Annotated in this window: 38 protein-coding genes, 1 other RNA gene and 1 pseudogene; 14 read left to right on the forward strand and 26 right to left on the reverse strand. The window is 59.3% G+C overall.

Annotation, left to right across the window (positions count from 1 at the left end; genetic code table 11):
* From GVL50_RS29140 to GVL50_RS22155, 8 genes and pseudogenes are all read left to right on the forward strand, one after another.
* Positions 1–118, forward strand: a pseudogene (locus GVL50_RS29140) (IS110 family transposase); the annotation flags it as partial.
* Between the two features lie 569 nt (positions 119–687).
* Positions 688–1,848, forward strand: a complete 1,161-nt coding sequence (locus GVL50_RS22125; protein WP_053123612.1) for an efflux RND transporter periplasmic adaptor subunit — start codon at positions 688–690, stop codon at positions 1,846–1,848.
* Positions 1,845–4,946 carry a multidrug efflux RND transporter permease subunit gene (locus GVL50_RS22130; protein WP_159815068.1) on the forward strand — a complete coding sequence of 1,034 codons (3,102 nt, stop codon included), beginning with the start codon at positions 1,845–1,847 and terminating at the stop codon, positions 4,944–4,946. Before GVL50_RS22125 ends, GVL50_RS22130 begins: the two co-directional genes overlap by 4 nt.
* A gap of 9 nt (positions 4,947–4,955) precedes the next feature.
* Positions 4,956–5,633, forward strand: coding sequence for a heavy metal response regulator transcription factor (locus GVL50_RS22135; RefSeq protein WP_003228008.1), 678 nt, complete (start codon positions 4,956–4,958; stop codon positions 5,631–5,633).
* On the forward strand, positions 5,623–6,987 hold the full coding sequence (locus tag GVL50_RS22140) for a heavy metal sensor histidine kinase (RefSeq protein ID WP_159815069.1): 1,365 nt from the start codon (positions 5,623–5,625) through the stop codon (positions 6,985–6,987). Before GVL50_RS22135 ends, GVL50_RS22140 begins: the two co-directional genes overlap by 11 nt.
* A gap of 317 nt (positions 6,988–7,304) precedes the next feature.
* On the forward strand, positions 7,305–7,526 hold the full coding sequence (locus GVL50_RS22145) for a hypothetical protein (RefSeq protein ID WP_053123621.1): 222 nt from the start codon (positions 7,305–7,307) through the stop codon (positions 7,524–7,526).
* Between the two features lie 194 nt (positions 7,527–7,720).
* Positions 7,721–9,037, forward strand: coding sequence for an OprD family porin (locus tag GVL50_RS22150; protein WP_159815070.1), 1,317 nt, complete (start codon positions 7,721–7,723; stop codon positions 9,035–9,037).
* A 135-nt stretch (positions 9,038–9,172) separates the two neighbouring features.
* Complete coding sequence (locus tag GVL50_RS22155; protein ID WP_159815071.1) at positions 9,173–10,681, forward strand: sensor domain-containing diguanylate cyclase; 1,509 nt, start codon at positions 9,173–9,175, stop codon at positions 10,679–10,681.
* Positions 10,682–10,832: 151 nt separating this feature from the next.
* On the opposite strand, the gene lpxC is transcribed toward GVL50_RS22155, so the two are convergent.
* The 18 genes from lpxC to rsmI form a co-directional block, all read right to left on the reverse strand.
* The gene (gene lpxC / locus GVL50_RS22160; RefSeq protein ID WP_008082763.1) at positions 10,833–11,744 is read right to left on the reverse strand and encodes a UDP-3-O-acyl-N-acetylglucosamine deacetylase; all 912 of its coding nucleotides are present in this window, start codon (positions 11,742–11,744) and stop codon (positions 10,833–10,835) included.
* A gap of 112 nt (positions 11,745–11,856) precedes the next feature.
* Positions 11,857–13,053 carry a cell division protein FtsZ gene (ftsZ, locus tag GVL50_RS22165; protein ID WP_053123624.1) on the reverse strand — a complete coding sequence of 399 codons (1,197 nt, stop codon included), beginning with the start codon at positions 13,051–13,053 and terminating at the stop codon, positions 11,857–11,859.
* Between the two features lie 105 nt (positions 13,054–13,158).
* Positions 13,159–14,418, reverse strand: coding sequence for a cell division protein FtsA (gene ftsA / locus GVL50_RS22170; RefSeq protein WP_053123630.1), 1,260 nt, complete (start codon positions 14,416–14,418; stop codon positions 13,159–13,161).
* A 15-nt stretch (positions 14,419–14,433) separates the two neighbouring features.
* Positions 14,434–15,300 carry a cell division protein FtsQ/DivIB gene (locus GVL50_RS22175; RefSeq protein ID WP_053123632.1) on the reverse strand — a complete coding sequence of 289 codons (867 nt, stop codon included), beginning with the start codon at positions 15,298–15,300 and terminating at the stop codon, positions 14,434–14,436.
* Positions 15,301–15,304: 4 nt separating this feature from the next.
* Complete coding sequence (locus tag GVL50_RS22180; RefSeq protein WP_159815072.1) at positions 15,305–16,279, reverse strand: D-alanine--D-alanine ligase; 975 nt, start codon at positions 16,277–16,279, stop codon at positions 15,305–15,307.
* Positions 16,276–17,736: a UDP-N-acetylmuramate--L-alanine ligase gene (gene murC, locus GVL50_RS22185; protein ID WP_053123636.1), complete on the reverse strand. Its 1,461-nt coding sequence runs from the start codon at positions 17,734–17,736 to the stop codon at positions 16,276–16,278. The genes GVL50_RS22180 and murC overlap by 4 nt, the downstream gene beginning before the upstream one ends.
* A complete protein-coding gene (gene murG / locus GVL50_RS22190) occupies positions 17,729–18,799 on the reverse strand; it encodes an undecaprenyldiphospho-muramoylpentapeptide beta-N-acetylglucosaminyltransferase (protein WP_159815073.1) in 1,071 nt (356 codons plus the stop codon). The genes murC and murG overlap by 8 nt, the downstream gene beginning before the upstream one ends.
* Positions 18,789–20,006 carry a putative lipid II flippase FtsW gene (ftsW, locus tag GVL50_RS22195; protein ID WP_053123640.1) on the reverse strand — a complete coding sequence of 406 codons (1,218 nt, stop codon included), beginning with the start codon at positions 20,004–20,006 and terminating at the stop codon, positions 18,789–18,791. Before ftsW ends, murG begins: the two co-directional genes overlap by 11 nt.
* Positions 20,003–21,349, reverse strand: coding sequence for a UDP-N-acetylmuramoyl-L-alanine--D-glutamate ligase (gene murD, locus GVL50_RS22200; RefSeq protein ID WP_159815074.1), 1,347 nt, complete (start codon positions 21,347–21,349; stop codon positions 20,003–20,005). Before murD ends, ftsW begins: the two co-directional genes overlap by 4 nt.
* Positions 21,350–21,354: 5 nt before the next feature.
* Complete coding sequence (mraY, locus tag GVL50_RS22205; protein WP_008082775.1) at positions 21,355–22,437, reverse strand: phospho-N-acetylmuramoyl-pentapeptide-transferase; 1,083 nt, start codon at positions 22,435–22,437, stop codon at positions 21,355–21,357.
* Positions 22,437–23,804, reverse strand: coding sequence for a UDP-N-acetylmuramoyl-tripeptide--D-alanyl-D-alanine ligase (gene murF, locus GVL50_RS22210; protein WP_159815075.1), 1,368 nt, complete (start codon positions 23,802–23,804; stop codon positions 22,437–22,439). Before murF ends, mraY begins: the two co-directional genes overlap by 1 nt.
* A complete protein-coding gene (locus tag GVL50_RS22215) occupies positions 23,797–25,260 on the reverse strand; it encodes a UDP-N-acetylmuramoyl-L-alanyl-D-glutamate--2,6-diaminopimelate ligase (RefSeq protein WP_159815076.1) in 1,464 nt (487 codons plus the stop codon). Before GVL50_RS22215 ends, murF begins: the two co-directional genes overlap by 8 nt.
* Positions 25,260–26,999, reverse strand: a complete 1,740-nt coding sequence (locus GVL50_RS22220) for a penicillin-binding protein 2 (RefSeq protein WP_178124211.1) — start codon at positions 26,997–26,999, stop codon at positions 25,260–25,262. Before GVL50_RS22220 ends, GVL50_RS22215 begins: the two co-directional genes overlap by 1 nt.
* Positions 26,999–27,292: a cell division protein FtsL gene (ftsL, locus tag GVL50_RS22225; protein WP_053123650.1), complete on the reverse strand. Its 294-nt coding sequence runs from the start codon at positions 27,290–27,292 to the stop codon at positions 26,999–27,001. The genes GVL50_RS22220 and ftsL overlap by 1 nt, the downstream gene beginning before the upstream one ends.
* Positions 27,289–28,236, reverse strand: coding sequence for a 16S rRNA (cytosine(1402)-N(4))-methyltransferase RsmH (rsmH, locus tag GVL50_RS22230; protein WP_371926024.1), 948 nt, complete (start codon positions 28,234–28,236; stop codon positions 27,289–27,291). Before rsmH ends, ftsL begins: the two co-directional genes overlap by 4 nt.
* Positions 28,233–28,688, reverse strand: a complete 456-nt coding sequence (gene mraZ, locus GVL50_RS22235) for a division/cell wall cluster transcriptional repressor MraZ (protein ID WP_008147486.1) — start codon at positions 28,686–28,688, stop codon at positions 28,233–28,235. Before mraZ ends, rsmH begins: the two co-directional genes overlap by 4 nt.
* Positions 28,689–29,090: 402 nt before the next feature.
* Positions 29,091–29,444: RNase P RNA component class A (rnpB, locus tag GVL50_RS22240), an RNA gene on the reverse strand.
* 73 nt (positions 29,445–29,517) lie between these two features.
* On the reverse strand, positions 29,518–30,423 hold the full coding sequence (gene rsmI / locus GVL50_RS22245) for a 16S rRNA (cytidine(1402)-2'-O)-methyltransferase (RefSeq protein ID WP_159815078.1): 906 nt from the start codon (positions 30,421–30,423) through the stop codon (positions 29,518–29,520).
* 177 nt (positions 30,424–30,600) lie between these two features.
* Here rsmI and GVL50_RS22250 point away from each other — a divergent pair, with 177 nt between their 5' ends.
* The 4 genes from GVL50_RS22250 (at position 30,601) to GVL50_RS22265 (ending at position 34,047) form a co-directional block, all read left to right on the forward strand.
* A complete protein-coding gene (locus GVL50_RS22250; protein ID WP_053123654.1) occupies positions 30,601–32,412 on the forward strand; it encodes a penicillin-binding protein activator in 1,812 nt (603 codons plus the stop codon).
* Complete coding sequence (locus tag GVL50_RS22255; protein ID WP_053123656.1) at positions 32,412–32,774, forward strand: YraN family protein; 363 nt, start codon at positions 32,412–32,414, stop codon at positions 32,772–32,774. The genes GVL50_RS22250 and GVL50_RS22255 overlap by 1 nt, the downstream gene beginning before the upstream one ends.
* 104 nt (positions 32,775–32,878) lie before the next feature.
* Positions 32,879–33,472 (forward strand): phosphoheptose isomerase, encoded by a 594-nt coding sequence (locus GVL50_RS22260; RefSeq protein WP_008082788.1) that lies wholly within the window; start codon positions 32,879–32,881, stop codon positions 33,470–33,472.
* Positions 33,469–34,047: a BON domain-containing protein gene (locus GVL50_RS22265; protein WP_007917023.1), complete on the forward strand. Its 579-nt coding sequence runs from the start codon at positions 33,469–33,471 to the stop codon at positions 34,045–34,047. Before GVL50_RS22260 ends, GVL50_RS22265 begins: the two co-directional genes overlap by 4 nt.
* Positions 34,048–34,266: 219 nt before the next feature.
* Here GVL50_RS22265 and GVL50_RS22270 read toward each other — a convergent pair whose 3' ends face one another.
* The 7 genes from GVL50_RS22270 to rplM all read right to left on the reverse strand — a co-directional run bounded on the left by GVL50_RS22270 (position 34,267) and on the right by rplM (position 39,150).
* A complete protein-coding gene (locus GVL50_RS22270) occupies positions 34,267–34,680 on the reverse strand; it encodes a ClpXP protease specificity-enhancing factor (RefSeq protein WP_053123658.1) in 414 nt (137 codons plus the stop codon).
* Positions 34,681–34,696: 16 nt separating this feature from the next.
* The gene (locus GVL50_RS22275; protein WP_047303097.1) at positions 34,697–35,314 is read right to left on the reverse strand and encodes a glutathione S-transferase N-terminal domain-containing protein; all 618 of its coding nucleotides are present in this window, start codon (positions 35,312–35,314) and stop codon (positions 34,697–34,699) included.
* 147 nt (positions 35,315–35,461) lie between these two features.
* The gene (locus tag GVL50_RS22280; protein WP_159815079.1) at positions 35,462–36,241 is read right to left on the reverse strand and encodes a cytochrome c1; all 780 of its coding nucleotides are present in this window, start codon (positions 36,239–36,241) and stop codon (positions 35,462–35,464) included.
* The gene (locus GVL50_RS22285; RefSeq protein ID WP_016985147.1) at positions 36,241–37,452 is read right to left on the reverse strand and encodes a cytochrome bc complex cytochrome b subunit; all 1,212 of its coding nucleotides are present in this window, start codon (positions 37,450–37,452) and stop codon (positions 36,241–36,243) included. Before GVL50_RS22285 ends, GVL50_RS22280 begins: the two co-directional genes overlap by 1 nt.
* Entirely contained in the window at positions 37,452–38,045 is a 594-nt protein-coding gene (petA, locus tag GVL50_RS22290; RefSeq protein ID WP_053123662.1) for a ubiquinol-cytochrome c reductase iron-sulfur subunit, read from the reverse strand. Before petA ends, GVL50_RS22285 begins: the two co-directional genes overlap by 1 nt.
* A 269-nt stretch (positions 38,046–38,314) precedes the next feature.
* Positions 38,315–38,707, reverse strand: a complete 393-nt coding sequence (gene rpsI / locus GVL50_RS22295; protein WP_008080273.1) for a 30S ribosomal protein S9 — start codon at positions 38,705–38,707, stop codon at positions 38,315–38,317.
* 14 nt (positions 38,708–38,721) lie between these two features.
* Positions 38,722–39,150: a 50S ribosomal protein L13 gene (gene rplM, locus GVL50_RS22300; RefSeq protein ID WP_019693576.1), complete on the reverse strand. Its 429-nt coding sequence runs from the start codon at positions 39,148–39,150 to the stop codon at positions 38,722–38,724.
* A 245-nt stretch (positions 39,151–39,395) separates the two neighbouring features.
* Here rplM and GVL50_RS22305 point away from each other — a divergent pair, with 245 nt between their 5' ends.
* Positions 39,396–40,436: an NADP(H)-dependent aldo-keto reductase gene (locus GVL50_RS22305; RefSeq protein ID WP_159815080.1), complete on the forward strand. Its 1,041-nt coding sequence runs from the start codon at positions 39,396–39,398 to the stop codon at positions 40,434–40,436.
* A gap of 162 nt (positions 40,437–40,598) precedes the next feature.
* On the opposite strand, the gene GVL50_RS22310 is transcribed toward GVL50_RS22305, so the two are convergent.
* Positions 40,599–41,735: an acyl-CoA dehydrogenase family protein gene (locus tag GVL50_RS22310; protein ID WP_159815081.1), complete on the reverse strand. Its 1,137-nt coding sequence runs from the start codon at positions 41,733–41,735 to the stop codon at positions 40,599–40,601.
* Between the two features lie 250 nt (positions 41,736–41,985).
* Between GVL50_RS22310 and GVL50_RS22315 the strand changes: the two genes are divergently transcribed.
* Positions 41,986–42,882 (forward strand): GlxA family transcriptional regulator, encoded by an 897-nt coding sequence (locus GVL50_RS22315; protein WP_172680158.1) that lies wholly within the window; start codon positions 41,986–41,988, stop codon positions 42,880–42,882.
* The last annotated feature ends 30 nt before the right edge of the window (positions 42,883–42,912 follow it).

Genomic DNA, 42,912 nt, shown 5'->3' on the forward strand with positions numbered 1-42,912 from the left:
TCATCGAAACAAGGGCAAGGCCACCACTGAAGCGCTGGTGATTTTGTCACGTAAACTCGCGCGTATTGCATACGCGCTGCTGAAGAGCGAGAAAGCATACGTCAGCAAAACTGCCTAAAAAACGTTGTTCGCAACCATAGAATCTCCCACAAGGATTGTGTGCAGTCTGTATTAAATGGATTGGCCGGTCGGGCGCCTTCGCGAGCAAGCTCTGCTCCTACGAAGAGCAAAAGCAGAACGCACACCGCTTCTGCTTCTCACCACTCAACACGATGAGCGCAAGCTCGGGTGAGCTCTTGATCTTGATCCACGGGCGACGTCGGAAGGCTGAGCGGAGGGATTGATCCGGGGTGGGAGCGCAGCGACCGTTTGGCGCAGCCAAACACAGCGAGAGGAGGTGCAGCGAAGCAAACCGTAGGCGCTGCCCCCCGGATCGATCCCGGAGCGAAGGAACCCCGAGCCCCAGCGAGCGGGCCGCACGTAGGAGCAAGCGTTTTTGGTTACTTTTGAGGCGTTTGTCAAAAGTGACCCGCCGTAAGGGCGGAACCGTAATCAGCAACACCCGCAACAACGGATATGTACCCAACGAAACTGACAGCGCCGACAGCTAGCCGTCACCCTCCTGACCCCCAAACAAGTTTATAAAGACCCTAACCCTGCCCAAAATCCGTCCGGCGCCCACCCCGCATGCGAATCCAAAAGAACAAAGCCCTGCTCGCCACCCTATTGATCGTCCTCGCAGGCGCAGGTCTGTGGTACGCCCTGAAACCCGCCCCGACCAAACTCGCCACCCCCACAGCAATCCCCGTGCGAGTCATAGCGGTCAGCGAAAAAGACGTCCCCCGCTACACCAGCGGTATCGGCTCCGTACTCTCATTACACAGCGTGGTCGTGCGCCCACAAATCGACGGCATCCTCACCAAAATCCTCGTCAAAGAAGGCCAACTCGTCAAAACAGGCGACCTGCTGGCCACCATCGACGACCGCTCCATCCGCGCCAGCCTCGACCAGGCCCGCGCCCAACTGGGCGAAAGCCAGGCACAACTGCAAGTCGCCCTGGTCAACCTCAAACGCTACAAACTGCTCACCGTCGACGACGGCATCTCGAAACAGACCTACGACCAACAACAAGCCCTGGTCAACCAATTGAAGGCCACCGCCCAAGGCAACCAGGCCTCCATCGATTCCGCACAAGTACAACTTTCCTACACGCAAATCCGCTCCCCGGTCACCGGCCGCGTCGGTATTCGTACAGTCGATGAAGGCAACTTCCTGCGCATGACCGACACCGCCGGCCTGTTCACCGTCACCCAGATCGACCCGATCGCCGTCGAATTCTCCCTGCCCCAGCAAATGCTGCCGACCCTGCAAGGCCTGATCAACGATCCACAGCGCGCCCAGGTCAAGGCCTACATCGGCGCCGACACCGATGGTGAAACCGGCAACCTGCTCGGCGAAGGTCACCTGACCCTGATCGACAACCAGATCAACGCCAACACCGGCACCATCCGCGCCAAGGCCGAATTCGCCAACGCCAGCCAGAAGCTCTGGCCCGGCCTGCTGGTCACGGTAAAAATTCAGACAGCCCTCGACAAAGATGCGCTGGTCGTCCCGCCCACTGTCGTACAACGTGGTCTCGACCAACACTTCGTTTACCGGGTGAATGGCGACAAGGTTGAAGCCGTGCAAGTGCAGATGGTTTACCAAGGCAGCGGTCAGGACATCATCAAAGGCGTGAAGGCCGGTGACGTGCTGGTGACCGATGGCCAGTCGCGGCTCAAACCCGGTTCAACCGTGCAAGTCATGACCGAGCCGGCGCAGGTGGTGCAAGCGGAGCCGAAACCATGAAAGCGCACAAAGGCGTCTCGACGTGGTGCATCGATCATCCGGTCGCCACAATCCTGCTGACCATCGCTTTGGTGCTGGTCGGTTTGATTGCCTTCCCGCGCCTGCCCATCGCCCCACTGCCGGAAGCGGAATTTCCTACGATTCAGGTTTCCGCGCAGTTGCCCGGCGCCAGCCCCGACACCATGGCCTCGTCCGTGGCCACGCCGCTGGAGGTGCAATTCAGTGCCATCCCCGGCATGACCCAGATGACCTCAAGCAGTGCGCTGGGCTCAAGCCTGCTGACCCTGCAATTCACCCTCGATAAAAGCATCGACACTGCCGCGCAAGAAGTCCAGGCAGCGATCAACACCGCCGCCGGCAAACTGCCCAAGGACATGCCGACGCTGCCAACATGGAAGAAGGTCAACCCGGCCGACAGCCCGGTACTGATCCTCAGCGTCAGCTCGACGCAGATGCCCGGCACCGAACTCAGCGACCTGGTGGAAACCCTGCTCTCGCGTCAGATCAGCCAGATCGACGGCGTAGGCCAAATCAACATCACCGGTCAGCAACGTCCGGCTATCCGCGTGCAAGCATCGGCGGACAAACTGGCGGCGATTGGCCTGACCCTCGCCGACATTCGTCTGGCGATCCAGCAGACCAGCCTCAACCTCGCCAAAGGTGCGCTGTACGGCGAGTCGAGCATCTCGACGCTGTCGACCAACGACCAGTTGTTCCACCCCGAGGACTACAGCCAACTCATTGTTTCCTACAAGGATGGCGCCCCGGTTCACCTGCGCGATGTCGCCAAAGTCGTCAACGGTTCGGAAGATGCCTACGTGCAAGCGTGGGCCGGTGATCAACCCGGGGTGAACCTGGTGATCTCGCGCCAACCCGGCGCCAACATCGTTGAAACCGTCGACCGCATTCAAGCCGCCCTGCCCAGCCTCGAAGCGATGTTGCCGGCCTCGGTGCAAGTGAAAACCCTGATCGACCGCACCCAGACCATTCGCGCCTCGCTGCATGAAGTGGAAATCACCCTGTTGATCGCAATCATGCTGGTGGTCGCGGTGATGGCGCTGTTCCTGCGCCAATTGTCGGCGACACTGATTGTTTCAGCGGTGCTCGGCGTATCGCTGATCGCCAGTTTCGCCCTGATGTACATCCTCGGCTTCAGCCTGAACAACCTGACGCTGGTGGCGATCGTGGTGGCTGTGGGGTTTGTGGTCGACGATGCGATCGTGGTGGTGGAGAACATCCACCGACACCTTGAGGCCGGCGACGATATGCGCGAAGCCGCGATCAAGGGCGCAGGCGAAATCGGCTTCACCGTGGTCTCGATCAGTTTCTCGTTGGTGGCGGCGTTTATTCCGCTGCTGTTCATGGGCGGCGTGGTCGGGCGTCTGTTCAAGGAATTCGCCCTGACCGCGACCTCGACCATCATGATTTCCGTGGTGGTGTCGCTGACTTTGGCGCCGACGCTGGCCGCGCTGTTCATGCGCAAACCGGTGCACCACGCCCACGACAAACCGGGTTTCAGCGAACGCCTGCTCGGCTGGTACGAACGAGGCCTGCGCCGCGCCCTCGCCCATCAGAAATTGATGATCGGCGTGTTCGGTTTGTCGCTGGCGCTGGCCATCGGCGGTTACATCTTTATCCCGAAAGGTTTCTTCCCGGTGCAGGACACCGGTTTCGTCCTCGGCACCACCGAAGCTGCGGCGGATATTTCCTACGGCGACATGGTGAAAAAACACCTGGCGATGGCCGAAATCGTCGCCGCCGATCCGGCGGTGCAGGCGTTTTCCCACTCGGTGGGTGTCTCCGGCAGTAACCAGACCATCGCCAACGGCCGCTTCTGGATCGCCCTGAAAAAACGCGGTGACCGCGACGTCAGCGCCAGCCAGTTCATCGACCGCATCCGCCCGCAACTGATGAAAGTCCCCGGCATCGTGCTGTACCTGCGCGCAGGCCAGGACATCAACCTCAGTTCCGGCCCGAGCCGCGCGCAGTACCAATACGTACTGAAGAGCAACGACGGCGCGACCCTCGCGACATGGACGCAACGCCTCACGGAAAAACTGCGCAGCAACCCGGCATTCCGCGATATTTCCAATGATCTGCAACTGGGCGGCAGCATCACCCACATCAGCATCGACCGCAGCGCCGCCGCGCGTTTCGGCCTGACCGCCAGCGATGTCGACGAGGCGCTGTACGACGCCTTCGGCCAACGTCAGATCAATGAATTCCAGACGCAGGTCAACCAGTACAACGTGATTCTGGAGCTGGACACCAAGCAGCGCGGCAAGGCCGAAAGCCTCAACTATTTCTACCTGCGCTCACCGCTGAGTGGCGAGATGGTGCCGCTGTCAGCGCTGGCCAAATTCGATGCGCCGACCATTGGCCCGTTGTCGATTGCCCACGACGGCATGTTCCCCGCCGCCAACCTGTCGTTCAACCTCGCGCCCGGCGTGGCGTTGGGTGATGCGGTGATTCTGCTCAATCAGGCCAAGGCCGAGATCGGCATGCCCACCGCCATCAGCGGCAATTTTCAGGGTGCGGCGCAGGCGTTCCAGAGTTCGCTGGCCAGTCAGCCGTGGCTGATTCTCGCGGCGCTGGTGGCGGTGTACATCATTCTCGGCGTGCTTTATGAAAGCTTCGTACACCCGCTGACGATCATTTCGACGCTGCCGGCGGCAGGTTTGGGCGCGGTGATCATGCTGTGGATCTGCGGCCAGGACTTTTCGATCATGGCCTTGATCGGTCTGGTGTTGCTGATCGGTATCGTCAAGAAGAACGGCATCCTGATGATCGACTTCGCATTGGAAGCCCAGCGCCACCGAGGCTTATCACCTCAGGATGCGATTTTCGAAGCGTGCATCACGCGGTTTCGGCCGATCATCATGACCACCCTCGCCGCCCTGCTCGGCGCGCTGCCGCTGATGCTCGGTTACGGCACCGGCGCCGAGCTGCGCCAACCGCTGGGCATCGCGGTGGTCGGCGGTTTGCTGGTCAGCCAGATGCTGACGTTGTTTACCACGCCGGTCATATACTTGTGGCTCGAGCGACTTTTCCATAGACCCAAACCTGCGCCCCAGCCGGCGTTGGCGACCACAGACTGAGGCAGGGTCATGCGCGTTCTGATTATCGAAGACGAGGAAAAAACCGCGGACTATTTGCACCGCGGTCTGACGGAACAGGGTTACACCGTGGATCTGGCCCGCGACGGCGTCGAGGGCCTGCATCTGGCGCTGGAAAGCGACTACGCGGTGATCGTCCTCGACGTCATGTTGCCGGGCCTCGATGGCTTCGGCGTACTGCGCGCGTTGCGTGCGCGCAAGCAAACTCCAGTGATCATGCTCACCGCCCGCGAGCGCGTCGAAGATCGTATCCGAGGCTTGCGCGACGGTGCCGACGATTACCTCGGCAAACCGTTTTCCTTCCTCGAACTGGTCGCACGCTTGCAAGCGCTGACCCGGCGCAGTGGCGGCCATGAACCGGTGCAAGTGAGCATCGCCGACCTGTGGATAGATTTGATCAGCCGCAAGGCGACCCGCGCCGGTACGCGACTGGATCTGACCGCCAAGGAATTTTCGTTGCTGAGCGTGTTGGCTCGCCGCCAGGGTGAAATCCTTTCGAAAACCGCCATCGCCGAGATGGTCTGGGACATCAATTTCGACAGCGACGCGAATGTCGTCGAGGTCGCAATCAAGCGCCTGCGCGCCAAGCTCGACGGGCCGTTCGACGAGAAACTGCTGCACACCATTCGCGGCATGGGTTATGTGCTGGAGAGCCGTGGTGTCCAGTAATTCGATTGCCCTGCGCCTCAGCGGCATGTTCACGCTGGTGGCGTTGCTGGTGTTTCTGTTGATCGGCGGCGCGTTGTATCAGCAGGTCGATAAAGGTTTGGGCTTGCTGCCGGAAGCCGAGCTGGACGCGCGTTACAGCGTGCTCGAATCCACGGTCGGCCGCTTCGGCACGCCCGAGCACTGGGTGAAGATCAACAACAAACTCAAGCTGCTCGGTGAAGAAGACAAGCGCATCAGTTTCTGGATTAGCAGCGGCGATCCGCAATACGAATACGGCAACCTCACGCCCCAAATCCGCGAGATCACCAATGGCCCTTTGGGCACGCGCGATCTGCAATTGCCGGGGCAGCCTTATCCACTGAAAGTGCTGGTGAGTGAATTTCCGGCCAAGGATCAGCGCCCGCCGCTGCGCTTTATGATCGGCATCGACACCGATACGTTTCATGAGACTCAGCACAACCTGCTGATCGCGCTGATCGGGCTGGCGATTGTCGGTGTGTTGATGGCTTCGGCGCTGGGTTATTGGGTGGCGCGGATTGGTTTGAAGCCGTTGATCAAACTCTCTCACGAAGCACAGCGACTGGCACCGCCGCTCAGAGCTGGGCGCTTGCGTTTGTCGCCGCTGCCGCCGGAGCTGGAGCAGTTTGTCGACTCGTTCAACTCGACGCTGGAACGGGTCGAACTGGCCTATTCGCGCTTGGAGTCGTTCAACGCCGACGTCGCTCATGAGTTGCGTTCGCCGCTGACCAATCTGATCGGCCAGACCCAAGTGGCGCTGACCCGCGGGCGTTCTGCCGAACATTATTTCGAGGTGCTGCAATCCAATCTGGAAGAGCTGGAACGGTTGCGGTCGATCATTAACGACATGTTGTTTCTGGCCAGTGCGGATCAGGGTAATAAGGCGACCAAACTGACGTCGACTTCGCTGGCGGATGAAGTGGCGACGACGCTGGAGTATCTGGATTTCATTCTTGAAGATGCGCAGGTTCAGGTGCAGGTCAGCGGTGATGCGCTGGTGCAGATTGAAGTCGCGCATCTGCGGCGGGCGTTGATCAATTTGCTGAGTAATGCGGTGCAGCATACCGAGGCGGGTCAGGCGATTGAGGTGCGGATTGAGGTTGAAGAACATCAGGTGAGTATTGGTGTGGCCAATCCGGGATCGCCGATTGCCAGTGAGCATTTGCCGCGATTGTTCGAGCGGTTTTATCGGGTGGATGCGTCGCGCAGTAACAGCGGCAATAACCATGGGTTGGGGCTGGCGATCGTCAAGGCGATTGCGCTGATGCATGGTGGGGATGTGTTTGTGCGCAGTGATCGGGGGATGAATACTTTCGGGATTTATTTGCCGGTTTAAAGCGGATCAAAAGATCGCAGCCTTCGGCAGCTCCTACAAGTGACGATCGTTCCCACGCTCTGCGTGGGAATGTATCCAGTGACGCTCTGCGTCACAGGGACGCGGAGCGTCCCTGGCGGCATTCCCACGCAGAGCGTGGGAACGATCAACATCGGGGATAAATCCCCTCGCCACAAGGATTTCTACCACTACTGGATGGGTGATCTTTGCTTTTGCTGTAACAGTCATTTATGAAAATCGCGCTGTTTCCCATCGCTCGGCAACACTATCTTTGCCCGCACCAAACAGCACACTCGCCAAGCGAGAAGGTTTTCAAGATGTCCAACAGTATGGGTATTGCCAGCGCTTTCGTTTTGTCCTCATTGATCCTGTCGCCGATGGCGATGGCTGAAGAATCCCACGCGTTCGTGGCGCAAAATTCTGCCCGCGCTCAAGCGTATGACCAGCATCAGGCAGAAATGATGGCCAAGGCCAAAGACGCCACGCAGGCCCCTCAGGCTGCCACTTCCCAGGCTCAATCGCTGGAAAAAGACAGCTGAGTCGCGCACCGCTCCGTTTCCCTCGACGCGGTTGTTTGGCTCTTCCCGTTCAACCGTCGTCATTCCAGGCCGCTGCCTTTCAGCGGCCTTTTTTCGTTGTGGTCTGAAAGCCGTTTGGTTCGTCTGTAACAACAAGAAACATCGAGCGCCTCAAAATACAGAGGCGCCAGTTGACCCAAGGAGCTCCATTGCACGTGCGTTACCCAGTCCGCTTCACTCCGTTGTTCATTGCAATTGCCGCAACGATTGCCCCCGCCGTTCACGCCGACGAACCTGCGAAAGAAGGTTTCATCGAAGGCTCAAGCCTCAACCTCAACGCCCGCAACTACTACATGAATCGCAACCGCATGCAGCAGGCGGACGACAACATTGAGTGGGGCCAAGGGTTTCTCGGGATCTTCCAGTCGGGTTACACCGAAGGCACGGTCGGTTTCGGCATTGATGCCCACGCCATGCTCGGCCTGAAACTCGACGGCGGTGGCGGCACGGACGGCTCAAGCATCCTGCCGATCAGCGATGGCAACGGCAAAGCGCCGGGCTCGTTCTCAACAGCGGGCGGTACGCTGAAAATGCGTGCGTTCGATACCGAGTTGAAGGCCGGTGACCTGTTCCTCACCAACCCGGTGATCGCGGGCGGTGACACGCGCATGCTGCCGCAGACGTTTCGCGGTGTCAGTCTGAGCAACCACAGCTTCGACGGCTGGTTGATCGAGGGCGGTCAGGCCAGTTTCACCAAGCCGTACAACCAGAGTGGTCACACGCGCATCGGTACCTCCTACGGGACGTTGGCCGAGGGCGACGAAAGCCAGCATCTGAACTGGGCTGGCGTGGCGTGGAGCGGTGTCGAGGGTTTGACCAGCAGCCTGTACGCGTCCGAACTCAAGGACATCTGGAACCAGTACTACTACGACCTGGATTACACCTGGCAGTTGAACGATCTGGTCAGCCTCAACCCGGGCCTGCACTTCTATCACACGCAAGACACTGGAGATGCGCTGCTCGGCGACATCGACAACAACACCTACAGCCTGCATTTCATCGTGGGGATCGGCAGCCACAGCGTCACGGCGGCGTATCAGCGGGTCAACGGCAATACGCCGTTCGACTACATCAGTCAGGGCGACAGCGTTTATCTGGACAACTCGCAGCAGTACTCGGACTTCAATGGCCCGAACGAACGCTCGTGGAAGCTCAAGTACGCCTATGATTTCGCCGGTGTGGGTTATCCGGGGCTGACGTCGGCAGTGTCGTACTCGCGCGGGACGGTGGATTTGACCAAGGTTGATCCGGACAGCCAGGGTTACTCGAACTGGTACAGCGCCGACGGTCGCAATGCCAAGCATTGGGAACGCGATATCGATTTGAAGTACGTGGTGCAGAGTGGCCAGGCCAAAGATCTGGCGGTACGCCTGCAATGGGCGACCAATCGCGGTGGCAATGGTTACGGCGCGATTGATACCGACACCGACGAATACCGCGTGATCATCGACTACCCGATCAACGTCTTCTAAGATCAGTTAACACTGAACCTGTAGGAGCTGCCGCAGGCTGCGATCTTTTGATCCTGATTTTTAAAAACAAGATCAAAAGATCGCAGCCTTCGGCAGCTCCTACGCTTAGAAGATCTCCCAACCGATAATCCGATCATGATCGCGAGCCGTACCCCTCCCGTTTCGGGCAAGACCGGACGCCCCGAGCTGCTGCTGATCTGCGGCAGTTTGCTCAGCGTGATCGCGATTTTAGCCATCGTCACTTTTCTGCTGATCCGCGAGCACGCCAACGCTCGGCAATCCGCCACCCGCAGTGCGACCACCATTGCTCAGTTGATCGACGCCGACGTGCTGCGTACCGTCGAACTCTACGACCTGTCCCTGCAAGGTTTGATCGCTGCCGCCCAGCGCGATGATCTGCAAAACGTGTCGCCGGAAATCCGCCATCTGGCGCTGTTCGACCGCTCCACCACTGCGCGCTTCAAGGGCGATATTCTGCTGCTCGACAAACACGGCGATGTCCTCGCTGACTCTTCACGGGTCGAGCCGAAACCGGGCAATTTCGCCGACCGCGATTACTTCCTCGCCCACGCCTTCAACCGCGATGTCGGCATGTTCATCAGCCGACCGTTCAAGACCCGTTGCGACTGCGACGAAGCCAATCAATGGCGCATCAGTTTCAGCCGACGCATTTCCTCAGACACCGGCGAATTTGTCGGGGTGGCGGTGGCGTCGATGAAGCTCGACTATTTCGATCAACTGTTCAAAAGCCTCGACATCGGCAAGGGCAGCACACTGAACATCATCGACGATGACGGTGTGCTGCTGGCGCAGAAGCCCTATCTGCAAAGCGACTCGATCGGCAAAAGCTTCGGCAACCGGCCCAATGTCATCCGGATTTTGCGCGACAAGGATGGCAAGGGCAGTTTCAGCAGCACGTCGAGCATGGATCATCAGCAGCGCCTCTATACGTACTCGCGGGTGGGCAATTTACCGCTGACGGTGATGGTCGCGCTGTCCAGCGATGAGGTGTTTGCGACGTGGCGGCGTACGGCGATGTTGATCAGTGGCGCCACCGGGGTGTTGTGTCTCGGTTTGTTGTGGCTGACCTGGCTGCTCGCCCGTGAACTGCGCCGACGTCAGCGCGCTGAACGTGAACTGGCGCAACTGGCCGCCACCGATGCGCTGACCGGTGTCGCCAATCGTCGGATGCTTGATCAATCACTGCGTCACGAGTGGTTCCGCGCGCAGCGTTCGGGCAAGCCGATGTCGGTGATGATGATCGACGCCGACCATTTCAAGGCGTTCAATGACCAGCACGGGCATCAGGCCGGGGATCAGGCGTTGAAGGCGTTGGCCAAGGTGATTACGGACAATGTGCGGCGACCGGCGGATCTGGTGGCGCGGTATGGCGGCGAGGAGTTTTCGGTGATTCTGGCTGAGACTGACAGCCAGGGCGCGCAGCAGATTGCCGAGCATATTCGGCAGGCGGTGGAGCAGTTGCCGTGGGTTGCTGGGGCTGATCGGCCGATGACGGTGAGTATCGGCATTGCGACGTGGACGGCGGCGAGTGAGATGACGCTGGAGCAGTTGCTGTTTGTGGCGGACAAGGCGTTGTATCAGGCGAAGGAAGGTGGGCGTAATCGGGTGGTGGTGGCTGCCTGAAGATCAAAAGATCGCAGCCTTCGGCAGCTCCTACATTGGAATGCGGTTCCTGTAGGAGCTGCCGAAGGCTGCGATCTTTTGCGTCTGAAAAAAGGAGCATAAAAAAAGGCCATCCGAGGATGGCCTTCAAAAAACTAGAGAGGTTTTTTACTTACACCGCCGCAACCGGGCGCATGTAAGAGATTGGTGCGGTGCTGGCGTCATCGAACGTCACCACTTCCCAAGCATCTGTTTGCTCAATCAACTTGCGCAACAGCTGGTTGTTCAGTGCATGACCGGACTTGAAGCCTTTGAACTCACCAATCAGGCTGTTACCCAAAAGGTACAGGTCGCCAATGGCATCGAGGATCTTGTGCTTCACGAATTCGTCTTCATAGCGAAGGCCGTCTTCGTTCAGTACGCCATCGGCATCGACCACGATTGCGTTTTCAACGCTGCCGCCGAGTGCGAGGTTGTGCTTGCGCAGGTACTCGATATCACTCATGAAACCAAAGGTACGGGCGCGGCTGACTTCTTTTACGAACGAAGTGCTGGAAAAATCCACGCTTGCACTTTGGGTGCGGTCCCGGAAAACCGGGTGATCGAAATCGATCTCGAAGCTCACCTTGAACCCTTCGAAAGGGACGAAAGTGGCGCGCTTGTCGCCGTCTTCCACTGTCACTTCACGCAGGATGCGGATGAATTTCTTGGCGGCGTCCTGTTCTTCCAGGCCTGCCGATTGAATCAGGAATACGAAGGGTCCAGCGCTGCCATCCATGATCGGGACTTCGGACGCGGAGAGCTCGACGTAGGCGTTATCGATGCCCAGGCCAGCCATGGCCGAGAGCAAGTGCTCTACCGTGTCCACTTTGACGTCGCCATTGATCAGCGTCGTCGACATAGTGGTTTCACCGACGTTTTCCGCGCGGGCAGGAATCTGCACCACAGGGTCGAGGTCAGCGCGACAAAACACAATGCCAGTGTCGACAGGCGCAGGCTTGAGGGTCAGATAGACCTTCTCACCGGAGTGCAGGCCTACACCTGTGGCACGGATAATATTTTTCAGTGTGCGTTGTTTAATCATGGCTTGGGCCGCTTCAGCGCAAATTGCGAACTGGTATCAACAAAGGCTGGCGATAATAGCAGACCGAGCCTTTGCTGAACACCAATCACCTTCATAGCCCTGATACATTCCATCAATCGGCCTGACGACGCAGGAATGCCGGGATGTCCAGGTAGTCCAGGTCATCTTGCGGATTCATCTTCGCGGCAGCCGCAGCACCGGCCTGAGCCTGGTTGCGCATGACGGTCGGACGATCCAGATCACGGTAATTTACCGCTGGCGCTTCCTGACGGGTCGGAGCCGGTTGTTGTACCTGAGCGGTCGACATCGAGGTATGAACGGTATTGTCGATGACCTTCACAGGCTTCTCGATTTTTGCGCCCAGACCGGTAGCAACCACAGTCACGTGCAGCTCGTCACGCATGTCCGGATCGATAACGGTACCGACCTTGACCATGGCGTGCTCGGAAGCAAAGGCTTCGATAATGCTACCCACGTCGGAGTACTCACCCAGGGACAGGTCAGGGCCGGCGGTGATGTTCACCAGAATGCCGCGTGCGCCTTGCAGGTTCACGTCTTCCAGCAGCGGGTTACGGATCGCAGCTTCAGTGGCTTCACGTGCACGGTTCGGACCGCTGGCGCAGCCAGTGCCCATCATTGCCATGCCCATTTCGCTCATCACGGTACGCACGTCGGCGAAGTCGACGTTGATCATACCCGGACGCTTGATGATGTCGGAGATACCGCGAACGGCACCGGCCAGTACATCGTCAGCCTTGGCGAAAGCCGACAGCAGGCTGGCGTCTTTACCGAGGATGGTCAGCAGCTTCTCGTTAGGAATGGTGATCAACGAGTCGACGCTTTCGGACAGCATGCGGATGCCTTCATCGGCGATCTGCATACGCTTGCGGCCTTCGAACGGAAACGGACGAGTCACGACCGCAACGGTCAGAATGCCCATTTCCTTGGCCACTTCGGCGATGATCGGTGCAGCACCGGTACCGGTACCGCCGCCCATGCCAGTGGTGATGAACACCATGTTGGTGCCCTGCAGCACTTCGGCAATACGCTCACGGTCTTCCAGAGCAGCCTGACGGCCGACTTCCGGGTTCGCGCCGGCGCCAAGGCCTTTGGTCACGCCAGTGCCCAGTTGCAGGATGGTACGTGCGCCGATGTTTTTCAGCGCTTGAGCATCGGTGTTGGCGCAGATGAATTCAACGCCTTCGATGTTGCTCTTGACCATGTGGTTGACAGCGTTGCCGCCGCCACCGCCGACACCGATAACTTTGATTACCGGGCTTGCGGGGATGTTGTCTACGAGTTCGAACATTTTCCCTCTCCTTACATTCTCTAGTTTTTTTCGCCTACTGCATGTTTGTTGCGGTGCATCTACTGCTACTGCTTGCCGCTCGAAGCTTGACGCTTCGAACTGCTCTTAAAAGTTGCCTTGAACCCACTTCTTCAATCGGTCCAGCAACGGCGCCTGTGGCTCTTCGTTGCTGTAGCTATCGCGGCTGCCGATGCCCGAGAACGAGATCCCGTCGGACTGCTTTTGCAGGCCGTACATCAACAAGCCAACGCCAGTGGAATAAATCGGGTTGCGCACCACGTCATCCAGACCTTTGACGCCGTGCGGCACGCCCAGACGAACCGGCATGTGGAAGATTTCTTCGGCCAGTTCAGTCGCGCCTTCCATCTTCGAAGTACCGCCAGTCAGCACGATGCCGGCCGGGATCAGGTCTTCGTAGCCGCTGCGACGTAGCTCGGCCTGGATCAGCGTGAACAGTTCGTCGTAACGCGGCTCGACCACTTCGGCCAGGGCCTGACGCGACAGTTCGCGCGGTGGACGGTCGCCGACGCTTGGCACCTTGATGGTTTCACCGGCACCGGCCAGTTTCGCCAGGGCGCAGGCGTAGCGGATTTTGATTTCTTCGGCGTACTGAGTCGGGGTGCGCAACGCCATGGCGATGTCGTTGGTCACCTGATCACCGGCAATCGGGATCACCGCGGTGTGACGGATCGCGCCTTCGGTGAAGATCGCGATGTCGGTAGTACCGCCGCCGATGTCGACCAGGCACACGCCCAGTTCTTTCTCGTCGTCGGTCAGTACCGAGTAGGCCGAGGCCAGTTGCTCGAGAATGATGTCGTCGATTTCCAGACCGCAGCGACGCACGCATTTTTCAATGTTCTGTGCAGCGTTGACGGCGCAGGTGACCACGTGAACCTTGGCTTCCAGACGCACGCCGGACATGCCCAGTGGCTCACGAACGCCTTCCTGGTTATCGATCACGTAATCCTGCGGCAGGGTGTGCAGCACGCGCTGGTCAGCCGGGATCGCTACAGCCTGAGCAGCGTCGAGTACGCGCTCAAGGTCGGCCGAGCTGACTTCGCGATCACGGATCGCGACGATGCCGTGGGAGTTCAGGCTGCGGATGTGATTGCCCGCCACGCCGACGAACGCCGAGTGAATGCGGCAGCCCGCCATCAGTTGGGCTTCTTCGATCGCACGCTGGATCGATTGCACGGTGGACTCGATGTTCACCACCACGCCCTTCTTCAGGCCACGGGACGGATGGGTACCGATCCCGACGATTTCCAGCGTGCCGTCGTCGGAGACCTCGCCGACCAGCGCCACCACCTTGGAGGTGCCGATATCGAGACCGACGATCATTTTGCCGCTTTGCACGTTTGCCATGGGTCCTGCCTCTTCTTAATTCTTCGCGACAGCGGGTTGGGCTGTCGTCGGCGCTACAGGTTCCCGCCAGCCAACAGCGAGGCCGTTGGCGTAGCGCAGATCGATGCGCGCAATGTTCGTAATCTGGTCTTTAAGCGTCTTGTCATAGATGGCGATAAAGCGGCGCATCTTTTCCACCAAATTGCCGCGTCCCAGCAGCAGCTCGATGCCGGGGCCGGAACTGCCGGCACCGGTGGTCAGGAACCAGCTCCCGCGTTCACGCAATTCCAGGCGTGCAATCGAGAAGCCCAACGGCCGCAGCATCTGGCTCAGCACCTGATACTGCTGCATCACTTGCTGCTGGGCCCGTTGAGGACCGAACAGCTGTGGCAGGTGTTCGTAGTTCGCCAGTTCCTTGGGCGTAAACGCCTGGCCCTGGTTGTTCAGCAACGACTCGTCACCCCAACGCGCCACCGGCAATTGCTCTTCGAGGCGGATCACCACTTGATCCGGCCACACCCGACGTACTTCGGCATGGGCGATCCAGGGCATCTGCTCAAGCTCGGTGCGCATCCCGGCCAGGTCGATGGTGAAGAAGCTCGACGCCACGTACGGGGCGATGCGCTGCTGCACTGCTTGCTGGCTGATGTAGCTGAGGTCGCCCTGCACGGCGATCTTGGTGATCGGCCGGTCGGCGTACGGCAGCAAACGCGTTGCCCCTTCGTACGTACCAAAGCCCAGCACAACCAGCAGCACCGGCCAGAACAGGCTTTTCAGAAAACCGAAATTGGCTTTCGGCAGGCGCGCGGACATCGGCTCTTTCGCCACCATTCGGCTGGCACCCCGCGGTACCGGCTTGCGGCCGGGTGCGGGTGGCTGATGTCTGAGCTGAGCGCCTTGCATGGTCTTAACCTCGCGCCTCTTGGGTAACTGCGCCCTCAACACTGGCGGCCAGAATGGCCAGTACCAGTTGCTGGAAATCCAGACCGGCAGCACGGGCCGCCATCGGCACCAGACTGTGATCGGTCATGCCCGGTGCGGTGTTCACTTCCAGGAACCAGAACTGCCCGTCGGCGTCCTGCATCACGTCCGCCCTGCCCCAACCGGCAATCCCCAGCGCCTCACTGGCCTTGGCCGTGAGATCCATGAGTTCCTTTTCCTTGGCGGCATCCAGCCCGCACGGAATGCGGTACTGGGTATCGTTGGCGATGTACTTGGCGTCGTAGTCGTAAAACGTGTGCGGTGTACCCAGGGCGATTGGAGGCAACACCTGGTCACGCAGGGTGGCGATGGTGAACTCCGGACCTTGAATCCATTGCTCAACCAAGACTTGCGAATCGTAGGTACTGGCCGCTTTCCATGCGTCGATCAACTCGGACGCAGAACTCACTTTGGCCATCCCGATACTTGAACCTTCATGGGCCGGTTTGACGATCAAAGGGAAGCCCAGTTCCGTCGCCGCAGAAATACAATCGGCTTCGCTGCACAGCACGGCGTGGCGCGGCGTCGGAATCCCGAGGCTGTGCCAGACCTGCTTGGTGCGCAGTTTGTCCATCGCCAGTGCCGAGGCCAGAATGCCGCTGCCGGTGTAGGGAATGCCGGCCACTTCGAGCAGGCCCTGCATGGAGCCGTCTTCACCGCCACGGCCGTGAAGAATGATGAAGGCGCGGTCGATTTTTTCACTCAGCAGACGTTGCAGAATGTCGGCGCCAACGTCGATACCGAACGCGTCCACACCAGCGCTCTGCAGCGCATCGAGAACGGCGTTACCGGATTTCAGCGAAACCTCACGCTCGGCACTCAAGCCGCCGAAGAGCACGGCGACGCGGCCGAAGTCTTTCGGCGCGATGGTGGAGAACAGGTTGGCGTAGGCAGCAGTCATTTCAACTTCCCCTCGACCGACGCCGCCACGGCGCCAGCGAACAATTCACTTTTCAACAGCTTCGGCGCGAGACCGCCGATATCACCCGCGCCCTGGCACAGCAGGATGTCGCCAGCACGCAACAGCGGCTTCACCAGCGGTGCCAGATCAACGCCACGCTCGATGTAGATCGGGTCGAGCTGACCGCGCTGACGGATGCTGTTGCACAGCTTGCGGCTGTCGGCGCCCGGGATCGGCTCTTCGCCGGCCGGATAAACTTCCATCAGCAGCAGCACGTTGGCGTCGGCCAGTACATTGACGAAATCGTCGTACAGGTCGCGGGTGCGGCTGTAACGGTGCGGTTGATACACCATCACCAGACGGCGTTCCGGCCAGCCACCGCGTACGGCTTTGATCACTGCTGCGACTTCGGTCGGGTGGTGACCGTAGTCGTCAACCAGCATCACGTGGCCGCCGTCCACCGGCAGTTCGCCGTAGACCTGGAAGCGTCGACCGACACCCTGGAAACCCGACAGGCCCTGAACGATGGCTTCATCGCTGACGCCCTCGTCGGACGCAATGCAGATGGTCGCCAGCGAGTTGAGCACGTTGTGGTTGCCCGGCATGTTCACGGAAACGTCCAGCGGCTCGCGGTCAGGGCGCAGCACGGTGAAGAAGGTTTGCATGCCTTGCTGACGCACATTGATCGCGCGCACGTCAGCGTCTTCGCTGAAGCCGTAGGTCACGGTCGGACGTTTCACCAGCGGCAGGATTTCGCGCACGACCGGATCGTCCAGGCACATCACGGCCAAACCGTAGAACGGCAGGTTGTGCAGGAACTCGACGAACGTTTTCTTCAGTTTGTTGAAGTCACCGTCGTAGGTCGCCATGTGGTCGGCGTCGATGTTGGTGACCACGGCCACCAGCGGTTGCAGGTGCAGGAAGCTCGCGTCGCTTTCATCGGCTTCGGCGATCAGGTAACGGCTGGTGCCGAGCTGGGCATTGGTGCCCGCAGCATTCAGACGGCCACCGATGACGAAGGTCGGATCCAGACCACCGGCGGCGAACACCGAAGCGATCAGGCTGGTAGTGGTGGTTTTGCCGTGCGTACCGGCGACGGCGATGCCGTGGCGATAGCGCATCAGTTCGGCGAGCATTTCGGCCCGCGGCACCACTGGAATACGGCGCTCAAGGGCGGTCGCGACTTCCGGGTTAGAGGTGTTCACAGCGCTCGACACCACCAGTACATCGGCGGTCGCGGCGTTCTCGGCACGGTGGCCGATGAAGATCTGCGCGCCGAACGATTCCAGACGCTCGGTGACCGGCGAAGCTTTCAGGTCGGAACCGGACACTTCATAGCCCAGGTTCAACAACACTTCGGCAATACCGCACATGCCCACGCCGCCGATACCGACGAAGTGGATGCGACGGATGCGGCGCATTTCCGGTTGCGGCATGGCTTTCTGATTCTCAACCATGGGCCACCTCCAGACAGGTATCGACCACGCTACGGGTGGCATCGGGTTTCGCCAGACGGCGGGCCGCTTGGGCCATATCTTCGAGTCGTTGCGGTTGCATCAAGACCTCTGTCAGGCGCGCGGCAAGATCCGCGGCACCAGTCGTTCTTTGCGGCATCAGGAAGGCTGCGCCTTCACGGGCCAAATAATCGGCGTTGCGGGTCTGGTGATCGTCGATCGCGTGGGGCAAAGGCACCAGCATCGAGGGCAGACCGGCGGCAGCCAGCTCACTGATGGTCAACGCGCCTGCGCGGCACACCACCAGGTCGGCCCAGCCATAGGCTTGGGCCATGTCTTTGATGAACGGCTGCACCTGCGCTTCGACGCCGGCGGCGCGGTAGCGCTCTGCAGTCACTTCATCGTGGTTTTTGCCGGCCTGATGAAACACTTCCGGGCGCAAATCGGCAGCGACTTGGGCCAGGGCTTCAGGCAGCAATTTATTCAACGGTTCTGCGCCAAGGCTTCCGCCAAGGATCAGCAAACGCGCTTTGCGACCGGCCAGGGCTGGTCGCGATGTTTCGAGGAACAGCTCGCTGCGCACCGGGTTTCCGGTGGTACGGCGGGTGTCCGACAGAGTAAAGGTGTCGGGGAACGCTTCACACACCCGGGCGGCGAACGGCACCAGCAACCGATTGGCGGTGCCGGCCACAGCGTTCTGCTCGTGAACGATCACCGGCACGCCGGCCAGTTTCGCGGCAAGCCCGCCGGGACCAGTCACATAACCACCAAAGCCGACCACACACACTGGTTTCAACTGGCGAATGATCGCCCGCGCCTGCCAGACCGACTTCAGCAGCATGAACGGCGCCTTGAGCAGCGACAGCTTGCCCTTGCCGCGCAAACCGCTGGCGTTGATGCGGTGCAGTTCCAGCCCTGCGCCCGGCACCAGTTCGTTTTCAATTCCGCGCGGCGTGCCGAGCCAGTGCACGGTGTAGCCGCGCGCCTGAAACTCGCGGGCACAGGCCAGCGCCGGGAACACGTGGCCGCCGGTTCCGCCGGCCATGATCAATACGTTAGCGCCCATGATTCGGCTCCTCAGCGAAGTCGCTCTCATGGAATTCCATTTCTTCACTGCCCAGGTGGGTTCGACTCTCCCACTCGATCCTCAATAACAAGCCGAGACAGGCACAGCAGATCACCAACGAACTGCCGCCGTAACTGAGGAACGGCAAGGTCAGACCCTTGGTTGGCAGCAGGCCGACGTTCACCCCGATGTTGATCAGGAACTGACCAATCCACAGGAACGACAAGCCGTAGGCCACATAAGCTGCGAAATACTGTTTGGCTTTCTCCGCCCACAAGCCGATGTACATGCCGCGAATACACACGAACACGAACAGGGCCACGGTGCACAGCGAACCCACCGCGCCCAGCTCTTCAGCGAGAACCGAGAACACGAAGTCGGTGTGCGCTTCCGGCAGGTAGAACTGCTTCTGCACGCTGTTGCCCAGGCCCACGCCGAGCCATTCACCGCGACCGAAGGCGATCAACGCTTGCGACAGTTGATAACCAGCGCCGAACTGGTCAGCCCACGGGTCAGCGAAGTTGGTCAGACGCGCCATTCGATACGGCTGCATCTGAATCAGCAGCACCACCGCCCCGACCGCCAACACCACCATCAGCGAGAAGCGGAACAGCCCGACCCCGCCAAGGAATAGCATTGCCGCCGCAGCGCCCATCATTACCACGGTGGCACCGAAGTCCGGCTCCATCAGCAACAGACCCGCCATCGGCAGCAGCACGATGAACGGCTTGAAGAAGCCCATCCAGCTCTCGCGCACTTCTTTCTGTCGCCGCACCAGATAACCGGCGAGGTAGATCACCACGAATACTTTGGCGATTTCGGACGGCTGCACGTTGAAGAAGCTGAAACCGATCCAGCGCATCGAACCGTTCACTTCTCGGCCGATGCCGGGGACGATAACCATCACCAGCAAACCGAACGCGCCGAGCAACATCAACCAGCCGAGGCGCTGCCAGGTGGCGATCGGGATCATCATAGTGATGACACACGCGCCCAAACCCAGCACCACATATATAAGGTGGCGAATCATGTAATACAGCGGACTGCCCGACTGCGCGGCCGCCACTTCGGTGGACGCCGAGGCGATCATGATCAAACCGAGACCGAGCAGCGCCAGGCAACCGGCGAGCATCGGGAAATCGAGGTCGATACCGCGCCCGGTGATGATCGGCGACGGATACGGTTTGATGATATTGCGCAGGCTCATGCCAATTCCTCCACAGCGCGGACGAACTGGTGACCACGGTCTTCATAATTCTTGAACATGTCGAAACTGGCGCAGGCTGGCGACAGCAGCACCACGTCACCCGGCTGAGCAGCGGCGCGGCATTGCGCGACGGCGTCGACCAGCGAGGTCGCGCGAATCAGCGGCACGGCATCGCCGATGGCGGCGCCGATCTTGTCGGAGTCGCGGCCCATGAGGATCACGGCGCGGCAGTTGGCCGCCACCGGATCATGCAGATCGTTGAATTCGGCACCCTTGCCATCGCCACCGGCGATCAGGATGACCTTGCCGTCGATGTCCGCGCCCAAGCCTTCGATCGCAGCCAGTGCGGCGCCGACGTTGGTGGCTTTGGAATCGTTGTAGTAAGCCACGCCGTCGAGATCACGCACCCACTGGCAGCGGTGTTCGAGACCGGCGAAGTTGCGCAGCGCCGCGAGCATCGCATCGAACGGCAGGCCGACCGCATGACCGAGTGCCAGCGCCGCGAGGGCGTTGGACTGGTTATGCGCGCCACGAATCTTCAATTCGCGCACTGGCATCAGGTTCTGGAATTCGAAGGCCAGATACTTCTCGCCGTCTTCTTCGCGGATACCGAAGGCTTTGAAATCAGGTTTGGTCAGGCCGAACGTCCAGCATGGCTGGCCTTCGCCCATCAGCGGACGGCTCAGCGCATCCTGACGGTTGACCACGAACTGCTTCGCGCCACGGAAGATCCGGTGCTTGGCCAGGTGGTACGCCGGCAGACCGCTGTAGCGATCCATGTGGTCTTCGCTGATGTTCAGCACGGTCGCCACTTCAGCGTTGAGCTGGTCAGTGGTTTCCAGCTGGAAGCTCGACAGCTCCATCACGTACAGCTCGATGTCGTCGCTGAGCAAGTCCAGCGCCGGGGTGCCGAGGTTGCCGCCGACGGCGACGCGTTTGCCCGCCGCAGCCGCCATCTCGCCGACCAGGGTGGTGACGGTGCTTTTCGCGTTGGAACCGCTGATGGCCACGATCGGCGCCTGCGCGTTACGCGCGAACAGCTCGATGTCGCCGGACAGTTTCACGCCACGGGCCGCAGCGGCTTGCAGGGCCGGGGTCGCCAGCGCCAGGCCGGGGCTCACGTAGAGCTCGTCGGCACGGCAGAGGAATTCGACGTCCAGCTCGCCACAACGCACTTCCACGTGCGGATAGTCACGCTTGAGCGTGGCCAGTTCCGGTGGATTTTCCCGCGTGTCCGCCACGGCAAACGACGTGCCCCGGTTCGCCAGGAAGCGAACCAGGGACATGCCGCTCTTGCCGAGGCCGACAACGATGCGGAAGTGGTCAGAAGCGATCAGAGACACTCGTTCTACCTCAGCTTCAGGGTGGCAAGGCCAACCAGCACGAGAATCACGGTGATGATCCAGAAACGGACAATCACGCGCGGCTCGGGCCAGCCCTTGAGTTCAAAGTGGTGGTGTATCGGTGCCATGCGGAACACACGGCGACCGGTCAGCTTAAAGGACGCAACCTGAATGACGACTGACAGGGTTTCCATCACGAACACGCCGCCCATGATGAACAGGACGATTTCCTGACGGACGATCACCGCGATGGTGCCCAGTGCCGCGCCGAGTGCCAGGGCACCGACGTCGCCCATGAACACTTGCGCTGGATAGGTGTTGAACCAGAGGAAGCCCAATCCGGCGCCAATCAGCGCGCCGCAGAACACGATCAGTTCGCCCGCGCCCGGCACATAAGGGATCAGCAGGTATTCAGCGAATTTCACGTTACCCGACAGGTAGCAGAAGATGCCCAGGCCACCGCCAACCATCACGGTGGGCATGATCGCCAGACCGTCGAGGCCGTCAGTCAGGTTGACCGCGTTGCTCGAACCGACAATCACAAAGTAAGTCAGCACGATGAAGCCCAGGCCCAGCGGAATGCTGTAGTCCTTGAGCATCGGCAGGATCAGCGTGGTTTCCACCGGGGTGGACGCGGTCATATAAAGGAAGATCGCTGCGCCGAGGCCAAACACCGACTGCCAGAAATACTTCCAGCGGCTCGGCAAGCCACGCGAATTCTTCTCGATGACTTTGCGGTAATCGTCGACCCAGCCGATGGCGCCGAACAGCAAGGTCACCAGCAACACAGTCCAGACGTAGCGGTTGCTCAAGTCAGCCCAAAGCAAAGTGCTGACGCCGATCGAAGACAGAATCAGTGCGCCGCCCATGGTCGGGGTGCCCGACTTGGACAGGTGCGATTGCGGGCCGTCGTTACGCACGGATTGACCGATCTGACGGTTCTGCAGGGTGCGAATCATCCACGGGCCATAGCACAGCGACAAAACCAGCGCGGTCAGCACACCGAGAATCCCGCGCAGGGTCAGGTACTGAAAGACCGCGAAGCCTTTGTAGAACTGTTGCAGATACTCCGCTAGCAGCAGCAGCATTAATGTTTCTCCAGACTGGATCCGCACAGAGCCGCAACGATGTTTTCCATCGCTGCACTGCGCGAACCCTTGATCAAAATAGTGGTGTTTGTGTCCTGCTCGGCGTCGAGGGCCTGGATCAGCTCGGCTTGCGTGCCGAAGTGATGCGCCTGTTCACCGAATGCGTTGACGGCGTGAACCATGTTTGGCCCGACGGCGTAAAGCGCGGAAACCTTGCCCCGGGCGTACTCGCCCACGTCGCGGTGCCCCTGCTCCGCCCAATCGCCCAACTCGCCGATATCCCCGAGCACCAGGACGGTGCGGCCGGAAAAGCCGGCGAGTATATCAACGGCCGCGCACATCGAGGTGGGGTTTGCGTTGTAAGTATCATCGATCACGCGCATGCCGTTCTTCGCCAGTTGCGCGACGGTGCGACCCTTGACCGGTTGCACCGCGCCAAGGCCGGTGGCGATGCCGAACAGCGACACGCCCAAGGCGTGCGCGGCAGCGGCGGCGGCCATGGAATTGGCGACGTTATGGGTGCCGAGCAGGTTCAGTTGAACGCGCTCGACACCTTCAGGTGTGTGCAGATTGAAGGCCGGGCAACCACGGGCATCGGTGGTCAGGTCGCTGGCGTAAAAGTCCGCCTGCGTGTTGCTCAGGGCAAAGGTCAACACTTGGCGACCGGCAGCGCGGGTCTTCCAGATACCGAAAGCCTTGTCATCGAGGTTGAGCACGGCGATGCCATCGGCCGCCAGCCCTTCGATGATTTCGCCTTTGGCTTCGACGATTTTTTCCGGGCCGCCGAACTCACCGACGTGAGCGGTGCCGGCATTGTTCAGAATCGCTACGTGCGGCTTGGTCAGCCCGACGGTGTAGGCGATTTCGCCCAGACGCGAGGCGCCCAGTTCGATCACGGCCGAGGTGTGCTCCGGTGCCAGTTCGATCAGGGTCAGCGGTACGCCGAGGTCGTTGTTCAGGTTGCCACGGGTCGCCAGCACCGGGCCGCGCGTGCGCAGGATGCTCGCGAGCATTTCCTTGACCGTGGTTTTGCCGCTGGAACCGGTCACCGCCGCTACAGGCTGAGTGAACGCGGCGCGATTCAAGGCGCCCAACTGGCCGAGGGCCTGACGGGTGTCCCTGACCAGCAATTGCGGCAAAGTGCTGTCGGCGACTTCACGCTCGACCAGCGCAGCGACGGCGCCTTTGGCGGCGACATCGTTCAAGTAGTCGTGACCGTCGAAACGCGGGCCGGTCAGCGCAATAAACAATTGGCCAGGCTGGATCGCGCGACTGTCGATGCTGACGCCGTCGAAGCTGGCATCAGCAGCGATCAAACGTGCGTCGAGCGCATTGGTCAGCTCGCTGAGTTTGAGGGCCTTAAGCATGGGCCACCTCCCAAGCGGTCAGGGCATGATCAGCCTCGACCAGATCGGAGAAAGCGTGGCGCTCGCCGTTGATTTCCTGATAGTCCTCGTGACCTTTACCGGCCAGAACAATCACGTCATCGGCCGACGCGCCGGCGATCAGTTGTGCAATCGCCTGACCACGGCCAGCAACGAAGGTAACTTTATCCACAGCCGTGAAACCGGCGCGGATGTCATCGAAAATCACTGCCGGATCTTCAGTACGCGGGTTGTCGTCGGTGACCAGCACCTGATCGGCCAGACGCTCGACCACTTCAGCCATCAACGGACGCTTGCCGCGATCACGGTCACCGCCGCAGCCGAACAGGCACAGCAGTTGACCTTTGACGTGCGGGCGCAGCGCGGTCAGTACTTTTTCCAGTGCGTCCGGGGTGTGGGCGTAATCGACCACCACCAACGGTTGCGTGCCACCGCCAAGACGCTGCATGCGCCCGGCCGGGCCTTCGAGTTTCGGCAGCACTTTGAGAATTTCGTCGAGCGCGTAATCCAGACCGAGCAATGCGCCGACCGCAGCAAGGACGTTGCTCAGGTTGAAGCGACCGAGCAGCGTGCTGCGCAGATGATGTTCGCCCTGCGGCGTGACCAATGTGGCGCGCACACCGTGGTCGTCGAACTGCGCTTCGCGGCAATACAGATAGGCGCTGCTGTCGAGCAGGCTATAGGTGATCAAACGCGACTCACGTTTTTCAGCGGCCAGTTGCCGGCCAAAATCATCGTCGAGGTTGACCACGCGGCACTTCAAATCATTCCAGGCGAACAGCTTGGCCTTGGCCTCAGCGTACACCTGCATGGTGCCGTGATAATCCAGATGATCGCGGGACAGGTTGGTCATCACCGCCACGTCGAACGCCAGTGCAGTGACGCGGCCCTGATCCAGACCGTGGGACGACACTTCCATGGCCACGGCTTTGGCGCCGGCCTTTTTCAGGTCGCCCAATGTCGCTTGTACGGCAATCGGATTCGGCGTGGTGTGCAGACCGCTTTCCAGTGCGCCATAGAAGCCGGAACCCAGCGTGCCGACGATGCCGCAATGTTGACCGAGCAGATCCAGCGCCTGCGCAACCAATTGGGTCACGCTGGTCTTACCGTTGGTGCCGGTCACGCCCACCAGGTTCAGGTGATGACTTGGCTCACCGTAAAAACGCCCGGCGATGTCCGACAGTTGCGCAGCGAGGCCTTTGACCGGGATCAGCGGCACGTCGGTGATCGGCAGCACAGTGGCGCCTTCGACTTCATAAGCTACAGCGGCAGCACCGCGTTGCAGTGCATCAGCGATGTGCGCACGGCCATCAAATTTGCCGCCCGGCACGGCGAGGAACAGATCGCCAGCGCGTACGTTACGGCTGTCCAGCGCCAATTCACGGATCAACAGATCGTGGCCGGCGTGGGGGAATATCTTGTTCAGACTTAATGACATCAGCCGCGCCCTCCATTGGCTTTCAGCGGTATGACCGGGGTGGCGTTGGCCTGTTGTGTCGCCGGCAGATTGTCCGGGGTCACGTTCATCAGACGCAGAGTGCCGGACATCACGCGGCTGAACACTGGCGCCGATACCAGACCACCGAAGTAGCCGGCCTTGCTTGGTTCGTCGATCACCACAACGATGGCGTAACGCGGATCACTCATCGGGCCGAAACCGGCGAACAGCGAGCGATAGGAGTTTTCGGCGTAGCCCTTGGTACCCACCGACGTTTTACGTGCAGTACCCGACTTGCCGGCCACGTGATACGCCGGCACCTGCGCACGGAATACACCGCGCGGTGCTTCGATCACTTGGGTGAGCATGCCTTGCATGGTTTTCGCGACGGCTTCCGGCAGCACTTGCGTGGTTTGCGGCGGCTTGTCGGTTTTGATCAGGGTCAGCGGCGCGAGACGACCATTGTTTGCCAGTGCAGAGAAGGCGTGCACCAGCTGAATCGCGGTCACGGAAATACCGTAGCCGTAAGACAGGGTTGCGGTTTCTGCCTTGCGCCACTCACGGTAGTTCGGCAGGTTGCCGACGCGCTCGCCCGGGAAGCCGAGGCCGGTGTCCTGGCCGAGGCCGACTTTCTGTGCGAGGCGATAAATGGTTTCGCCGCCGATATCGAACGCGACCTTACTCATGCCGACGTTACTGGAATTGATCAGGATGCCGGTCATGTCCAGCACCGGGCCTTCGGTTCTCGAAACGTCTTTGATGGTGTACTTGCCAATCTGCAAAGTACCCGGATACACCTCGACGGTGTCGGTCGGTTTCCAGCGGCCGGATTCGATCGCGGCGCTCATCGAGATGGCTTTCATCGTCGAACCCGGCTCGAACACGTCGATCATCGCGCGGTTACGCATCATCGCCGGTTGCAGGTTGCGACGGTTGTTCGGGTTGTAGGTCGGCTGGTTGACCATGGCGAGGATCTCGCCGGTCTTCACGTCCATGATCACCAGACTGCCGGCCTTGGCGCCGTTTTCGATGATTGCGTTACGCAGCTCGCGGTTGGCCAGGTATTGCAGACGCAGGTCAATGGACAACGCCAAGGGCTTGCCGGCCTTGGCGTTTTTGGTGACCTGGACATCCTTGATCAGCCGACCGCGCCGATCCTTGATGACCTGCCGTTTGCCCGGCACACCGGCGAGCCACTCGTCGTAGGCGAGTTCGACGCCTTCACGACCGTGGTCGTCGATGTCGGTAAAGCCGACCATGTGCGCAGTGACTTCACCGGCCGGATAGAAGCGGCGGAATTCTTCGATGCCGTAAACGCCCGGCACTTTCAGATCAAGCACAGCCTGGCCCTGCTCGGGGGTCAGCCCGCGCACCAGATAAATGAATTCTTTGTTGGCCTGAGCTTCGAGACGCTCGGTCAGGGCTTTCGGATCCTGACCCAGAGCTGCCGCCAGTGCCGGCCACTTTTCTTTGGCCGACTGCATTTCCTTGGCGTTGGCCCACAGGGTGGTCACCGGCGTACTGACGGCCAAAGGCTCGCCGTTACGGTCGGTGATCAGACCACGGTGAGCCGGAATCGGGATGTGACGCAGACTGCGTGCGTCGCCCTGACCTTTGAGGAAGTCACGGTCAACCACTTGCAGGTCGATGATGCGCCAGCAGATTGCTGCGACCATCACGCCGAGCAGTGCCACCATCAGGCGGAAGCGCCAAGGGAAGAGTGCGCCTTCGAGTTTCATCATGGCGCCACCATCTTCACGTCAGCCGCGCCCGGAATGTGCATTTTCAATTGTTCGCTGGCCAGCACTTCGATCCGGCTGTGCGCGGTCCAGGTGCTTTGTTCAAGAATCAAACGGCCCCACTCGGCCTGCGCCTTGTCGCGCACGCTGAGTTCGTTATAAAGATTGTTGAGCAACTGGCGGTTCCAGTGCGCGCTGTAAGACACGCCGATGGCCGACACGAGCACGCCGATAAACAGCAGCAGCATCAAAAAGCTGCCGCCAGGCAATGGCTTGGCGAAAAGCTTGCTCACCGCAACTTCTCCGCGACGCGCATGACGGCGCTACGGGAACGTGGGTTGGCTTTGAGTTCGGCGTCGGAGGCCGTCTGCGCTTTGCCATGGACTTTGATTTTCGGTTCGAACGCTACGTGACGAACCGGCAGGTTGCGCGGCAGGTTGTCGGCTTCGCCTTTCACCAGTTTGCGCATGAAGAGTTTGACGATGCGGTCTTCCAGCGAGTGGAAGCTGATCACCACCAGACGCCCACCGATTTCCAGTGCGTCCAGCGCGGCTTCGAGGCCGGCTTCCAGATCGCCCAGTTCGTTGTTGACGTGAATGCGCAAACCCTGGAACGCACGGGTGGCCGGGTTCTTGCCCTTTTCCCACGCCGGGTTGGCGACCTTGAGCACTTCGGCCAGATCGGCGGTGCGCTCGAACGGCGTGATATCGCGACGTTCGGCAACGGCACGAGCCATGCGACCGGAGAAACGTTCTTCGCCGTATTCCTTGAACACCCGGGCGATTTCTTCAGCCGGCGCGGTGTTGACGAATTCGGCAGCGCTGATGCCACGGGACGGATCCATGCGCATGTCCAGCGGACCGTCGTTGAGGAAACTGAAGCCGCGTTCAGCGTCGTCGAGCTGCGGCGAAGAGACGCCGAGGTCGAGCAGAATGCCGCTGACCTTGCCGCTCAGACCCTGTTCGGCAACCACCGAACCGAGCTCGGCAAAGCTGCGCTGCACAACGACAAAGCGGCCGTCTTCGGCCGCTAGCGTTTGCCCGGTGGCAATCGCTTGTGGATCTTTGTCGAATCCGATGAGACGACCATCTGTTCCGAGCTGGCTGAGGATCAGCCGGCTGTGTCCGCCGCGACCGAACGTACCGTCCAGATAGCATCCATCAGGACGTACGGCGAGAGCCTCCACGGCTTCGTCGAGCAGTACGGTGATGTGGTTAAAGCCGCTATCAATAGTCACAGGATCAAATCACGCAGTTCATCAGGCATGGCGCCCGGTTGTTGAATAGCAGCAAGGTCAGCGGCAGATACCGCGTCCCATGCATCCTCGTCCCACAATTGGAACTTGTTCAGTTGGCCTACCAGCATCGCACGCTTATCGAGCTTGGCGTATTCGCGCAGACGCGGTGGAACCAGAAAACGACCACTGCCATCGAGTTCGAGATCGACGGCATTACCAATCAATAAACGTTGCAGGCGACGGTTCTCTTCGCGAAGCGAAGGAAGTGCGCGCAACTTGGTTTCAATAATTTCCCACTCATCGAGCGGATAGACACACAGGCATGGATCAACGGCATCAATGGTCACGATCAATTGGCCGGAACTACGCGAAACGAGCTCGTCGCGGTACCGGCTCGGCATAGCGAGACGGCCCTTTGCATCGAGACTGATAGCGTTAGCTCCGCGAAACACGTCAGCGTTTCTCCAATTTTTATCGTTTTGAGCTCAAAAAACCCACTTCATGCCACTTTCCGCCACTTGCGCACACTATAGGAATGCGCCCACCACACCGTCAAGGCGCGGAGTAAAGGAAAACCCTTACAGAACGGAGATTTAGGAACATAAAAGGAGGGGTAACGACAAATTGGCGGATAGTTTTGACCAATAACTTGATGCAGCACTGGAAGCTGCGCTCGGAAGTTAAAGTAATTTGTTAAGAGTAAGATTTTTTCGGTATTACAAAAGCGCTTCTGCTGTTGATTGAAGCACGGTGGGAAATGGCTATTACTGCGTTTGCCGCTGCCGGACTTTCAGAGCAGGTCTGCTGATATTACACAGCCCTGTTGCTATTGATTCAAGCAGGGAAAGAAAAAGGTGGAGAGTCGATCTGTAAGCCGGGTTCTGTCTTGAACAGTCATTCGTCTACGATGGCCATCACTGGACATCTTTAGCAACCTACCCGGTCCCAGCGCGGGCCACGCCTTGGGACCCTATTTGGTCTTGCTCCAAGTGGGGTTTACCTAGCCACGAACTGTTGCCAGACGTGCGGTGCGCTCTTACCGCACCTTTTCACCCTTACCGGCGCCGAAGCGCTTAGGCGGTTATTTTCTGTGGCACTTTCCGTAGGCTCACGCCTCCCAGGCATTACCTGGCACTTCGCCCTATGGAGCCCGGACTTTCCTCCCCCCCCTAATTTTCATAGAGGGCAGCGACTGTCCGATCGACTCTCCGCCGCGAAGGTTAACGGCAGAGCGCCCGAAGAACAAGCGCTAATAGCCGCAAAACCTGTCTGCGCGACGGGTTACTCGCCCTTCTGTTTTTCCAGCGCGACCTGATACAGCACGTTTTTGCGCTCGCCGGTGATTTGCGCGGCGAGAGCGGCGGCACGCTTGAGCGGCATTTCTTCGAGCAGCAAATTCAGCACACGCATTGCCTCGCTGCTGACCGCGTCTTCAGACTCCGGCGCCGTCCAGCCCGCCACCAGCACCACGCATTCGCCACGCTGCTGATTGCTGTCGGATTCAACAAACTCGCGCAGTTCCGAGAGCGGCAAGCCTTTAAGCGTCTCGAAGGTCTTGGTGATTTCGCGAGCCAACAGTGCCTGACGCTCACCACCGAACACTTCTTCCATATCCTGCAAACATTCAAGAATACGGTGCGGAGCTTCGTAGAAGATCAGCGTGCGCGGCTCTTCTTTGACCGCTTGCAGTCGCGCCTTGCGCCCGACCGACTTGGCCGGCAAGAAACCTTCAAAGATAAAGCGATCGGATGGCAGCCCCGCCGCCGACAACGCCGCGATCAACGCGCACGCCCCCGGCACCGGCACCACCGCGATCCCGGCCGCACGGGCCTGACGCACCAGGTGATAACCCGGATCGGAAATCAGCGGCGTGCCGGCATCGGAAATCAGCGCAACGTTGTCGCCCGCCAGCAGACGGGTAATAAAGCGGCTACCTTCATCACGTTCGTTATGTTCGTGACAGGCGGCCAGCGGTGTGGAAATACCGAAGTGCTGCATCAGGCGCGCCGAGTGACGAGTGTCTTCGGCAGCGATCAACGCCACTTCACGCAGGATTTTCAGTGCCCGGGCGCTGATGTCGTCCAGGTTGCCGATGGGCGTCGCCACCACATAAAGCGAGCCAGCAGCGGAATTCGGGGAACCTGGAGCAGTCAAAGCGCACACCTCATGATCGGTAAAAGCGGCCATTGTAGCGCGTCACGAGGCTTGCGTTGCGCTCTGCCCGACCACGGTTTTGCACGCTGTAACGCAGCGCCGCAACATTTACTCCAGCTAAATTGACCGTTTCACGCCACTAACATCGCGCCCCGGCCAGTGCTTGGGTACAATTCCACGCTAATTTGATCGAGTATCAGGAACACTTACATGATCGCTTGCCTGCGGCTGTTCACTGCCCTCTGCCTCGCTGCCTTATTGGCGGCCTGCGCCAGCTCCCCTTCCTCCAGCCTTGGCGAACTTCCACGGACTCCGGACGCCAGCATCGAGCAACTGCTCGCGCAGGCCAGCCAGGCGAGTACCCCGGAAAAAGCTGCCCTGTTGCGCCTGAGCGCGGCAGATCTGGCTTACCACCAGGGCGATGCCGGACGCTCCGCGCAAATCCTGCAACAAGTGCCGATGGAGCAACTGAAGCCCGGCCAGCAGATTTTCGCCAGCACGCTGAACGCTGAACTGGCGATGACGCGCAATCAACCGAAAGCCGCGCTGACCGCCCTGAGCCATCCAAGCCTGCAGCATCTGGGCGAAATGCCTGAAGAGCAGCAAGTGCGCACCGGCACCGTTCACGCCCGTGCCCTTGAAGCCGATGGTCAGACCCTGGCTGCCGCTCGCGAGCGCGTCTTTATCGCGCCGATGCTGAAGGGCGAAGCCGCCAGCAAAAACCACGAAGCGATCTGGACACTGATTGCCTCGCTGCCGACCGATCAACTGCAAGCCAACACCACCGACGACCTCGGCGGCTGGATGGGCCTGGCACTGGCGGTGAAATCCGCCGGTACGCTGGAACAGCAGCAAGCTGCGATCGACACCTGGCGCGCGCAGAATCCAAAGCACCCTGCTGCGATCAACCTGCCGCAGCCGCTGACCAAACTCAAGGAACTGGCCAGCCAGCCCCTGAGCAAAATCGCCCTGCTGCTACCACAAGATGGCCAACTGGCTGCCGTCGGCAAAGCACTGCGTGAAGGTTTCATGGCGGCGCACTATCAGGCGCAACAGGCCGGGCAGAAGCCACCCGCGATCGAATTTTACGACAGCTCAAAGCTGACCTCGATGGACGAGTTCTACCGCAAGGCTCAGGCTGACGGCGTGCAACTGGTCGTCGGGCCGCTGGAAAAACCACTGGTCAAACAGCTGAGCACTCGCCCGCAATTGCCGATCACCACCCTCGCGCTGAACTACAGCGAAGGCGATCAAGGCCCGGCGCAACTGTTCCAGTTTGGTCTGGCTGCCGAAGACGAGGCCCGCGAAGTGTCGCGCCGCGCCCGTGCTGATGGCCTGCACCGCGCCGCGATCATGGTGCCGAAAGGTGAATGGGGCGACCGCGTCATGCGCGCGTTCAGCCAGGACTGGCAGGCTAACGGCGGCACCATCGTCGCCACCGAGCGCGTTGATCAGCCGGTGCAACTGGCTCAGCAGATAGCTGACATGTTCCAGCTGCGTCAGAGCGAAGCGCGCGCCAAGAGCCTGCAAAACGCTGCCGGCACCAACGTCGCCGCACAGCCTTCGCGTCGTCAGGACATCGAGTTCATCTTCCTCGCCGCCACGCCGCAACAGGCGCAGCAGATCAAGCCAACCCTTAATTTCCAGTACGCTGGTGATGTTCCGGTTTACGCCACCTCGCACGTTTACAGCGCCAGCGGCGACGTCAACCAGTACAACGACATGAACGGCATTCGCTTCTGCGAAACCCCATGGTTGCTGGACAACAGCGACCCACTGCGCCAGCAAGTGGTTGCACAGTGGCCGCAAGCTGCCGGCAGCCTTGGCCGCCTGTACGCGATGGGTGTTGACGCCTATCGCCTGGCACCGCGTCTGGATCAGCTCAAGGCGTTGCCGGACAGCCGCATCGATGGTGAGTCGGGCAGCCTCGGCATGACCCAGACCCAGCGTGTGGTGCGTCAGTTGCCTTGGGCGCAGTTCGTCAGCGGTCAGGTGCAGCGCCTGCCGGACACCCCGCGCTAATGCCCGACAGGTCACGCTCGCAAAGCGGTAAAGATGCCGAGCGCCAGGCGCTCGAGCATCTGCAACAACAAGGTCTGCGCCTGTTGGCGCAGAACTGGTTTTGTAAACGCGGCGAGCTTGATCTGGTCATGCTTGATGGCGATACAGTAGTATTCGTTGAAGTTCGCTACAGAAAAAACACTCAATGGGGTGGCGCGCTCGCTAGCATCGATGGGCGCAAGCAGCAGAAACTGATTTTTGCCGCACAGTATTTTCTTCAGCGCGAGTCGCGTTGGGCCAATTCCCCCTGCCGCTTCGACGTGGTGGCCATCGACAGCCATCCGAGTCAGCTGAACTGGTTGCAGAATGCTTTCGACAGTTGATCGTCGGCGCTGCAATCCGGACAATCCCACCGACAAATTTTGCTCTTTGCTTTGCGGGCTGCACTTTCATGTGCCGAATAGCCGCGCTACTTAAGGTCACACAGATGGACATGCAATCCCGAATTCGCCAGCTTTTCCAGGCCAGTATCGACACCAAGCAACAGGCGATGGACGTACTTGCACCGCACATCGAGCAAGCCAGCCAGATCATGGTCAACGCCCTGCTCAACGAAGGCAAAATGCTTTCGTGCGGCAACGGCGGCTCCGCCGGTGACGCCCAGCACTTTTCTTCGGAGCTGCTCAACCGCTTCGAGCGCGAGCGCCCAAGCCTGCCGGCCATTGCCCTGACCACCGACACGTCGACGATCACCTCGATCGCCAACGACTACAGCTACAACGAAGTTTTCTCCAAACAGATCCGTGCGCTCGGTCAGCCAGGCGATGTCCTGCTGGCGATTTCGACCAGCGGTAACTCGGCGAACATTATTCAAGCGATCCAGGCCGCACATGATCGCGAAATGATTGTCGTAGCTTTGACCGGACGCGATGGCGGCGGCATGGCCTCGCTGTTGCTGCCCGAGGACGTCGAGATTCGCGTTCCGGCCAATGTCACTGCACGTATTCAAGAAGTCCACTTGCTGGCGATCCATTGCCTCTGCGATCTGATCGACAGCCAACTGTTCGGGAGTGAAGAATGACCCCTAATCGCCTTGGCCTTCTGGCCTTGACCCTGTGCCTCGGCATCAGCGGCTGCACCTCGGTGGTGAATGCCAGCCGTGAAGCGCCGATCGATGACGACCGTGGCACGCGCACTTTCGGCAGCAAGATCGACGACTCATTGATCGAAACCAAAGTGGGTGTGAACGTGGCGAAGGCCGACCCGGCGCTGGACAACGATTCACACATCGTCGTGACCAGTTTCAACGGTGTTGTTCTGCTTGCGGGGCAAACGCCTCGTGCAGACCTGAAAGCCAAGGCCGAACAGGCCGCAGCCGCTGTTCAACGGGTAAAAACCGTGCATAACGAGCTGCAGGTTATTCCGCCGTCCGGTTTCCTGGCTCGCCAGAACGACACCTGGCTGACCTCCAAGATCAAGACGCAGATGCTCACCGATGCCAGCATTCCCGGCTCGCGCATCAAGGTCGTGACCGAGAATGGCATCGTCTACCTGCTGGGCCTGCTGACCAAACAGGAAGCCACTCAGGCAACCAACCTGGTGCAGGGCGTTTCCGGCGTACAGAAGATTGTGAAGCTGTTCGAGTACATCGACTGATACACCTCTCTACGTAGGAGCTGCCGAAGGTTGCGATCTTTTGATCTTGCTTTAAAGATCAGGATCAAAAGATCGCAGCCTTCGGCAGCTCCTACAGTTTTGAGATGTATATGAAGTTTTGAGATGCGCATGCAGTTTTGAGATGTGTATGCAGATTTGAGATGTATGTGAAGTTTTGAGATGCGCATAAAAAAGGCGATCCATCCGGATCGCCTTTTTTTATTTCACCACTTTCAAACTTGGCCGGCCTGTTGGGCGCGGCGGTTCGCTGTCCGGTGGTGGCAAGTCGTCATCCGACTCGATCTCTTCCTCGTCATCCATCGGCGACTCGAGATCAAACACCATGCCTTGACCGTTCTCCCGGGCGTAGATCCCCAGGATGGCGCCAATCGGCACGTACAAGCTGTGCGGGACGCCACCGAAGCGACCTTCAAAGGTCACCACGTCGTTGTCCATGTGCAAATGCCGTACGGCACTTGGCGAGATGTTCAGGACAATCTGCCCGTCACTGGCGAAACCCTGCGGCACTTGCACCGCCGGGTACTCGGAATTGACCAGCATGTGCGGGGTGCAATCGTTATCCACAATCCACTCATAGAGCGCGCGAACCAAATAAGGTCGACTGGAGTTCATAGCGGCTCCTTAAGCCTTAGCGCATATCGCGTTCGACACCAGACAGACTCGCCTGGAAAGCCTCACGCGCAAACGAGCGCTCCATGTAATCAAGCAGCGGCTTGGCTGGCCGCGGCAGTTCAATACCCAAAATCGGCAAACGCCAGAGTATTGGCAATAGGCAGCAATCCACCAGACTTTGTTCCTCACTGAGGAAAAACGGCTTGTCGGCAAACAGCGGCGACACGCCCGTCAGGCTTTCACGCAATTCCTTGCGCGCCACGACACGCGCGGCCTCTTTGGACTTTGGATCAAGAATCAGATCCACCAGACCACACCAGTCGCGCTGAATACGATGAATCAGCAGTCGACTATTGGCACGCGCCACTGGATAAACCGGCAACAACGGCGGGTGCGGGTAACGCTCATCCAGATATTCCATCACCACAGTCGACTCCCACAGCGCCAGGTCACGATCGACCAGCGTAGGCAGACTTCCGTAAGGGTTCACCTCAATCAGTTTAGGCGGCTGACGACCAGCTTCCACATAAATGATTTCGGCGCTGACACCCTTCTCTGCAAGCACGATGCGCACTCGGTGGGAATAGTGGTCGGCGGGGTCGGAGTAACAGGCCAACCGATTGGTCACGCCCATGGCGATCCTCCTCGCTTGTTGAAATGATTGGAACCGGAAAAACGCGCGCGCCCAGAGGGCGCCTCCCGCAATATCCGGCGAACCGGACGTTGCGTTATCGGAGGCGCCCTTGGGCGCGCGCGATTAACAGCAATGCTTTGAAGCGTATCAGTGCACGTCTTTCCAGTATTCACGCTTGAGCAGGTAGGCGAACACAAAGAAGAACGCCAGGTACAGCAAGACGTAGGTACCGATGCGCTGATGTTGCAGCTTAACCGGGTTAGCCGAGTAAGCCAGGAAGGTTACCAGATTCTTGACCTTCTCATCGAACTGCTCTTCGTTCAGAGCACCGGATTTCGGCACGATGGTCAATTGATCGCACGCTTCATGAGTCAGCGGCGTACCGGTCAACGGATCATATTGCTTCTTGCCGTCTTCGACGATCTGCACTTGTTTGCAGCCCACCACTTGGCGACCTTGCAGGCCGACCAGTACGTTAGGCATGCCGACGTTCGGGAAGACCTTGTTGTTCACACCCCATGGGCGTGCTGGATCTTCGTAGAACGACTTCAGGTAACCGTAGAGCCAGTCGGTGCCACGCACGCGAGCCACCAGAGTCAGATCCGGTGGTGCTGCGCCGAACCAGGTCTTGGCGTCCGCCGGCTGCATGCCGATGGTCATGTGATCACCGATCTTGGCACCGGTGAACACCAGCTTCTCCAGCATCAGTTCGTGCGGCACGCCGAGGTCGTCGGCAACGCGCTCGTAACGCTGGAACTTGGCGCTGTGGCAACCCATGCAGTAGTTGGCGAAAGTGCGCGCACCGTCCTGCAAAGCAGCTTTATCGGAGACATCGATGTCGACTTTTTCCAGCTCCGCACCGTGTTCAGCAGCGAACGACAAGACAGGCAACGCAGCAAAAATCAGAGCAAAAAATAACTTTTTCATCAGCCAGTCACCCTTTCCGGAACCGGTTTGGTCTTCTCGAGCCTGGTGTAGAACGGCATCAGAATGAAGTAGGCGAAGTACAGGAAGGTGCAGACCTGCGACAGCAAGGTTCGCTCCGGCGTTGGCGCAAGCACACCGAGAATGCCGAGGATCACGAACGAAATGCAGAACACCACCAGCCAGATTTTGCTCATCCAGCCTTTATAGCGCATCGATTTGACCGGGCTTCGATCCAGCCACGGCAGCACGAACAGCACCGCAATCGCCGCGCCCATGGCGATAACGCCCATGAGTTTGTCGGGGATTGCCCGCAAGATTGCGTAGAACGGTGTGAAGTACCAAACCGGCGCAATGTGCTCTGGTGTCTTGAACGGGTTAGCTTGCTCGAAGTTTGGTTTTTCGAGGAAGTAGCCGCCCATTTCCGGGAAGAAGAACACAATGAAGCAGAAGATAAACAGGAATACCACGACACCGACAATGTCTTTCACGGTGTAGTACGGGTGGAAGGCGATGCCGTCCAGCGGGATGCCGTTTTCGTCTTTGTGCTTCTTGATGTCGACGCCGTCAGGGTTGTTCGAACCCACTTCGTGCAGCGCCAGAATGTGCAACACCACCAGACCGAGAATCACGATCGGCAGCGCAACAACGTGCAAGGCGAAGAAGCGGTTCAGGGTAATGCCGGAGATCAGGTAGTCACCACGAATCCACTGGGTCAGGTCGTTACCGATCACCGGTATCGCACCGAACAGCGAGATGATCACCTGGGCACCCCAGTAGGACATCTGACCCCATGGCAGCAGATAACCCATGAAGGCTTCGGCCATCAGCGCCAGGTAAATCAGCATGCCGAACACCCAGACCAGTTCACGCGGTTTCTGGTACGAACCGTAAAGCAAGCCACGGAACATGTGCAGATAGACCACGATGAAAAACGCCGAAGCGCCGGTCGAGTGCAGCAAACGCAGGATCGAGCCGTACTCGACGTCGCGCATGATGTATTCAACGGAAGCGAACGCTTCTTCTGCCGACGGCGTGTAGCTCATCGTCAGCCAGACACCGGTGACGATCTGATTGACCAGAACCAGCAGCGCCAGGGAGCCGAAGAAGTAGAAGAAGTTAAAGTTTTTTGGCGCGTAATACTTGCTGAGATGGTCTTCCCACATTTTCGTCGCGGGAAAGCGCGCATCAACCCAATCCATGAACTTGCTCATCACGCTTTCTCCGTATCGACGCCAATGACAATCAGGTCATCGGTCTCATAGGAATGCGGGGGAACTGGCAGGTTCAAAGGCGCAGGTTGCGACTTGTAGACGCGGCCAGCCAGATCGTAGTGGGAACCGTGGCAAGGGCAGAAATAACCGCCTACCCAGTCTTTACCCAGATCCGCAGGTGCCACTTCGGGACGGAAGGTCGGTGAGCAACCCAAGTGTGTGCAGATCCCGATCAGCAGCAGAATTTCCGGCTTGATCGATCGCACTTCAGGGTCGACATAGGTGGGTTGCGTGGAGTTTTTGGATTCAGGATCGGAGAGCTGGCCCTCGATCTTTTTCAGATTATCCAGGATTTCCTTGGTACGGCGGACAATGAACACCGGCTGGCCACGCCATTCAGCAATCATCTGCTGTCCTGGCTCGACTTTGCTGACATTCACTTTCACCGGTGCACCGGCGGCTTTCGCCTTGGCACTGGGAAACCATGACCCCACGAACGGGACCGCAGCCCCCACCGCTCCTGCAGCACCCACCACGGATGTGGCTGCTACCAAGAAGCGACGCCGGCCTGCATTCACGCCGTCATTGCTCATTCAGTCCTCTCCCATCAGCTTTTGTGGCCTGTTAAATCAGGCATCTACTAAATAAATCAATGTTACTTATAAAAATTTTGCCGAATGGTAATGAAAAGCCCCAATTCTGACAAGGGAATTACCCGGAGCTCTTACCCTCAAGCCTTGCAGTATAGGGGGTCTACGGAAGTGGCAAGTTGTCGCAGCGCAATTCTTTGATAAATCACAGGCATAAAAAAACGCCCGCTTCCGTGAGGAGGCGGGCGTTCTTTTTGAACGTGGAAGCGGAATTAACGCTTCGAGTACTGCGGACGCTTACGCGCTTTACGCAGACCAACTTTCTTACGTTCAACTTCACGGGCGTCGCGAGTAACGAAGCCAGCTTTGCGCAGAGCGCCACGCAGGGTTTCGTCGTAGTCCATCAGAGCGCGAGTGATACCGTGGCGGATTGCGCCAGCTTGACCACTTACACCACCGCCGATCACGGTGACGTAGATGTCGAACTTCTCGACAGTCTCAGTCAGCTCCAGCGGCTGACGAACTACCATGCGGGCAGTTTCGCGGCCGAAGAAGTTTTCCAGCGAACGGTTGTTGATGGAGATGTTACCAGTACCCGGACGCAGGAAAACGCGTGCGGTTGCGGTCTTGCGACGGCCAGTGCCGTAATTTTGAGTCGCCGACATAATGTACTATTCCGTTAAAACTTCAGTTCTTGGGGCTGCTGAGCAGTATGTGGGTGTGCAGCGCCCGCATAGACTTTCAGCTTACGGTACATGTCGCGACCCAGTGGGTTTTTAGGCAGCATGCCTTTAACCGCGGTCTCGATCACGCGCTCAGGGGCTTTAGCGATCAGCTTTTCAAAGTTGATCGACTTGATGCCGCCCGGGAAACCGGAATGGGAGTAGTAGATTTTGTCAGTGGTTTTAGCACCGGTAACACGAATCTGCTCAGCGTTGATTACGACGATGTAGTCGCCGGTGTCAACGTGAGGAGTGTACTCAGGCTTGTGCTTGCCACGCAGACGGCTCGCGATTTCGGTGGCCAGACGACCCAGGGTCTGACCAGCAGCGTCGACGACAAACCAGTCGCGCTTTACTGTTTCTGGTTTAGCAGTAAAAGTTTTCATTCTTTATAGCCTCAGGGGCCGCCCTGTAAATTAGACGGCGGATCTTACTGAATAGTGCGTACTTTGACAAGTCAAAGGCAGCCGGATACAGACGCTTTCGGGGGCTCGGGTCGGCGCGTCCGTTCAACGGCAAGATTCTTCGGCGGCGGCGCATCACTTCCACTGCAGAAAGAGGTCGGCAATTATGCAGATTGCGAAAAATAATTCAACCTGCTTTTATGATTGTTTTGCCCAAGGAGTACCCGATGGACTATCGCCAGCTAGGCCGTACCGACCTGAACGTGAGCGCAATCTGCCTCGGCACCATGACCTGGGGCGAGCAAAACACTGAAGCTGAAGCCTTCGCCCAGATCGAACGCGCCAAGGAAGCCGGTATCAATTTCATCGACACCGCCGAGATGTACCCGGTGCCACCGAAAGCCGAAACCTACGCCACCACCGAGCGTTACATCGGCAATTATTTCAAAAGTCGCGGCGATCGTGCCGACTGGATCCTCGCCAGCAAGATCGCCGGCCCGGGCAACACCATCGACTACATTCGCGATAAAAACCTGCGCCACAACCGCCAACACATCACCGCCGCGGTGGATGCCAGCCTCGAGCGCCTGCAGACCGATTACATCGATCTGTACCAATTGCACTGGCCAGAGCGCAGCACCAACTTTTTCGGACAGCTGGGCTACAAGCACAAGATCGAAGCCAATTTGACGCCGCTGGAAGACACCCTCGAAGCGCTCGACGAGCAAGTGAAGGCCGGCAAGATTCGCCACATCGGTCTGTCCAACGAAACGCCGTGGGGCACCATGCGCTTTCTCGCACTGGCCGAAGCCCGTGGCTGGCCGCGTGCGGTGTCGATCCAGAACCCGTACAACCTGCTCAACCGCAGCTTTGAAGTGGGTCTGGCGGAAATCGCCATCCGCGAACAGTGCGGCCTGCTCGCCTATTCGCCGCTGGCGTTTGGTTTCCTGTCGGGCAAGTACGAAGGTGGCGCACGTCCGCCGAAAGGCCGTCTGAGCCTCTATAGCCGCTTCAGCCGCTATTTCAATGCACAGTCGGAAGCAGCGTGCAGCCGTTACGTCGCCCTCGCCCGTGAGCACGGTCTGGATCCGGCGCAGATGGCGCTGGCGTTCGTGACCCAGCAACCGTTCGTCACCAGCAACATCATTGGTGCGACGACGCTTGAACAACTGGACAGCAACATCGCCAGTTTTGATCTGAAGCTTTCCGATGAAGTGCTGGAAAGGATTGAGGCGATTCACAAGGATCATCCGAATCCCGCGCCTTGATCGATAGATAAACCGCCTTCGCGAGCAAGCTCGCTCCCACAGGAGATCACCGTACCTGTGGGAGCGGGCTTGCTCGCGAAGAGGTCTATCAGATCACCTCCGAAGCGGAACGCAGAGCGTCCCCGGCGGCATTCCCACGCAGAGCGTGGGAACGATCAAAACCTAGAGCGACCGCGCAATAATCTCTTTCATGATTTCATTGGTGCCGGCATAGATCCGCTGCACGCGCGCATCCGCCCACGCCCGGGCCACCGGGTATTCCCACATAAAGCCGTAGCCGCCATGCAGTTGCACGCATTCGTCGAGCACCTTGCATTGCAGGTCGGTGCCCCAGTATTTGGCCATCGCCGCCGTCGGCACATCCAGCTTGCCTTGCAGATGCAGTTCCAGACATTTGTCGACAAACACTCGGCCGATCTGAATTTCAGTGGCCATCTCGGCCAGTTTGAAGCGCGTGTTCTGGAAATCAGCAATCGCCTTGCCGAACGCCTTGCGATCACGGGTGTAATCCAGCGTCCATTGCAACGCTGCTTCGGCTGATGCCAGACCGCCAATCGCCACCGTCAGGCGTTCCTGAGGCAACTCCTGCATCAGATAAGCAAACCCTGCCCCGGCCTGCCCCAGCAGATTTTCCTTCGGCACGCGTACGTCCTGGAAGAACAATTCCGACGTGTCCTGCGCCTTCATTCCTACCTTCTCGAGGCGTTTGCCCTTCTCGAAGCCCGGCGTATTCGCTTCGACCAGAAACAGGCTGGTGCCCTTGGCGCCGGCCTTGGGATCGGTCTTGGCAACGACGATCACCAGATCCGCGAGGAAGCCGTTGGTGATGAAAGTTTTCGAACCGTTGATCACGTATTCATCGCCGTCGAGCACAGCGCTGGTTTTCACGCCTTGCAGGTCGGAGCCCGCGCCAGGTTCGGTCATGGCGATGGCGGTGACCATCTCGCCGGAGACCAGTTTCGGCAAGTATTTGTGTTTCAGCGCTTCACTGCCGTAATGCAGGATGTACGGCGCGACAATGTCCGAATGCAGTGAGAAACCGATGCCGGTCAGGCCCAGCCGGCCGACCTCCTCGATCACCACAGCGCTGTAGAGAAAATCCGCCCCCAGCCCGCCGTATTCTTCCGGCAGGTGCGAGCAAAGCATCCCCGCCTCCCCGGCCTTGTTCCACAGCTTGCGGTCGATGTGGCCTTGTTTCTCCCACTGCGCATGGAACGGCACGGCCTCTTTTTCGAGGAAGGTTCGTACGCTGTCGCGGAATAATTCGTGCTCGGAGCTGAACAAGGTTCTGGGGATCATGCGGCACCTTTCTTTCTTGTTGGAGGGAGATGACCCTCAGAGACTAAGCCTCCCCTCCGACACAGGACACTGGACACATCCGACAAAAAATAAGACGATCCAGCCGTCTGGTGACCACTTTCCCTTATAAAAACAAAACAAAAGTTGAATTATGTCCAAGCAAGTCTCCACGCCCTTGCGGCGCGTCAGCATCCTGGCTATCGACCGGGTTTTCGCCTTCACCCTCATGCAAGCCAAGGATTTTTTCCATGTGGCGAGCCTGCGCTACGGCAAACAACTGGGCCACGGCCTGACACCGGCGTTTGAAACGCGCATCGTCAGCCCCGACGGCAAACCGGTAACAAGCTTCAGCGATGTGGTGATCCCCGTCGACGGTGGTCTGGAAAACACCGATATCATCATCCTCCCGGCGTTCTGGGATGACTTCGAAACCCTGTGCACCCGTTACCCGCAAATCATGCCGTGGCTGCGTGAGCAACATGCTCGCGGCGCTGTGCTCTGCGGCGAAGCCACCGGGGTGTTCTGGCTGGCCGAAGCCGGGCTGCTGAATGGCAAGGAGGCGACCACGTACTGGCGTTTTTTCAACGCCTTCACCGAACGCTTCCCCAAGGTGCACCTGAATCAGGACAAGCACCTGACCGACGCCGACAACCTGTATTGCGCCGGCGGCACCACTTCGGCCTGCGACCTTTACATCTACTTGATCGAGCGCTTCTGTGGAGCCAACGTGGCGCAGGCTGTGGCCCGCGACATTCTTTACGAAGTGCAGCGCAATTATTCGCCGGGGCGCATTGGTTTTGGCGGGCAGAAGCTACACCAGGACGTGATCATCCTGCAGATTCAGCATTGGCTTGAAGAGCACTTCGCCGACAAATTCCGCTTCGAAGATGTGGCGCGCGAGCATGGCATGAGCATTCGCAATTTCATGCGCCGTTTTCAGACTGCGACTGGCGACAAGCCGTTGCATTACCTGCAGCGGCTGCGCATCGAGACGGCGAAGGGCCTGTTGTCGGGCAGCCGCAAGAGCATCAAGACCATCAGTTATGAGGTCGGTTACGACGATGCGAGCTTCTTTGCGCGGTTGTTCCGTCAGCACACTGAACTGTCGCCGAACCAGTATCGGCAGCAGTTTCAGCAAGCTGCCTAACCCCCCCCCCCCCCCCGAACCGTTCCTCCC

It is taken from the genome of Pseudomonas sp. 18058 (genome assembly GCF_902706155.1).
Lineage (GTDB): Bacteria > Pseudomonadota > Gammaproteobacteria > Pseudomonadales > Pseudomonadaceae > Aquipseudomonas > Aquipseudomonas rustica.

What these genes read in the sequence shown, in the direction of transcription:
- GVL50_RS22285 (WP_016985147.1), bottom strand. Translation starts at nt 37,452, where the DNA reads ATGAGCAAGTTCATGGATTGGGTTGATGCGCGCTTTCCCGCGACGAAA.
- GVL50_RS22155 (WP_159815071.1), top strand. Translation starts at nt 9,173, where the DNA reads ATGATCGCGAGCCGTACCCCTCCCGTTTCGGGCAAGACCGGACGCCCC.
- mraY (WP_008082775.1), bottom strand. Translation starts at nt 22,437, where the DNA reads ATGCTGCTGCTGCTAGCGGAGTATCTGCAACAGTTCTACAAAGGCTTC.
- GVL50_RS22175 (WP_053123632.1), bottom strand. Translation starts at nt 15,300, where the DNA reads ATGCAAGGCGCTCAGCTCAGACATCAGCCACCCGCACCCGGCCGCAAG.
- GVL50_RS22255 (WP_053123656.1), top strand. Translation starts at nt 32,412, where the DNA reads ATGCCCGACAGGTCACGCTCGCAAAGCGGTAAAGATGCCGAGCGCCAG.
- murG (WP_159815073.1), bottom strand. Translation starts at nt 18,799, where the DNA reads ATGGGCGCTAACGTATTGATCATGGCCGGCGGAACCGGCGGCCACGTG.
- lpxC (WP_008082763.1), bottom strand. Translation starts at nt 11,744, where the DNA reads ATGATTAAACAACGCACACTGAAAAATATTATCCGTGCCACAGGTGTA.
- ftsW (WP_053123640.1), bottom strand. Translation starts at nt 20,006, where the DNA reads ATGAGCCTGCGCAATATCATCAAACCGTATCCGTCGCCGATCATCACC.
- GVL50_RS22250 (WP_053123654.1), top strand. Translation starts at nt 30,601, where the DNA reads ATGATCGCTTGCCTGCGGCTGTTCACTGCCCTCTGCCTCGCTGCCTTA.
- GVL50_RS22310 (WP_159815081.1), bottom strand. Translation starts at nt 41,735, where the DNA reads ATGATCCCCAGAACCTTGTTCAGCTCCGAGCACGAATTATTCCGCGAC.
- GVL50_RS22305 (WP_159815080.1), top strand. Translation starts at nt 39,396, where the DNA reads ATGGACTATCGCCAGCTAGGCCGTACCGACCTGAACGTGAGCGCAATC.
- GVL50_RS22130 (WP_159815068.1), top strand. Translation starts at nt 1,845, where the DNA reads ATGAAAGCGCACAAAGGCGTCTCGACGTGGTGCATCGATCATCCGGTC.
- GVL50_RS22125 (WP_053123612.1), top strand. Translation starts at nt 688, where the DNA reads ATGCGAATCCAAAAGAACAAAGCCCTGCTCGCCACCCTATTGATCGTC.
- GVL50_RS22260 (WP_008082788.1), top strand. Translation starts at nt 32,879, where the DNA reads ATGGACATGCAATCCCGAATTCGCCAGCTTTTCCAGGCCAGTATCGAC.
- rplM (WP_019693576.1), bottom strand. Translation starts at nt 39,150, where the DNA reads ATGAAAACTTTTACTGCTAAACCAGAAACAGTAAAGCGCGACTGGTTT.
- ftsA (WP_053123630.1), bottom strand. Translation starts at nt 14,418, where the DNA reads ATGGCAAACGTGCAAAGCGGCAAAATGATCGTCGGTCTCGATATCGGC.
- ftsZ (WP_053123624.1), bottom strand. Translation starts at nt 13,053, where the DNA reads ATGTTCGAACTCGTAGACAACATCCCCGCAAGCCCGGTAATCAAAGTT.
- petA (WP_053123662.1), bottom strand. Translation starts at nt 38,045, where the DNA reads ATGAGCAATGACGGCGTGAATGCAGGCCGGCGTCGCTTCTTGGTAGCA.
- rsmI (WP_159815078.1), bottom strand. Translation starts at nt 30,423, where the DNA reads ATGGCCGCTTTTACCGATCATGAGGTGTGCGCTTTGACTGCTCCAGGT.
- GVL50_RS22275 (WP_047303097.1), bottom strand. Translation starts at nt 35,314, where the DNA reads ATGGGCGTGACCAATCGGTTGGCCTGTTACTCCGACCCCGCCGACCAC.
- GVL50_RS22265 (WP_007917023.1), top strand. Translation starts at nt 33,469, where the DNA reads ATGACCCCTAATCGCCTTGGCCTTCTGGCCTTGACCCTGTGCCTCGGC.
- GVL50_RS22220 (WP_178124211.1), bottom strand. Translation starts at nt 26,999, where the DNA reads ATGAAACTCGAAGGCGCACTCTTCCCTTGGCGCTTCCGCCTGATGGTG.
- murC (WP_053123636.1), bottom strand. Translation starts at nt 17,736, where the DNA reads ATGGTTGAGAATCAGAAAGCCATGCCGCAACCGGAAATGCGCCGCATC.
- GVL50_RS22280 (WP_159815079.1), bottom strand. Translation starts at nt 36,241, where the DNA reads ATGAAAAAGTTATTTTTTGCTCTGATTTTTGCTGCGTTGCCTGTCTTG.
- GVL50_RS22215 (WP_159815076.1), bottom strand. Translation starts at nt 25,260, where the DNA reads ATGTCATTAAGTCTGAACAAGATATTCCCCCACGCCGGCCACGATCTG.
- GVL50_RS22180 (WP_159815072.1), bottom strand. Translation starts at nt 16,279, where the DNA reads ATGACTGCTGCCTACGCCAACCTGTTCTCCACCATCGCGCCGAAAGAC.
- GVL50_RS22270 (WP_053123658.1), bottom strand. Translation starts at nt 34,680, where the DNA reads ATGAACTCCAGTCGACCTTATTTGGTTCGCGCGCTCTATGAGTGGATT.
- GVL50_RS22145 (WP_053123621.1), top strand. Translation starts at nt 7,305, where the DNA reads ATGTCCAACAGTATGGGTATTGCCAGCGCTTTCGTTTTGTCCTCATTG.
- rpsI (WP_008080273.1), bottom strand. Translation starts at nt 38,707, where the DNA reads ATGTCGGCGACTCAAAATTACGGCACTGGCCGTCGCAAGACCGCAACC.
- murF (WP_159815075.1), bottom strand. Translation starts at nt 23,804, where the DNA reads ATGCTTAAGGCCCTCAAACTCAGCGAGCTGACCAATGCGCTCGACGCA.
- GVL50_RS22135 (WP_003228008.1), top strand. Translation starts at nt 4,956, where the DNA reads ATGCGCGTTCTGATTATCGAAGACGAGGAAAAAACCGCGGACTATTTG.